The organism is Pseudovibrio sp. W74 (assembly GCF_001623085.1).
Lineage (GTDB): Bacteria > Pseudomonadota > Alphaproteobacteria > Rhizobiales > Stappiaceae > Pseudovibrio.
Genome location: NZ_LMCJ01000046.1, coordinates 107,182 through 163,816 on the forward strand (window position 1 = coordinate 107,182; position 56,635 = coordinate 163,816).

At 51.0% G+C, this 56,635-nt stretch carries 56 protein-coding genes (2 of these 56 running past the window's edge); 20 read left to right on the forward strand and 36 right to left on the reverse strand.

The annotated features are described in order from the left end of the window. The 3 genes from PsW74_RS20760 to ilvD all read left to right on the forward strand — a co-directional run. A protein-coding gene (locus tag PsW74_RS20760; RefSeq protein ID WP_063288199.1) for an FAD-binding oxidoreductase crosses the window boundary here: on the forward strand, positions 1 to 840 show its 3' portion. 501 nt of this gene lie to the left of the window's left edge; only the last 840 of its 1,341 coding nucleotides appear in the window; its start codon lies beyond the left edge, outside the window; the stop codon is at positions 838 to 840. Positions 841 to 858: 18 nt separating this feature from the next. After that, positions 859 to 2,160: an FAD-binding oxidoreductase gene (locus PsW74_RS20765; protein ID WP_063288200.1), complete on the forward strand. Its 1,302-nt coding sequence runs from the start codon at positions 859 to 861 to the stop codon at positions 2,158 to 2,160. A 191-nt stretch (positions 2,161 to 2,351) separates the two neighbouring features. Then, positions 2,352 to 4,199: a dihydroxy-acid dehydratase gene (gene ilvD, locus PsW74_RS20770; RefSeq protein WP_063288201.1), complete on the forward strand. Its 1,848-nt coding sequence runs from the start codon at positions 2,352 to 2,354 to the stop codon at positions 4,197 to 4,199. Positions 4,200 to 4,282: 83 nt separating this feature from the next. Here ilvD and PsW74_RS20775 read toward each other — a convergent pair whose 3' ends face one another. Continuing rightward, positions 4,283 to 4,933: a peroxiredoxin gene (locus PsW74_RS20775; RefSeq protein WP_063288202.1), complete on the reverse strand. Its 651-nt coding sequence runs from the start codon at positions 4,931 to 4,933 to the stop codon at positions 4,283 to 4,285. Positions 4,934 to 5,171: 238 nt separating this feature from the next. Between PsW74_RS20775 and PsW74_RS20780 the strand changes: the two genes are divergently transcribed. Next, positions 5,172 to 5,510 carry a metalloregulator ArsR/SmtB family transcription factor gene (locus tag PsW74_RS20780; RefSeq protein ID WP_063288203.1) on the forward strand — a complete coding sequence of 113 codons (339 nt, stop codon included), beginning with the start codon at positions 5,172 to 5,174 and terminating at the stop codon, positions 5,508 to 5,510. Continuing rightward, a complete protein-coding gene (locus PsW74_RS20785) occupies positions 5,482 to 5,943 on the forward strand; it encodes an SRPBCC family protein (protein ID WP_063288204.1) in 462 nt (153 codons plus the stop codon). Before PsW74_RS20780 ends, PsW74_RS20785 begins: the two co-directional genes overlap by 29 nt. Positions 5,944 to 5,986: 43 nt before the next feature. On the opposite strand, the gene PsW74_RS20790 is transcribed toward PsW74_RS20785, so the two are convergent. From PsW74_RS20790 to PsW74_RS20850, 13 genes are all read right to left on the reverse strand, one after another. Next, entirely contained in the window at positions 5,987 to 6,787 is an 801-nt protein-coding gene (locus PsW74_RS20790; protein WP_063288205.1) for an ABC transporter permease, read from the reverse strand. Then, positions 6,780 to 7,547 (reverse strand): ABC transporter ATP-binding protein, encoded by a 768-nt coding sequence (locus PsW74_RS20795; RefSeq protein WP_063288298.1) that lies wholly within the window; start codon positions 7,545 to 7,547, stop codon positions 6,780 to 6,782. Before PsW74_RS20795 ends, PsW74_RS20790 begins: the two co-directional genes overlap by 8 nt. Before the next feature lie 63 nt (positions 7,548 to 7,610). Further along, complete coding sequence (locus tag PsW74_RS20800) at positions 7,611 to 8,630, reverse strand: ABC transporter substrate-binding protein (protein ID WP_063288206.1); 1,020 nt, start codon at positions 8,628 to 8,630, stop codon at positions 7,611 to 7,613. A gap of 404 nt (positions 8,631 to 9,034) precedes the next feature. Then, complete coding sequence (locus tag PsW74_RS20805) at positions 9,035 to 11,197, reverse strand: anthranilate synthase component I (protein ID WP_063288207.1); 2,163 nt, start codon at positions 11,195 to 11,197, stop codon at positions 9,035 to 9,037. 327 nt (positions 11,198 to 11,524) lie between these two features. Beyond that, positions 11,525 to 12,802: a glycosyltransferase family 87 protein gene (locus PsW74_RS20810; RefSeq protein ID WP_063288208.1), complete on the reverse strand. Its 1,278-nt coding sequence runs from the start codon at positions 12,800 to 12,802 to the stop codon at positions 11,525 to 11,527. A 178-nt stretch (positions 12,803 to 12,980) separates the two neighbouring features. Beyond that, positions 12,981 to 14,135: an acetylornithine deacetylase gene (gene argE / locus PsW74_RS20815; RefSeq protein WP_063288209.1), complete on the reverse strand. Its 1,155-nt coding sequence runs from the start codon at positions 14,133 to 14,135 to the stop codon at positions 12,981 to 12,983. Positions 14,136 to 14,207: 72 nt separating this feature from the next. Then, entirely contained in the window at positions 14,208 to 15,140 is a 933-nt protein-coding gene (locus tag PsW74_RS20820; RefSeq protein WP_063288210.1) for an ROK family protein, read from the reverse strand. A gap of 67 nt (positions 15,141 to 15,207) precedes the next feature. Continuing rightward, complete coding sequence (locus PsW74_RS20825) at positions 15,208 to 15,906, reverse strand: class II aldolase/adducin family protein (RefSeq protein ID WP_057465928.1); 699 nt, start codon at positions 15,904 to 15,906, stop codon at positions 15,208 to 15,210. A gap of 72 nt (positions 15,907 to 15,978) precedes the next feature. Then, the gene (locus tag PsW74_RS20830) at positions 15,979 to 17,616 is read right to left on the reverse strand and encodes a dipeptide ABC transporter ATP-binding protein (RefSeq protein WP_057465929.1); all 1,638 of its coding nucleotides are present in this window, start codon (positions 17,614 to 17,616) and stop codon (positions 15,979 to 15,981) included. Next, positions 17,613 to 18,497 (reverse strand): ABC transporter permease, encoded by an 885-nt coding sequence (locus tag PsW74_RS20835; RefSeq protein ID WP_063288211.1) that lies wholly within the window; start codon positions 18,495 to 18,497, stop codon positions 17,613 to 17,615. Before PsW74_RS20835 ends, PsW74_RS20830 begins: the two co-directional genes overlap by 4 nt. Continuing rightward, on the reverse strand, positions 18,494 to 19,441 hold the full coding sequence (locus PsW74_RS20840; RefSeq protein WP_063288212.1) for an ABC transporter permease: 948 nt from the start codon (positions 19,439 to 19,441) through the stop codon (positions 18,494 to 18,496). Before PsW74_RS20840 ends, PsW74_RS20835 begins: the two co-directional genes overlap by 4 nt. A 197-nt stretch (positions 19,442 to 19,638) precedes the next feature. Then, complete coding sequence (locus PsW74_RS20845; RefSeq protein WP_063288213.1) at positions 19,639 to 21,150, reverse strand: ABC transporter substrate-binding protein; 1,512 nt, start codon at positions 21,148 to 21,150, stop codon at positions 19,639 to 19,641. Positions 21,151 to 21,170: 20 nt separating this feature from the next. Further along, a complete protein-coding gene (locus PsW74_RS20850) occupies positions 21,171 to 22,484 on the reverse strand; it encodes an acetylornithine deacetylase/succinyl-diaminopimelate desuccinylase family protein (RefSeq protein WP_063288214.1) in 1,314 nt (437 codons plus the stop codon). Between the two features lie 236 nt (positions 22,485 to 22,720). Between PsW74_RS20850 and PsW74_RS20855 the strand changes: the two genes are divergently transcribed. Both PsW74_RS20855 and PsW74_RS20860 read left to right on the forward strand, forming a co-directional pair. Continuing rightward, positions 22,721 to 24,124 (forward strand): mannose-1-phosphate guanylyltransferase/mannose-6-phosphate isomerase, encoded by a 1,404-nt coding sequence (locus PsW74_RS20855; protein ID WP_063288215.1) that lies wholly within the window; start codon positions 22,721 to 22,723, stop codon positions 24,122 to 24,124. A gap of 109 nt (positions 24,125 to 24,233) precedes the next feature. Beyond that, on the forward strand, positions 24,234 to 25,745 hold the full coding sequence (locus PsW74_RS20860) for a phosphomannomutase/phosphoglucomutase (RefSeq protein WP_063288216.1): 1,512 nt from the start codon (positions 24,234 to 24,236) through the stop codon (positions 25,743 to 25,745). A gap of 87 nt (positions 25,746 to 25,832) precedes the next feature. Here the strand turns inward: PsW74_RS20860 and PsW74_RS20865 are convergent, their stop codons facing one another. Together PsW74_RS20865 and PsW74_RS20870 are read right to left on the reverse strand one after the other, a co-directional pair. After that, positions 25,833 to 26,672 (reverse strand): hypothetical protein, encoded by an 840-nt coding sequence (locus PsW74_RS20865; RefSeq protein ID WP_063288217.1) that lies wholly within the window; start codon positions 26,670 to 26,672, stop codon positions 25,833 to 25,835. A 112-nt stretch (positions 26,673 to 26,784) separates the two neighbouring features. Next, positions 26,785 to 27,675, reverse strand: coding sequence for a LysR family transcriptional regulator (locus PsW74_RS20870; protein WP_063288218.1), 891 nt, complete (start codon positions 27,673 to 27,675; stop codon positions 26,785 to 26,787). A gap of 190 nt (positions 27,676 to 27,865) precedes the next feature. Between PsW74_RS20870 and PsW74_RS20875 the strand changes: the two genes are divergently transcribed. Then, the gene (locus PsW74_RS20875) at positions 27,866 to 29,365 is read left to right on the forward strand and encodes a CoA-acylating methylmalonate-semialdehyde dehydrogenase (RefSeq protein WP_057465938.1); all 1,500 of its coding nucleotides are present in this window, start codon (positions 27,866 to 27,868) and stop codon (positions 29,363 to 29,365) included. Between the two features lie 45 nt (positions 29,366 to 29,410). Here PsW74_RS20875 and PsW74_RS20880 read toward each other — a convergent pair whose 3' ends face one another. Further along, positions 29,411 to 29,911 (reverse strand): hypothetical protein, encoded by a 501-nt coding sequence (locus PsW74_RS20880; RefSeq protein ID WP_208980737.1) that lies wholly within the window; start codon positions 29,909 to 29,911, stop codon positions 29,411 to 29,413. A 451-nt stretch (positions 29,912 to 30,362) separates the two neighbouring features. Here PsW74_RS20880 and cydD point away from each other — a divergent pair, with 451 nt between their 5' ends. Next, positions 30,363 to 32,168 (forward strand): thiol reductant ABC exporter subunit CydD, encoded by a 1,806-nt coding sequence (cydD, locus tag PsW74_RS20885; RefSeq protein WP_063288219.1) that lies wholly within the window; start codon positions 30,363 to 30,365, stop codon positions 32,166 to 32,168. Beyond that, a complete protein-coding gene (gene cydC / locus PsW74_RS20890) occupies positions 32,165 to 33,904 on the forward strand; it encodes a thiol reductant ABC exporter subunit CydC (protein WP_063288220.1) in 1,740 nt (579 codons plus the stop codon). Before cydD ends, cydC begins: the two co-directional genes overlap by 4 nt. A 97-nt stretch (positions 33,905 to 34,001) precedes the next feature. Here the strand turns inward: cydC and PsW74_RS20895 are convergent, their stop codons facing one another. Further along, complete coding sequence (locus PsW74_RS20895; protein WP_057465941.1) at positions 34,002 to 35,123, reverse strand: saccharopine dehydrogenase C-terminal domain-containing protein; 1,122 nt, start codon at positions 35,121 to 35,123, stop codon at positions 34,002 to 34,004. A gap of 243 nt (positions 35,124 to 35,366) precedes the next feature. After that, entirely contained in the window at positions 35,367 to 35,846 is a 480-nt protein-coding gene (locus tag PsW74_RS20900; RefSeq protein WP_057465942.1) for an Lrp/AsnC family transcriptional regulator, read from the reverse strand. Positions 35,847 to 36,095: 249 nt separating this feature from the next. Between PsW74_RS20900 and PsW74_RS20905 the strand changes: the two genes are divergently transcribed. Beyond that, positions 36,096 to 37,172, forward strand: a complete 1,077-nt coding sequence (locus PsW74_RS20905; RefSeq protein ID WP_063288221.1) for a zinc ABC transporter substrate-binding protein — start codon at positions 36,096 to 36,098, stop codon at positions 37,170 to 37,172. A 205-nt stretch (positions 37,173 to 37,377) separates the two neighbouring features. Here PsW74_RS20905 and PsW74_RS20910 read toward each other — a convergent pair whose 3' ends face one another. Then, complete coding sequence (locus tag PsW74_RS20910) at positions 37,378 to 37,878, reverse strand: MarR family transcriptional regulator (protein WP_063288222.1); 501 nt, start codon at positions 37,876 to 37,878, stop codon at positions 37,378 to 37,380. A gap of 146 nt (positions 37,879 to 38,024) precedes the next feature. Between PsW74_RS20910 and PsW74_RS20915 the strand changes: the two genes are divergently transcribed. Then, positions 38,025 to 38,903 carry a DMT family transporter gene (locus PsW74_RS20915; RefSeq protein ID WP_063288223.1) on the forward strand — a complete coding sequence of 293 codons (879 nt, stop codon included), beginning with the start codon at positions 38,025 to 38,027 and terminating at the stop codon, positions 38,901 to 38,903. A 68-nt stretch (positions 38,904 to 38,971) separates the two neighbouring features. Here the strand turns inward: PsW74_RS20915 and PsW74_RS20920 are convergent, their stop codons facing one another. From PsW74_RS20920 to PsW74_RS20945, 5 genes are all read right to left on the reverse strand, one after another. Continuing rightward, on the reverse strand, positions 38,972 to 39,208 hold the full coding sequence (locus PsW74_RS20920) for a hypothetical protein (protein ID WP_057465945.1): 237 nt from the start codon (positions 39,206 to 39,208) through the stop codon (positions 38,972 to 38,974). A gap of 197 nt (positions 39,209 to 39,405) precedes the next feature. Next, positions 39,406 to 40,896 carry a hypothetical protein gene (locus tag PsW74_RS20925; protein ID WP_063288224.1) on the reverse strand — a complete coding sequence of 497 codons (1,491 nt, stop codon included), beginning with the start codon at positions 40,894 to 40,896 and terminating at the stop codon, positions 39,406 to 39,408. 302 nt (positions 40,897 to 41,198) lie between these two features. Further along, complete coding sequence (locus tag PsW74_RS20930) at positions 41,199 to 42,686, reverse strand: NAD(P)/FAD-dependent oxidoreductase (RefSeq protein WP_063288299.1); 1,488 nt, start codon at positions 42,684 to 42,686, stop codon at positions 41,199 to 41,201. 11 nt (positions 42,687 to 42,697) lie between these two features. Beyond that, positions 42,698 to 43,168, reverse strand: a complete 471-nt coding sequence (locus PsW74_RS20935; RefSeq protein ID WP_082830661.1) for a cupin domain-containing protein — start codon at positions 43,166 to 43,168, stop codon at positions 42,698 to 42,700. Between the two features lie 427 nt (positions 43,169 to 43,595). Beyond that, the gene (locus PsW74_RS20945; RefSeq protein WP_063288226.1) at positions 43,596 to 43,880 is read right to left on the reverse strand and encodes a putative quinol monooxygenase; all 285 of its coding nucleotides are present in this window, start codon (positions 43,878 to 43,880) and stop codon (positions 43,596 to 43,598) included. Between the two features lie 214 nt (positions 43,881 to 44,094). Here PsW74_RS20945 and PsW74_RS20950 point away from each other — a divergent pair, with 214 nt between their 5' ends. Then, a complete protein-coding gene (locus tag PsW74_RS20950; RefSeq protein ID WP_057465948.1) occupies positions 44,095 to 44,451 on the forward strand; it encodes a helix-turn-helix domain-containing protein in 357 nt (118 codons plus the stop codon). Positions 44,452 to 44,552: 101 nt separating this feature from the next. Here the strand turns inward: PsW74_RS20950 and PsW74_RS20955 are convergent, their stop codons facing one another. Then, the gene (locus tag PsW74_RS20955; protein ID WP_063288227.1) at positions 44,553 to 44,798 is read right to left on the reverse strand and encodes a hypothetical protein; all 246 of its coding nucleotides are present in this window, start codon (positions 44,796 to 44,798) and stop codon (positions 44,553 to 44,555) included. 414 nt (positions 44,799 to 45,212) lie between these two features. Here PsW74_RS20955 and PsW74_RS30160 point away from each other — a divergent pair, with 414 nt between their 5' ends. The 3 genes from PsW74_RS30160 to PsW74_RS20970 all read left to right on the forward strand — a co-directional run bounded on the left by PsW74_RS30160 (position 45,213) and on the right by PsW74_RS20970 (position 48,517). Further along, on the forward strand, positions 45,213 to 46,004 hold the full coding sequence (locus PsW74_RS30160; protein WP_063288228.1) for a calcium-binding protein: 792 nt from the start codon (positions 45,213 to 45,215) through the stop codon (positions 46,002 to 46,004). A 524-nt stretch (positions 46,005 to 46,528) separates the two neighbouring features. After that, positions 46,529 to 47,548, forward strand: coding sequence for an endonuclease/exonuclease/phosphatase family protein (locus PsW74_RS20965; protein ID WP_063288229.1), 1,020 nt, complete (start codon positions 46,529 to 46,531; stop codon positions 47,546 to 47,548). Positions 47,549 to 47,749: 201 nt separating this feature from the next. Continuing rightward, a complete protein-coding gene (locus tag PsW74_RS20970; RefSeq protein WP_063288230.1) occupies positions 47,750 to 48,517 on the forward strand; it encodes a hypothetical protein in 768 nt (255 codons plus the stop codon). 23 nt (positions 48,518 to 48,540) lie between these two features. Here the strand turns inward: PsW74_RS20970 and PsW74_RS20975 are convergent, their stop codons facing one another. The 4 genes from PsW74_RS20975 to PsW74_RS20990 form a co-directional block, all read right to left on the reverse strand. Continuing rightward, on the reverse strand, positions 48,541 to 48,801 hold the full coding sequence (locus tag PsW74_RS20975; protein WP_063288231.1) for a pyocin activator PrtN family protein: 261 nt from the start codon (positions 48,799 to 48,801) through the stop codon (positions 48,541 to 48,543). A gap of 35 nt (positions 48,802 to 48,836) precedes the next feature. Beyond that, positions 48,837 to 49,409: a hypothetical protein gene (locus PsW74_RS20980; protein WP_063288232.1), complete on the reverse strand. Its 573-nt coding sequence runs from the start codon at positions 49,407 to 49,409 to the stop codon at positions 48,837 to 48,839. A 2-nt stretch (positions 49,410 to 49,411) separates the two neighbouring features. Then, positions 49,412 to 49,696 carry a hypothetical protein gene (locus tag PsW74_RS20985; protein WP_063288233.1) on the reverse strand — a complete coding sequence of 95 codons (285 nt, stop codon included), beginning with the start codon at positions 49,694 to 49,696 and terminating at the stop codon, positions 49,412 to 49,414. Between the two features lie 768 nt (positions 49,697 to 50,464). Next, on the reverse strand, positions 50,465 to 50,779 hold the full coding sequence (locus PsW74_RS20990) for a helix-turn-helix transcriptional regulator (RefSeq protein ID WP_063303685.1): 315 nt from the start codon (positions 50,777 to 50,779) through the stop codon (positions 50,465 to 50,467). A gap of 89 nt (positions 50,780 to 50,868) precedes the next feature. Between PsW74_RS20990 and PsW74_RS20995 the strand changes: the two genes are divergently transcribed. Genes PsW74_RS20995 through PsW74_RS21010 form a run of 4 tightly spaced genes read left to right on the forward strand, consistent with a single transcriptional unit; the run spans position 50,869 to position 52,341 of the window. Beyond that, the gene (locus PsW74_RS20995) at positions 50,869 to 51,123 is read left to right on the forward strand and encodes a hypothetical protein (RefSeq protein WP_063288235.1); all 255 of its coding nucleotides are present in this window, start codon (positions 50,869 to 50,871) and stop codon (positions 51,121 to 51,123) included. Further along, positions 51,107 to 51,319, forward strand: a complete 213-nt coding sequence (locus tag PsW74_RS21000) for a hypothetical protein (RefSeq protein WP_063288236.1) — start codon at positions 51,107 to 51,109, stop codon at positions 51,317 to 51,319. Before PsW74_RS20995 ends, PsW74_RS21000 begins: the two co-directional genes overlap by 17 nt. A gap of 12 nt (positions 51,320 to 51,331) precedes the next feature. Next, positions 51,332 to 51,826 carry a phage regulatory CII family protein gene (locus tag PsW74_RS21005; protein WP_063288237.1) on the forward strand — a complete coding sequence of 165 codons (495 nt, stop codon included), beginning with the start codon at positions 51,332 to 51,334 and terminating at the stop codon, positions 51,824 to 51,826. Further along, a complete protein-coding gene (locus tag PsW74_RS21010; protein ID WP_063288238.1) occupies positions 51,823 to 52,341 on the forward strand; it encodes a hypothetical protein in 519 nt (172 codons plus the stop codon). The genes PsW74_RS21005 and PsW74_RS21010 overlap by 4 nt, the downstream gene beginning before the upstream one ends. A 29-nt stretch (positions 52,342 to 52,370) precedes the next feature. Here PsW74_RS21010 and PsW74_RS21015 read toward each other — a convergent pair whose 3' ends face one another. The 6 genes from PsW74_RS21015 to PsW74_RS21045 form a co-directional block, all read right to left on the reverse strand. Then, positions 52,371 to 52,691 carry a hypothetical protein gene (locus PsW74_RS21015; protein WP_063288239.1) on the reverse strand — a complete coding sequence of 107 codons (321 nt, stop codon included), beginning with the start codon at positions 52,689 to 52,691 and terminating at the stop codon, positions 52,371 to 52,373. A 377-nt stretch (positions 52,692 to 53,068) separates the two neighbouring features. Continuing rightward, a complete protein-coding gene (locus tag PsW74_RS21025) occupies positions 53,069 to 53,506 on the reverse strand; it encodes a hypothetical protein (RefSeq protein ID WP_063288241.1) in 438 nt (145 codons plus the stop codon). A 186-nt stretch (positions 53,507 to 53,692) separates the two neighbouring features. Continuing rightward, entirely contained in the window at positions 53,693 to 54,130 is a 438-nt protein-coding gene (locus tag PsW74_RS21030) for a hypothetical protein (RefSeq protein WP_063288242.1), read from the reverse strand. Between the two features lie 228 nt (positions 54,131 to 54,358). Next, positions 54,359 to 54,796, reverse strand: a complete 438-nt coding sequence (locus PsW74_RS21035) for a hypothetical protein (RefSeq protein ID WP_063288243.1) — start codon at positions 54,794 to 54,796, stop codon at positions 54,359 to 54,361. A 90-nt stretch (positions 54,797 to 54,886) separates the two neighbouring features. Then, positions 54,887 to 55,315 carry a hypothetical protein gene (locus PsW74_RS21040; protein ID WP_063288244.1) on the reverse strand — a complete coding sequence of 143 codons (429 nt, stop codon included), beginning with the start codon at positions 55,313 to 55,315 and terminating at the stop codon, positions 54,887 to 54,889. Beyond that, a protein-coding gene (locus PsW74_RS21045) for a pentapeptide repeat-containing protein (protein ID WP_063288245.1) crosses the window boundary here: on the reverse strand, positions 55,316 to 56,635 show its 3' portion. The gene runs 198 nt beyond the window's last position; 1,320 of the gene's 1,518 nt are visible here — the last part of the coding sequence; the start codon falls outside the window, past its right edge; the stop codon is at positions 55,316 to 55,318. It lies immediately after the preceding gene.

The following is a 56,635-nucleotide window of genomic DNA, read 5'->3' on the forward strand; positions in this document are numbered from 1 at the left end:
CCCGCGATTGGCAGGGCAGCGGAACGTAACGGCGCTGTAATCGTTGAAGACTGTGCAGTGCGTACGCTCGAGATTGAAGGTGGTAAACTCACAGGTGCTGTGACCGAAAAGGGGACGATCAAAGCAAACCGTGTCCTGATCGCTGCTGGTGCATGGTCCTCACTCTTTGCACAAAACCTCGGCGTGTCCATGCCTCAGTTATGTGTGCGGGCAACTGTGGCTGCAACCAAGGCTGTGCCTGATCTTTTCAACGGCAACGCTGCAGACGGCACATTCGCGTTCCGCAAAAGAGTAGATGGTGGCTACACGCTTGCGGTCAGTGATATTCATGATCACTACATCGGTAAGGACTCGTTTCGTCACCTCTTCAAGTGGCTTCCTGCTGTGAAAGCGTCCTTCAAAGGCATTTCCTTTGGCATGAACCCACCAAAGAACTATCCAGATTCATGGGCGCATAAGCGGCATTGGTCTGGAGATGAAGTCACACCGTTTGAAACATGTCGTGTGCTAAACCCTGATCCGAGCCCGAAAGCCCTCAAACGCATTCAGGATCGTCTGGTTGACCGCTTCCCTCAGCTCCAAGGGCTGCAAATGGAAGAAAGTTGGGCTGGAATGATTGATGCAATGCCGGACTTTGTCCCGATCATGGATGAAGTCCCAACGCAAAAGGGCGTGTTTATCGCAACGGGTTTTTCTGGGCACGGGTTTGGCATTGGTCCTGCAGCAGGGCGCGTCATGGCAGATTTGCTCATGGACAAACCAGCAGGCTACGACCTGACGCGCTTCCGTTATTCGCGTTTTTCCGATGGCTCCAAAATCAAGCTCGGACCCTTTATCTAACCTCCTTGAGTAAGTGACGTGATTTATTCAGAAAATACACCGCAGCAGTTCCATGGAGAACAGCCGCAGGAAACAGATGTGCTCATAATCGGCGGGGGCATCATTGGTGTGTGTACCGCCTATTACCTCGCCAAGAAGGGCGTAAGCGTCACTCTTTGCGAAAAGGGGAGAGTTGCAGGAGAGCAGTCCAGTCGCAATTGGGGTTGGATTCGCCAGCAAGGACGTGATGAGCCGGAAATCCCGCTCTCTATCGAAGCTCGTCGTTTGTGGGAGGAGCTCAGCGAAGAGACAGGGGAAGACCTCGGCTACAGCGCGAGCGGCGTCTACTACCTTGCTGAAAAGCATGAGGACTTGGAAAATTTTGAGAAGTTCGTCGAGCTTGGCCGGAAATATGATCTTGATACCTGCATGATCTCAAGAGCGCAGGTTCATGAAGATATCAAAGGTAAAGAAGGCCGCTGGATCGGCGGAATGCATACTGCCAGTGATGGTCGTGCTGAACCCGGGCAGGCGACGCTCGGCATCGCAAAAGCTGCAGAGCGACTTGGAGCTGTCATTTGCGAAAACAACGCTGTTCGTACATTGGTAAAGTCCGGTGGCGAGGTTATGGGCGTTGTCACAGAGCAAGGCGAGATCAAAGCAGGACAGGTAATGCTGGCAGGTGGGGCATGGTCTTCTCTGTTCGCCGCCAATGCAGGCATTAAACTGCCTCAACTTTCTGTAGAGTTGACCGTTGCAGCAACGCAAGCCGTACCGGATGTCTTCCCGGCAAATGCCTCAGACAACACCTTTGCTATGCGCCGCCGTCAGGATGGTGGCTACACGTTGGCACTGAAGAACAACCAGACCCATCATATCGGTCTGGATTCATTTCGGTTCCTGAAAGAATGGCTGCCCAACATGGCCGAAAACCTCAAGGGTTCCAGCATCAAACCATGGTCTCCAAAAAACTACCCTGATCACTGGATGCAAAAAAGACGTTGGACCGGAGCGGACATAACACCGTTTGAAGCAATGCGCGTCCTCAACTCCAAACCTGATCAGAATGAGCTGGGTGCTCTAACACAAGCACTCGCTGATCGTTTTCCGCAGCTCAAAGGAACAAAACTGCAATCCGCCTGGGGCGGCCTCATTGATGCCATGCCAGACTTTTTGCCGGTGATCGATAGAGCTCCAAATCTGGATAACCTGCATATCGTGACGGGTTTCTCAGGCCATGGGTTTGGAATAGGCCCATCTATTGGACGTGTTATGGCAGATGTGCTCACTGGGAAACCAGCTGGCCACGATCTCTCCAGTTTTGCCTTTAACCGCTTCTAAAAGCTGCAAGACTTGAGGCACGAGCAGACGACACCCGAGAAATGCTCAAGCGATCAGAAGGGGAGAGGCGTACCCGCGGGTACTCTTTTTCTCATTAGTGGTGTAAGCTGAAGAAAAGTTGCCAAATTAGTCCGATAAAACTAACTATACCGCAACGCGTAAATAACATATTCGCCAGATTGGGGTTTTCGATGCCAAACTATCGTTCGCGCACTTCCACACACGGCCGCAACATGGCAGGCGCCAGAGGCCTGTGGCGGGCAACCGGTGTTAAAGAAAATGACTTCGGCAAGCCAATTATTGCTGTCGTCAACTCCTTCACGCAGTTCGTGCCAGGCCACGTGCATTTGAAAGACCTCGGCCAGCTCGTCGCTCGCGAAATTGAGCAGGCCGGTGGCATCGCAAAAGAGTTCAACACCATCGCAGTTGATGACGGCATCGCAATGGGTCACGACGGCATGCTCTACTCCTTGCCCTCTCGTGAGTTGATCGCCGACTCCGTGGAGTACATGGTCAACGCCCACTGCGCAGATGCCATGGTCTGTATTTCCAACTGTGATAAGATCACTCCAGGCATGCTGATGGCGTCTTTGCGCCTGAACATTCCAACCGTGTTTGTGTCCGGTGGACCGATGGAAGCTGGCAAAGTAACGCTCGCAAACGGTGAAAAACGCAAAGTTGACCTTGTCGACGCAATGATCGCCGCAGCTGATGACAACGTTTCTGACAGCGACGTTGAAAGCATCGAGCGCAGCGCATGCCCGACGTGTGGCTCCTGTTCTGGCATGTTCACCGCAAACTCCATGAACTGTCTGACAGAAGCCCTGGGTCTGTCCCTTCCGGGCAATGGCTCAACTCTGGCAACGCATTCAGACCGTAAACGCCTGTTCATCGAAGCTGGTCACCTGATCGTAGATTTGGCAAAACGCTATTACGAACAGGAAGATGAGCGCGCACTGCCGCGTAACATTGCAAACTTCAAAGCTTTTGAAAATGCAATGATTATGGATATCGCGATGGGCGGTTCCACCAACACCGTTCTGCATTTGCTGGCCGCAGCGCAGGAAGGTGAAGTGGACTTCACCATGGAAGACATTGACCGCCTGTCTCGCATCGTACCAGTGCTGTGTAAGGTGGCTCCATCGATCGCCAACGTCCACATGGAAGACATTCACCGCGCAGGTGGTATCCTCGGTATTCTGGGTGAGCTGGACCGTGCAGGCCTCATCGATACCTCAGTAAAATCAGTCCATGCCAAAGACTTAGCCGACGCTCTTGAGCGCTGGGACATCAAACGCACAGACAGCACAAGCGTGCGCGAGTTCTTCTCAGCCGCTCCTGGTGGTGTGCCGACACAGGTCGCCTTCTCTCAGAGCTCCCGCTATGCCGAAGGTGTTGATGAGGATCGTGAAAACGGCGTTATCCGCTCCAAAGAACATGCCTTCTCACAGGATGGCGGACTGGCAGTTCTCTACGGCAATCTGGCAGAAGACGGCTGTATCGTTAAGACAGCTGGTGTAGATGAGAGCATTCTCACATTCTCTGGCCCTGCACGCATCTTTGAATCTCAGGACACAGCCGTTAGTGCGATCCTGACTGGGAAGGTGAAAGAGGGCGACATCGTTCTTATCCGTTACGAAGGCCCTCGTGGCGGTCCGGGCATGCAGGAAATGCTGTATCCAACCAGCTACCTCAAGTCCAAAGGTCTCGGCAAAGCCTGCGCACTCATCACAGATGGCCGCTTCTCTGGTGGGTCTTCCGGTTTGTCCATTGGCCATGTCTCCCCGGAAGCAGCTGAAGGTGGCAATATCGGCCTGTTGGAAGAAGGCGATGTGATTGATATCGACATTCCAAACCGTAAAATCGAGATGCGTGTTTCTGATGAAGAGCTTGCCTCCCGCCGCGCTGCGATGGAAGCAAAAGGGAATGCTGCATGGAAACCTGTTGAGACGCGTAAGCGCAAGGTGACCACCGCACTGAAAGCCTATGCTGCCATGACCACCAGCGCATCCAAAGGCGCAGTTCGTAAAGTTGACTAAGCCTCAGGTTCAATAAGACATTCAAAAGCCCCGTAGAGATCATCTCTGCGGGGCTTTCTATTGCAGGAGCGCGTTCTGAGTGGTTAGCTCGGCGCGCTCACATATCGCAGATAGGGCAGGACTGTTTTCACAGAGCCAAATTTGACTTCTGCGTCTTCGGTACTGACAGCTGGGGGCACGATTACATCCTGACCAACAGTCCAGTCCGCAGGCGTTGCAACGCCCTTGGCAGACATCTGAAGCCCGTCTAGCGCACGCAGGATTTCTGCGAAATTTCGTCCAACGGTCATTGGATAAGTCATCATCAGCTTCACTTGCTTGTCCGGCCCGATGATGAAGACTGAGCGCACAGTGGCAGAGTCTGCAGGTGTGCGGCCATCAGGAAGCACATATTCAGCAGGCAGCATGTCGAAGGCTTTGGCCATTTCAAGACCAGCATCGGCTACAATCGCAAAATCTGGCTTTGCACCGCCAACAGATTCAATGTCGACCTTCCACTTCTTGTGGTCTTCTACACCATCAACTGAAACGCCTAGGACTTTGGTGTTACGCTTTGCCCATTCTTCACTGAGCTTTGCCACAGCTCCAAATTCGGTAGTGCAAACCGGAGTAAAGTCTTTCGGATGCGAGAAGATAATTGCCCAGCTACCGCCAATCCAATCATGCAGGGTGATTTCGCCCTGATCAGTTTCTACGGAAAGGTTAGGGATAGTATCGTTAATGCGTAAAACCATGAGTAATCCTCTTCTTATCCAGTACTGCGCATCGCTCAAAAGGCCTCGGACCTCCCACAGCACCAATAACATTTAAGTACCGAATTTCTGCATTCAATGGGAGCGGCTTTCAGTTCTTGATACAATTTTGTGAAGTATTAGCGTGGAGAGTTTCAACCTGATCTCTCAATAGAATTTGTTAATGCAATCAAACATATTAATCAATTGACTTTGCGTTAGTCAAAGCTTACCGTAAGTTATGACTTACCAAGATATCCTTCATGCGCTGGCAGATGATACTCGTCGCAAGATATTTGAAGATCTTCGGGCAGGTCCTAAGAATGTCAAAGCACTCTCACAGGCAAAAGGCGTCACTCGGCCAGCTGTCTCTCAGCATCTGAAAGTGCTGGAACGGGCTGGGCTAGTGGAGGCCGATCAACGCGGAACGTCGAGATTCTACGCAGTAAGGCGTGAGGGCATCTCACCTTTGCGTGACTACCTTGATCAGTTCTGGGAGGACGCCCTGAACGCTTTTGCAACTGAAGTCACCGAACAACAGGAGATGGGGCATGATCACACCAGTGGTGAAAACGATTAGGGTGGACTGTAGTCCGGAAAGAGCCTTCGAGGTTTTTACAGGGGATTTCAGTAAATGGTGGCCAATTCAAACCCATTCTGTAACAGCAATGAATGGCAGCGAACTACCTGAGGTCTTTTGTGAGCGGCAGGAAGGCGGCAAGCTATATGAAGTCGCAAAGGATGGCACGCGGCATGACTGGGGAACGCTCAAAATCTATCAGCCCTCAAAAGCCCTCTCGTTTCTCTGGCACATTAATAACCCGGAGAGCATGGCAACTTGTGTGGATGTGACGTTTGAGAAGGACGGTGAAGGCACCAGAGTGGTTTTAAGCCATCATGATTGGGAAAAGCTTGGCGAAATTGGCTCCACAATGCGCGAAAGCTATAACAATGGCTGGGTCAGCGTGTTTGAAGTGAATTTCAAAAACGCGTGTAACTCCAGTTCTGCTTAGAAAGCAAAGCTTCGCTGTTTTATTCTCCAGCGAAGCCTGTCTATTACCCCCGCCAGTTCAGTAGGGCCTTTTCCGCCTTCCCGATCAACCAACTGACGCACAGCCCCAAAATGGAAAGCATCGCAACGCCGACGATCAGCTGATCTGTTGCGAACAAGGAACCTGCCATCAACACATAAGCGCCGATGCCATATTCTGCGCCAATCATCTCTGCGGCGACCAGCAGAATAATTGCTATGCTAGCAGAGATCCGTGCACCAGAAAGGATCGCTGGTAGAGCACCTGGCAAAATGATCTTCCGCACAATGGAAAGCCAGCTCATACCGAACGACTGTCCCATGCGGATCAACCCACGCTCCACATTATCAACGCCGCCATAAGTGGCGATGACTGTAGGAAAAAACGTACCAAACAGGATTGTCGCAACTTTGGAACCTTCCCCGATGCCGAACCAGATGATGAAGAGTGGCAGCAAGGCAATCTTCGGGATTGGGAAAAACGCTGAGGTAAGCGGCAATAGGCTGGATCGCGCCAATGAGAACAGCCCAATCAGCAATCCCACCAAAATGCCGAGTGCTGTTCCAATGCTCCAGCCAAAGACAAGCCGGTAAAGACTTGTGCTCACGTGTTTCCAGAAAAGACCCGAATTATAGAGATCTAAGAAGGCTTGAAACGCTTCCGACGGCGCTGGCAAAACCAGATTGCTGATGATGCCTGTGCGGGAGCCAAACTCCCAGAACAACACCAGTGCCAAAAATACAAATGGAGCAACAAAACGGATCGGACGTGGCTTGAACCCGCCTCCACGAAACGGAACTTTCTTGCGGTTTATCTGATCAGACATCGGCAAGCTCCCTATCTGCAGCAAGAGCTTCTTCGCGCATCATATGCCATAACTGCTGCTGCACCTCCTCAAGCTCCACAGCACGCTCCCGGCGCTCTTCAAGAGGGATCGAGATCTCAACAACATCGCGAACCTTGCCCGGGCGGCGAGACAACACAATGACCTTGTGGCCAAGGCGAACAGCTTCAGCAAGATTATGCGTCACATAGCAAGCAGAGAATGCCTCACGGGCCCAAAGAGCCACCAGATCATCCATCAGAAGTTCTCGTGTCTGGCTGTCTAAAGCTGACAGAGGCTCATCCATGAGCAGAAAGGCTGGACGCACAGCCAACGCTCGCGCAATTGCCACACGCTGCTTCATCCCACCGGATAACTGGCGTGGAAGTGCATCATGAAACTCTGAGAGGTTGGTGCGTGCAAGCACATCATCAATGATCGCCTTGCTCTGCTGTTTGGAAAGCTTGTGGTCTTCAAGCACCAAAGAGATATTCCCGGCCACAGAGCGCCATGGCAGCAACGCAAAATCCTGAAAGATGTAGGTGAGGGGATTGAGAGACCCTTCTGGCGCCTGACCTGCGATATAAGCGGCGCCCTTGCTCGGCTCTTCAAGTCCGCCCATCAGACGCAGCAGCGTAGATTTTCCGCAACCGGACGGACCGATGATCACGGCAATCTCGCCGAGCTCAAAGGTCAGATTGATATCATTCAGAACCTCGACAGAGCCGTAGGCATGCGAGAGATTTTCAATGGAAATTTGCATGTAATCCAACCGGATTATGAGAAAAGGCATTGCCCACCCGCAGCGGGCAATGCGTGAGTTGGATTAGAAGGTTTCGACGAACTTCACATCAACCAACTTGTCGAGTGTTACACCTGCTGGCACCAGCTTTTCGCTTTTGAACCAGTTGAGCTGATCTTCCACACTTGCCATGTTAAGCGCAGCACCTTCGTTAAGACGCATCGCTCCATTGCGAATGGATGGGGCAGCTTTCTCATATGGACGATCAGCATAGACGTACTTATGAATGAGCTTCACCATGTCTTCAGCTGCCGCATCTCCTGCGGATTTGTCCACCAGAGCCGCGTTAAAATCAGCTGCGCCTTTAGAGTAGGCACCAAGGAAGGTCTTTACCAGCTCAGGATTACTATTAATGTTCTTCGCGGAGGTAAAGACAGTGGTCACCTGATAATTCGGTACATAGTCAGAGACTTTGCCGATCATTTCCACTTGTGGGGACTTGGCAAGGCCTTTTGCGATGTGGGGAACAATAGACCACGCATCAATCTGACCACTCTTCAGCGCACCAATCACAGCGCCTACTTTTTGGAGCGGACGGATCTTGATGTCCTTGCGCTCAAAACCTTCTTTATCTGCAATCTTATGTGCCATGTAATGGAAAGACGAGCCTGCTGTCGTCACACCAAAGCTCTTGCCTTTCAGATCAGCCGGAGTTTTCAGGCCTGCATCAAATGCAGCTTTAGAGGCAAGGATCATCTGGCCGTCAATGCCAGCTTCTTCCTGTAGCGCGCCACCAATCACTTTCACAGCGCCCTTATCTGCAAGACTGATCAAGCCACCGGAAATCGCGGTAAGGCCGAAGTCCACATCGCCGGAGGCGATAGCAAGCGCCATTGGTTGTGCAGCTTGAAAGAACTTGAACTCAACTTCCAGACCAGCTTCGTTGAAATAACCCTTTTCAAACGCAACAAAATTCGCCGCATGAGAAGTGAAGCGCAAGGCGCCGACAGTGATCTTCTCTGCTGCAGTTGCCGTAGTCGCAAACGTTCCTGTTAGAACCGCTGCGCCCATCAAAACGCCGCTTAAAATACCGCGTACCTTCATCTTTATCCTCTTAAGTGAACCTTGAGAGCAAACTCTCGTCAATCAAAGCGTATTCCCGAAAAGTGGCAACTGTTTTCCGGTAGGATACGCAGTAAAAATCTTTTGCAGTCTATAGATCCCTATGGAAAATGACTGCGCCAATCACTTCAATCGTGCATAGATTAGTCATATAACGCAACCCGGCGCACATGAGACTTGCAATATTCTCAATCTGAATAGGTTCGTTTTCACTATCCAGCGCATTTATATGCTGCAATTCCACAACAATGCGACCAAAGATGCTTCTAGGTTTCGTGCAGATAAACCATCTATACAAAATTCTAGGAGAAAGGCCGGAAGTGATCGCTCAATCCCGGCCTTTAATTTAGTCCAATTGATGAATTCAATTTGGTCAGAGAGTCGATCTAGCCACCGGCAAGAAGTTTAGTCATCACATTTTCAATAATCTTGTGACCACCGTCTTGATCTAGGGACATGATGGACTCTGGATGGAACTGAACAGCGCCAATAGGCTCATTCTTGTGTTCAATTGCCATGATCACACCGTCTTTGGTCTCTGAGGTTACCTCAAAGCAATCTGGCAACACATCCCGTTTAGCAAACAAGGAGTGATAACGGCCAACACTGACAGGTGAACTCAGCCCATCAAACAGCTTGGAACTGTGACTGAAGGAAACAAGAGATGGCTTGCCATGCACAGGCACATCAAGCTGGTCAAGTTCACCGCCAAACGCTTCGGTCAGCGCCTGCAGACCAAGACAAACACCAAAAATTGGCAGCTTGCGTGCACAGGCCCGTTTGATGGTAGCCCGGCAATCAAAGTCCTTTGGAGAGCCTGGGCCAGGAGACAACACGACCAGATCCGGACGAACCTGATCAAAGACATCATCCAGCACTGGACTACGGTAAGTCACAACCTCAGCGCCTGTCTGACGGAAGTAATTTGCCAGTGTGTGCACGAAACTGTCTTCGTGGTCGACGAGCAGAATCTTCTTGCCTTTGCCCGGTTTAGCCTTAACTACTTCCTCTTCAGAAGTAAGCGCAAGTCCAGCTTCGCGAACCGCAGCAATCATCGCAGATGCTTTCAGCTCAGTCTCAGCTTCTTCATCCTCTGGGATGCTGTCATAAAGCAGCGTGGCACCTGCACGGATCTGAGCTACACCATCCTTGATGCGAACCGTGCGCAGGGTCAGACCTGTGTTCATATCGCCATTAAACAGCACAGCACCGATAGCACCGCCATACCACGCACGAGAACTCCTTTCGTGGTCCTCGATAAACTGCATAGCCCAACGCTTCGGCGCACCAGTAACAGTTACAGCCCATGTATGAGAAAGGAACGCATCCAGCGCATCCTTGCCATCAAGCAGAGTGCCTTCGATGTGATCCACGGTATGAATCAGACGAGAATACATCTCGATCTGACGACGACCAATCACACGGACAGACTCTGGAACACAGATGCGGCTCTTATCATTCCGGTCCACATCAGAACACATGGTTAGTTCTGCTTCGTCTTTGGCGGAGTTCAGCAGTTTGCGGATTTGGGCTTCATCTTCAATCGCGTTCTTGCCGCGGCGGATCGTGCCGGAAATCGGGCATGTCTCCACACGGCGACCACCAGTCACCCGCACATACATCTCAGGAGAGGCACCAACAAGATATTCGGCGTTGCCTAGGTTGATGAAAAAGGAATAAGGCGAAGGGTTGATCTGCTGCAAACGGCGAGAAACAGCGGATGGTGGGTTTTTGCAAGGCTCATAGAACACTTGTCCCGGAACGGTCTCAAACAGATCACCGCGCTTGAAATAATCGACTGCAGAGCGCACCAGATCAGCGTACTCACCCGGTTCATGGTCACCCCGTGCTGGAGTTTCAGTCGCTGCTTTGTAGGGTGTTTCTTCACCATCATGCGGCAGACCGTCTGTCGTTTTGGCATTGAACTCAAAATCGTATTCCAGCACATGGGCTTTACGGCCATAGTGGTCAACAATCAGGATTTCATCGGGCAGAAACAACACCATGTCCCGCTGGTCGTCAGGACGCTGCAGTTTCTGATTAATCGGCTCAAACTGGAACGTCAAATCATATCCGAATGCACCATACAACCCGAGCTGATCGTCGTCACAGGAAAACAGATCAACAAGTGTACGCACCACGGAGAAGGTTGAAGGCTGGCGGGAACGCTCTTCCTCTGAAAAGGCTCTGTCCGGCGTCTTGATAGTCAGATCAATGCGGTACTCATCTGCATTGAAATCTGCGATATCCTCGTGACCATCCAATGCGCCATGAACGGCAGGCATCAGCACGCGCCCGCGCTCGTTCAGCGCCTGAATGGTAATCTTGCGATCGTTGGATTCAATCAGCAGCGGTGGGTTGGCCAGTGCCATATCCCAGCGCGTGTAGCGGCCCGGATATTCGTAGGAAGAGGAAAGCACAGCACCGCGTTGACGGTCCAGCCTGTCCATCCATTCGCTTGTACCAGCGGCATAATCAGCATTTCGGCTTTTACGGCGGATGATAACGCCGCCTTTGCTCTTATAAGTCCGTTCTGCCGTAATCGGCATGGTCAATCCTCCGGGTCGTGCACACCTGTTTCCGATGTTTGCGAGGCGGTAGATACAACAAAGCCGCCTGCAGAAAATGCGGCGGCTTGGAAATTACAGGTCAACAAGACATGCGTGTTCAGCCACCGTCACCGGCGCCACCACCACAGCATGTTTTGTGCTTGCATAGTCATCATGCGATTTTCATAACCTAAGGAGCTCATAGGTGCAACTCCTGAAACAAAATTGCACCCAGCAATGAAAAGAAGAGCCCTTCAACCCATCGTGAAGAGCTCCCCATCATCAACTTAAGCACACGCGTGCTGGATCAGGCGGTCTAGGAATGCTCTACGGTATAACTGTGTTGGTAGCTTTCATCTGAGTTGAGAAATCTGGGTAATAAAAATACCTCTGCATTCCTAAAACTAAAACAATAAAGGGTAGAAGTGGGGCTAGTGGGATCCCCAGCTGTATCGCAATAGAAGAGGTTGAACTTGAAAGAACAATAAATGCAGCCAACATAAATTTTTCATAAGGAAGGAAACCGTGCTCTAATCCATTTCTGATGAGGAATGCACACGGTACAATTAGAAGAGTTAAATCGTATGACAAAGCAAACGGCGTGGTTAGCAGCGTTCCTGCAATCAAAATAGGAGCTCTAATAGTCATGTCTTTTGTGTAGCGCCAGGCAGAGACAACACAAACAAGGCAAACCAATCCAAGGCAGGCTTGCAGTGTCGAAGAATAAGTGTGATTGATACCGAACTGACGAAGGCTGGAATAGAGGGAAATCATTTTTTCCCAATCTACAAAACCGTTCTGCATTACGTTAGATGCAATGGGAACTTGACCAACAAAACTAATCCATACTTCGCTGCCAAGTACAAGAAGACTTGCGCCAGCTAGAAAAATGCTTGTTATAGACGCGCTTGCGAAACAGCGCCAATTATAGCTAGCAATGAGAGCAATGGGCGCGAGCAAGCCGAGTTGAGGTTTTATCGTCAGGATACCTAGAGCGATTCCTGCAAGAACAGGCTTCTTCCGTTCAATGCTTACGAGAAATAAGGCGTAAAGTGCCGCTGTTAAAGCTGCATTTTGTCCATGTAAGGCGTTGTTTAGACACGCAGGTATCACAACGAGACAGGCTGCCCATAACCCGTTTCTTAAGATTACCCGAAGAACGTACCATAGGAAGATAGATGTTGTAGCAACGAATGTGATGTGAGCAATCTTTGCAGAGAAAAATGCGTATGGAATTTGGAGAAGTTGGAAAGTGGGAGGATAGAAAAAGGCAAAAACTGTATCTGATGCGGAAGTTTGAAATTGGAGTTCTGAAAAACTATCAAGGTGGTAGACAACCTCAGGAGTTCCGGTAAGGGCTTGGCGTCCAGCGAGCCAAAAGCTCAGGTAATCCATTAGGAATGTACCATTGGGTGACGTGAATGGATTAGGTAATACAAACAAGTAGACAAATACGATCAAGAGCATGAATGCAGTAAAAGCGCTAGTGAATCTGATTCGATCCCATGTAAACCACTCACCATCTCTTACAAAACGGAACCAAAATTTTTTCACGAAGGAACTCTTCTTGCTGGATTTTACGCTGGCGTTATCTTTGCTGGACATGCCGCGAAGTGCTCCCTGATCAAATAATGAGATAATTACCTAATAATTTTCAGAAAAGCGTTACCATTTTGTTGAGACTTGTTTTGGCAGAAGAGATAAAGCATTTTGAAACATATTCGAAAGCAATAAAAAAGCCCGTCAGAAACGGGCTTTCGATGATCTGAACTAAAGGCTTTTCTTAAGCACACGCGTGCTGGATAAGGCGGTCTAGGAAGCCATCACACTTGTCGAGTTCGGACTGCTTGATGTACTCGTCCGGTTTATGAGCTTGCTCGATGCTGCCTGGGCCACACACCACGGTTGGGACTTTCAAAATGGTCTGGATCAGGCCAGCTTCCGTGCCATAAGCAACTTTTGCGTGGTCGTTGCGACCAGCCAGTTTCTTTGCCAGAACAGTCACATCCGCTTCCACTTCCGTATCCAGTCCTGGGATCTCAGAGTAAGGAATGAGCTCGATATCTGCCTTTTCAGAAACTTTGCGCATTTCAGGAAGAAGCTCCTCCGTGGCATAACGCCTGATCTCGTCCATGCAAGCTTGGAGGCTTTCAGTTGGCAGCACGCGGAACTCAAATATGACTTCGCAGTGTTCAGGTACAATGTTGAGTGCAGTGCCGCCCCTCATGACACCTGTGTGAGCCGTGGAATATGGCAAATCAAACAGATCATCGCTGGGGCCCGCTGCCAGTTCCCGTGCCATCTCTTCAAGTTTTGCAACAAGACGAGCGCCATAATGCACGGCGTTTACGCCCTGTGGTGCAAGGGAGGAGTGGCAGGAAAGGCCGGTAAACACAGCGCGGTAGGAGGCTTTGGACTTATGGGCCACCACAACCTGCATTTCAGTCGGCTCACCAACGAAACATGCTTCCGCCTGAAAGCCTTCGCCAGCAAGCTTGTAAAGTACAGGCTGAACGCCGGTACAGCCTGTTTCTTCGTCATAGGAGAACATCAGGTGAAACGGCTTGTTCAGGGGCGCCTTCAGCATCTCTGGAACTTTGGCAAGAGAGCACGCCACGAAGCCTTTCATGTCACAGGAACCGCGACCGTATAGCAGACCGTCTTCTTCGCGAAGGGAGAACGGGTTACTGCTCCAGTCTTGTCCTTCAACCGGCACCACATCTGTGTGACCTGAAAGAATGTAACCATCGGTCCCGTCTCCGCCGATCGTCGCAAACAGGCTCGCCTTCTCCCCCGTTTCGTCTGGCAGTATGGAAGAGGAGACCCCCAGATCATTAAGATACTCTTCGATCCACTTGATCAGGGGGAGATTAGTTTTTGCGCTGACCGTGTCAAAGCTAACCAGCTTTGCAAGGACTTCTTGGCTTGTCATTGTCATGGAAATTTCTTTCAGGAAATCGGAATCGTGAGTTCTGACTATAGAAAGAGAAATCCATAAGGAAAAGTACGTTTACGAGCTTTCGTTGACATGCCGCAGCGTTGTTTCGCCTTTACCCCACAGCCATGCCGCTCCGCGCACACCAGAGCTGTCGCCGTGTTTGGCCTTGCGGATATCAAAATCATAACCATCAGAGAAAATGTAAGGACGCATCGCAGCAGGAAGATCCTTGTAAATCTCTTCCACGTTAGACATGCCACCAGCGAGTACAAAACAGTCCGGATCTAAAATGTTGGCTGCCATCGCCAAGGCGCGGCCCAAGCGGCTTACATAACGCTGATAGGTGCCCATGGCAGCTTCGTCGCCAGAGCGCATCAACTCAATGATCTCGCTGCCCTTCAGCGGTTTTCCAGTAGCATTCTCATAATCCCACTGGAAACCTGTGCCAGAGCACAAAAGGTCAATCGTGCCGTGGTGTCCGGTCCAATTGAGCGGACCTGGGAACTCGCCTTCCTGCATCCAAGGCACAGTAACGTTGCCCCATTCGCCGCCAATGCCGTTAGCGCCTTTATGGGGGCGTCCATTAATCGCAATGCCTGAGCCACAGCCAGTGCCAATGATGATGCCGTGAACAACTCCGCATCCTGCACCCGCTCCATCAATGGCTTCAGAAACCGCCATGCAATTGGCATCGTTTTGAATGCGCACTTCACGGCCAAGTGCATCTGTAAGATCTTTATCGAGAGGTTTGCCGTTCATCCAAGTGGAGTTTGCGTTCTTAACCAGCCCTGTGCTTGGTGAGATAGAGCCCGGAATGCCAATGCCCACTGTGCCGACTTCGCCAGTGGCTGCCTCCGTTGCAGCAACCAGTCCGATAACAGCTTCTACGCAACCCTGATAATCGTTCTTGGGAGTTGGAACACGTTTGCGAAACAGTTCTTCACCTTCGTTAGAAAGTGCCAGCGCTTCAATTTTAGTACCACCCCAGTCAAGTCCAATTCGCATGTTCCAGTCATTCCCCCATTACAATCATAAAAGGCATTCGCCTCTGTATTCTTTGTTCTTTTCTGGATTAGTCACGTCGCTGGGGCATTTCAAAAGCACCCGCGTCGTTTCCATCCAATGCATCCAGCTGTTTGCCGTAGCTTTTAAATTTTCTCAAAATCTCTTTCATCTCAGTTGGAGAAAGAGGTGCAGGTTCTCCCAGAACCAGCGCAGATAAATACTGATCAGCCAAGGCTTCCACTTCACCGGCAAGCCCAAACGCCTTGTGCAGTGAAGGGCCAAAAGTAATTTGTCCATGATGTGCCAAAAGGCAAGCCTTCCGGTCTTCTAGCGCATTGATCATTGCTTGAGATAGGGCTTTGGTTCCGAACGTGGCGTAATCTGCGCATTTGATCTGATCACCGCCAGCAATAGCTACCATATAATGAAAGGCCGGAATGCCTTTGTTATGGGTTGAAAGCGCAGTCGCTCTGGCTGAATGACAGTGAACAACCGCCTCTGCTTCTTTGTAGTTCCGGTAGATGTCCATATGCATGCGCCACTCGGACGAAGGCAAGTAATCCCCAAAGTATCCGCCTTCAAGATCCATGAAGACAATCTTCTTGATCTCCAGGTCTTCGTAAGGAATGCCAGAAGGGGTGATGAGCATACCGTTTTCATATCGGGCGCTCACGTTGCCGGAGGTTCCATGTGTCAAACCAGTGCTTTGTAAAGCACGCGCCGTTCTTATAACTTCCCGGCGAAGCTGGTTCTCAGCTGTTGTCATAACATGTCTCCGATTGCTGTAGCCTGAGCAAATGCAAGGCTAGCTGCATTGGTTTGCTTCAGGCAATAGCGCTCAATGCGTATCTTTGTTCTCTTTTTCTCTGCGCCTGCGCAAGGCTTCGTTGAGGTCTGGTGCCGCAGAAACAAGGATACGTGTGTAAGGATGTTTGGGATTGGAAAAGACTTCTCCGGTTGGACCTTCTTCAACAATCCGGCCAGCGTTCATCACAATCACCCGGTCAGTGATAGCCTGCACAACAGACAGATCGTGTGAAATGAACAGATAAGCCATACCTAGCCGATCACGCAAATCTGCAAAGAGATCCAGAATTTGTGCTCTGATGGAAACATCAAGCGCAGAAACGGGTTCATCCGCGACGATCAGGCTTGGATTGGTGACCAGCGCACGAGCAATCGCGATACGCTGCCGTTGTCCGCCAGAAAATTCGTGCGGATATTTGTTGGCATCTGCAGAGGAAAGCCCCACGCTTTCCAAAACCTCATGAACGCGTTTTTTACGTTGAGAACGAGACAGTTCGTTGCGCATGAGGTGCAAAGGCTCACCCACGGTACGTTCAACCGTATGCCGCGGATCAAAGCTTCCATAAGGATCCTGGAACACGGCCTGAATGCCCAGCTGCAAATCCTGACGGTCTTTTCGTGAAACCGAGTAGGGGTCTTTGCCAAGAAACTGAATATGGCCTGCGTTGGGAGGCGTCAGTCCCAAAATAGTGCGTGCAAGGGTGGATTTACCGCATCCACTTTCACCCACCAGTCCCATGCTCTGACGAGGGGCGACGTGGAAGGAGACATGCTGCACGGCTCGGTGCCACTGTCTGCGTGTGAAGATGCTGGCGCGAGGGAGAGGATATTCCCGCAGCACGTTGCTCACCTTCAAGAGTGGCTGTGTGACCTCGTCAACCGGCTCTTGCCGCGGAACAGGTACGTGGTTGGAGGCTTCAAACAGCTTCTTGGAATAGGGGTGAGAAAGGTTGTCGAACAGCTCACAAGTTGGGCCGCGCTCAACAATCACCCCGTCCTTCATAATCGCAACAGTGTCTGCCATGTCAGCAACAACTGCCAGATCGTGCGAAATGAGCAGCATGGCCATCTGTTCTTTGCGCACGATGTCTTTCAGCAATGTCAGGATTTGGGCCTGAACCGTCACATCAAGTGCGGTGGTCGGCTCATCCGCAATCAACACCTTGGGCTTACAGGCAATGGCAATGGCGATGACAACGCGCTGCCTCTGTCCGCCGGAAAGCTGGTGGGGGAAACGATCAATTAAACCATATTCAAGACCTAGGCCAACCCGTTCCAGAACATCGATGGTTTGGTCCATCGCTTCCTTGCGTGTAAGACCCTGATGCCAGCGAAGGCCTTCAGCAACTTGCTCGCCAATGGTGCGGGTTGGGTTGAGAGCGGTCAGAGGCTCTTGAAAGACCATAGAGATGTCTTTGCCACGTACATGGGTCATCTCTGTATCTGTAGCGCGCGTGAGGTTCTTGCCCTCAAACATCAGATCACCAATCTGATGAGCACCCTCTGGTAAAAGCTGCATGGCTGAGAGCGCACTCATGGATTTACCAGAGCCACTTTCGCCAACAAGACCGAGGATTTTACCCTGCTCAAGGTCAAAACTCACATTGCGCAGGATCGGCTTGCCAGAAATGGAAACGCAAAGGTCAGTGGCGGAAAAAACAGAGGTCACGCAACTCTCCTCCGCATCTTAGGATCCAGCAAATCCCTAAGCCCATCGCCAAGCAGGTTAAAGCCGAGAACGGAAAAGATAATCGCAAATCCCGGATAAAGCGCCAGCTGCGGTGCAAAGGCAACCATGGTCTGGGCCTCATACAACATGCGGCCCCAACTCGCCATCGGTGGTTGCGTCCCCAAACCAAGATAGGAGAGGCCTGCCTCTGAAAGGATCGCAAGAGAAAGTTGAATGGTCGCCTGTACAATCAGCAGGTTGGCAATGTTCGGAATAACGTGTTCCAAAGTGATCAAAAACGAGCTCTTGCCGGAAAGACGGGCGGCAAGCAAAAACTCGCGTCCTGAAAGAGACAAGGCACCACCGCGCGCAACGCGGGCAAAAACCGGAATATTGAAGATGCCAATCGCAATTACAGCGTTGATTGTTCCAGGCCCAAAGATGGACGTGATTAGCACAGCAGAGAGCAGAGAAGGAAATGCGAAAATCAGATCATTGGTGCGCATCACCAGTTCTTCCAGAAAGCCCTTTTGGGCCGCTGCCAGAAGTCCCAATGGTACGCCAATCAGCATGCCGATGCCAACAGCAATCAGCGCTACAATAATGGAGGTGCGGGCGCCAACCATCAGCATGGAGAAGATATCGCGACCATACTGATCCGTCCCAAACCAGAATTCAGAACTCATCGGCTTAAGGCGCTTGGAAACATCCAGAACATCGATGGCATAGGGTGTCCAGAAGAGGGAAGTAACCCCGGCAATGAGAATAACGAGAGCAAGCACTGCCCCGATCACGAAAGAACGACTGTGAAAGGCTTTCTTCCAGATGGAGATTTCGTCAAAACTGGCAAGCGGCGGATAACTTGGGAGTTCCTGATTCATGCACGTCGCCTCAGTCTCGGATCAATGGCTGCGTAGGCGATGTCGACAAGGAATGTCACAAAGATTGTAAGAGCAACGAGCAGCATGACGCTGCTCTTCACTACGATCAGATCGCGCTGAGTAATGCCTTGGAAAATCAGACGCCCTAGGCCTGGTAGGTAAAAGAGGTTCTCAATAATCACCGTACCTGCGATCAGGAAAGAGAACTGAAGACCTAGAATAGTCAGGACCGGAATAAGAGCGTTGCGTACGCCATGTCTCCAAAGCGTGGCTTTGTTGGAAAGCCCCTTGGCGCGCGCTGTGCGGATATAATCTTCATGCAAAACATCCAGCAAGGCTGAGCGCATCACGCGGGCCAGAATACTGGCTTGGGGAAGAGCCAGTGCGATAACGGGCAACAAGAGCGCCTGCAATGAGCCAAAGAAGCTCACATCCCAACCCGGGAAACCACCAGATGGCAAAACCCTCAGTACAATCGCAAACACGTAAACCAGCAAAATGGCAATCCAGAAGTTCGGGATAGCAATGCCGATCTGGGCAATGGACATAATACCCGTGTCGATGACCTTGCCGTGATAGCGGGCAGAGTAAACGCCGATTGGTATAGCGATGACTGTCGAGAGGATCAGTGCGCCAGTTGCAAGCGGAAGGCTGACCTGAATGCGTTCGCCGATCAGTTCAGAAACCGGAACTGAATATGTGTAGCTCACACCAAATTCACCCCGCAACATGCCCAGCAACCAGTTCACATAGCGGGTGGATAAAGGAGCGTTGAGGCCAAGTTCAGCGCGCAGAGCTGCGAGTGTGTCAGGCTGCGCATTCAGCCCAAGCATCACTTCAGCTGGATCACCTGGAATAACCTCAAGCACAACGAAGATGACGAGGCTTGCGGCCAGGAGAGTTGTCAGTAAGCCTATGAGACGAAGGAACGCAAACCAGAGCATCGGACAAATCCGCTAAACCAATCAAACTTGCGTTGCACAAGCAAATTGCACAATGAGAGAAAAGGGTTACCCCTAAAGTAACTGTCAGTTTGGCAACCGCTTAAACCATATAATTTGGAATAGCAATTGAGAAGGACTGCGATTGCGGTTGCAACCGCAGTCCTGTGCAAATATCTACGTGTATTTGCTAGGTGTTTTTAGTTATTCGCCCAATAGACCTGTGATAGATCGTTACCCGGTGTCGGGGAGTTCCGCCAAAGCCCCTTCACATTGGCATCCCACACAGCAGACTTCGCCAACTGGAACAGGTAGACGTTCACAGCATCCTCGGAGATGACTTGCTGTGCCTGCTTCAAAAGCTCATACCGCTTCTCTTCGTCAACAGTCACATTCAGCTCTTCAATCAGTTGTTTGAAGGCATCACTGTTGTAGTTGAAGTAGTACTTATCGCGCGCATAGATACCAATATCCATCGGCTCAACATGAGAAACGATCGTGAAATCGTAATTGGTTTCCTTGAAGACCTCGGAAAGCCACTGCGCCCATTCAACAGGTACGATCTTCAAATCAATGCCGATCTTCTTCAGATCAGAGGCAATCAGCTCACCACCACGACGGGCATAGGTTGGTGGTGGCAGTTTCAGCGTTGCGCTGAAGCCATCTGGATACCCAGCTTTGGCAAGAAGTTCTTTCGCTTTTGCCGGATCGTAAGGGTAAAGCCCCGTCAGATCATTATAAGCGGGATGGTGCGGAGCAAAGTGCGTTCCAATTGGCGTACCAAGTCCAAACATTGCCCCGTCAATCAGGGCTTGCTTATTGACCGCATGCGATATTGCCTGACGCACGAGCTTGTTCTTGAGCGGGCCGCGAGTGTTGTTCATCGCAAGGATGGTTTCACCCTCAGTCGTGCCAATAGCAACTTCAAAGCGTGGGTCCGCTTGAAATTGAATAATGGTCTCTGGAGCGGAAAATGTCGGGAACGCATCCAGATCGCCAGAGATCATTGCAGCAAAAGCGGCATTAGGATCAGAGATGAAACGGAAAGAGGCTTTATCCAGCTTCGGTTGTTCACCCCAATACTGGTCGAAACGGGAAATCCGAATTTCCTGCCCCTTCATCCAACGGTCAAACTTGAACGGTCCGGTGCCCACAGGCTGCGTCTTGTTCGTCTCAGCCGTTTTAGGAGATACAATTACCACATCGCCCCAAGCCAGATTGTAAGCAAGATTTCCGCTTGGCGTAGTGAGCTTGATGTCAACGGTTTGCGGATCTACGACAACCACATCAGAGATCGCTGCAAAGAGCGGCTTCTGTGCATTTACGCTGCCTTCAGCGCGAGCACGATCCAAGGAAAACTTTACGTCATCAGCAGAAAACGGCGTTCCATCATGAAAGAGGACACCCGTTTGCAAATAGAAGCGATAGGTCATGCCGTCTTCGCTCACATCCCACGATTTGGCGAGAGAGGGCAGAACACTTCCGTCTGGCCCAATACGTGTCAGGCCTTGAAAAACGTTTTGATAGACCACTTCATCGATAGCAGCTGCAGCCCCTGCAGTTGCATCAAGATGCGGTGGTTCGAGTACCATTCCCAAAGACAGGGAAGATTTGGCTTCAGCAGAACCGTGCGCACCTGTTAGTGCAGCAAGGACGAGGGCCGCGCCTCCGGCAAGGCAAAGCAGCCGGCTTTTTAATGACTTTGCATGCATTCCATTCCGTCCCTTATACTTTAAGAGTGCACGTGATCAGACAGTGTTCTTGTTATCGGTCTTGCATCAGGCTCCGTCAAAAGAGAGTACGCGGCCAGCGCCATCACTTTGGCGCTGTCAACGAGATCCTCAATTCCAACAAATTCGTCCGGCCTATGCGCCATCTCAAGTTTGCCTGGACCATACGCAATACAATCGTGCAAGTGGCCCAATCGTGTTATGTGCTTCTGATCATAAGTCCCCGGAGAGACAACATATGATGCATCCTTTTGAAGCACGTCTTTAATTCCGCCTGCAACAGCGCGAGCGACTGGGGAGTCTTTCTCTGCCATCACGGGGAGAACTTCAAGGAGATCCTTCAGTTCATATTCGAAATTTCTACGTGTTTTACGCAGATTTTCTAATATTTCAACTATCTCTTGTTTCACATCCTCCAGCGGCTCCTCAATCAGGAATCGACGATCCAGTATGATGCGGCAACTATCTGCAACGCAAGGGGAGGGAAGACCATCGTGTCCTTCATCTTGCCCGCCATGTAAGGAATTGATATTTAACGTGGATGATCGGGCGCCTCTAGGAATAACCGGCATTTGTGTTTGTTTTTTGCTTAGCGCAGGGTAAAGCTCGTTTTCCAGCACATTCAGGAAAGCACTCATGTGACGAATTGCACTGTCACCCAAAAACGGCATTGAGCCGTGAGCAATCGAACCACGCGTCTCAATTTCACTCCACCACACCCCTCGGTGCCCAAGACAAACCTGATCCTTGTGCAAAGGTTCGGGGATGATCACATGGTCGACACGCGGTTTGGAAAAGTAGCCATGTCTGGCAAGATAAGCCACACCGCCAAGGCCGCCGGATTCCTCATCAACAGTTCCAGATATCTCGATGGCACCACAAAACTCTGGGAAACATTCAATCAGACTCTCTGCCGCGATTATGGAAGAAGCCAAACCACCTTTCATATCACAGGCACCGCGCCCAAAGACCTTTCCGTCTTTTACCACGCCAGCAAAGGGATCGACCGTCCAGCCATACCCCACCTCGACAACATCAATATGGGAGTTGAAGTGGACACAAGGACCGGGACCGCGACCTTCATAGCGACAAATGACATTGATGCGCGGGTAGCGGTCAGAGTCTCCGGGGGTGCTTTCTCCTCTGACATACTCGACAGAAAAGCCCTTACGCTTCAAACGTTCGCCAATGAACTCTGCACAGGGACGATAAGCTTCTCCGGGAGGGTTGATTGTCGGAAAAGCTATCAGGTCACGAGTGAGCGCAACAAGCTCATCCACTTTCCGCTCAACGGATTGGCTTAATTCCTCCCGCATCTTCCCCCCAGAACAAATGCTTAAATGAATTAAGTGATATCGTGACCGTTCCCAAATCGACTTAATACCCCTGAAAAATAATGGAGTATCTCGGAGCACGCAGACTGGTAAAAAGCCTTAATTATTTTCGAGAGAATGTGTGGAACACTGAAACTCCACGTGTTTTGAGGGTTTTGGGCTACAGCATCTAAGTTTACGAATAGTCTATTCGTTTGTTTGAAAGTGATCCTGAAAATATGACTGGCAATAGCATAAGCAAAATCACACCTGTGATTCTGTCGGGTGGGTTTGGATCTCGCCTCTGGCCTCTGTCGCGTAGAGAAAGGCCAAAACAATTCTTGCCAATCTTTTCAGGTCAAAGTCTCTTTCAAAAGACATGTGAGCGTGTCAGCTCCCAGCAGTTCCGTGCACCGCTGGTTATCTCAAATCAGGATCATCGCTTCCTGATCGGTGAGCAAATGGCCGAACTTGGGATAGAGCCACAAGCTATAGTATTAGAGCCATGCGGACGAAACACGGCTGCTCCCGCTGCTCTTGCTGCACTCATGGCGCTTGAAACAGATAAAAACGCAATTGTCCTCCTGTTACCATCGGACCATCTGGTCGCTGATGACAAGGAGTTCTTGTGTGCTGTCGATGCCGCTCATGCAGCTGCTGAAGCTGGTCAGATCGTCACATTTGGTATTGAGCCAAGCGAACCCAACACCGGATACGGTTATATCAAACTCTGCGAGGGGGCAGCATCTGTCCGCAAAGTTGATGCCTTTGTCGAGAAACCGGATCTGGCAACGGCTGAAGAGTTCCTCAAAGACGGCAACTACCTTTGGAATGCTGGCATCTTCATGTACTCCGCAGCTGCCATGCGCGACGCTTTCTTAAAACATGCGCCTGACATCTGGGAGCAAGTTGCTAGGGCCTCCAAAAACGCACGACGCGATCTGGACTTCCTGCGGCTTGAAGAAGAAGCCTTCGCTCAGGTGCGCAATATCTCCTTCGACTATGCGATTATGGAGAATGAAGAGAACGTCGCCTGCGTTCCAACCGACCCGGGTTGGAGTGATCTTGGATCTTGGCCTGCTATTTGGGAGTCTATGGCGAAGAATGATGAGGGAAACTCCGCTTTGGGCGAAGCGATCTTCGAACAGTCCAAAAATTGCCTCGTTTATTCTGAAGATGCCCTCGTCAGTGTTGTAGGGCTTGAAGACGTTGTGGTCGTCAACACCAAGGATGCGCTTCTGGTTGCCGCAAAAGATAAGGCACAGGACGTGAAGAAGGTGGTGGAGCAACTGGATAAGGCCAATAGGCCGGAAACCGTACAGCACCGCCGCGTGTATCGTCCATGGGGCTGGAGCGAGCGCATCTCTGAAGGCGAGCGCTTCCGCGTCCAGTCCATGATGATTGAGCCCGGCAAGGGCCTGACCTTGCAGCGCCACATCCACCGTGCAGAGCACTGGGTTGTTGTAAGTGGCACGCTGGAAGTGACCATTGATGGAAAAGATGAGCTGATTTCAGAAAATCAGTCCGTGTTTGTCCCGCTTGGCGCAAGGCACAAACTACAAAACCCGGGAAAAATCCCGGTTCGCATGATCGAAGTCCAGTCCGGCGCATACATCGCCGAGGATGATATCCTGCGAGTATAACGTGAATTTGAAAACCGTTGGGTGAGAAACGTCTCACAACCAAACGGAGTTTGATAAAAGCGTCACGTCTCTGCATTACCAGTGACCTGAAGCTTGTCTAGGAGAAATTATGTCAGTTAAGCCGGATTCACAGCTAACGCCAAACACCTTGGCCTATGAAACGACACCTTTGGTCAAGCCGACCGGTTTTCGCGAGTACGATGCACGCTGGCTCTTTGAAAAAGAGATCAACCTGAAGGGCATTCAGGCGCTGGGCGAGGGACTTGGAACCCTCATTCATGAACTTGGCGTACGTCCTGAGATCGTCACCGGTCACGACTTCCGCGGCTACTCCGCATCCATCAAGATGGCACTGGTTACTGGCCTGATGTCTGCGGGTATCAAAGTGCACGACATTGGCCTCGCTATGTCTCCAATGGCTTATTACGCTCAGTTCGATCTGGATGTGCCATGCGTTGCTATGGTCACTGCTTCCCACAACGACAACGGCTGGACTGGTGTGAAGATGGGTGCAAACCGCCCGTTGACCTTCGGACCAGAAGAAATGGGCCGCCTTAAAGAGATCGTTTTGGAAGGCGCCAGTGACCTGCGTGGTGGCGGAGCTTACGAATACCATCCTGATTTGACTGACCGTTACATCGCTGATCTCACAGAGCGTGAGAAGTTCAAGCGCCCAATCAAAGCTGTTGTTGCATGTGGCAACGGAACCGCAGGTGCGTTTGCACCGCGTATTCTCGAAGCGCTGGGCGTTGATGTCATTCCGCTGGACTGCGAGTTGGATCACACCTTCCCGAACTACAATCCAAACCCGGAAGACATGAAGATGCTTCATGCCATCCGTGACAAAGTGTTGGAAACCGGTGCTGAAGTTGGTCTGGGTTTTGATGGGGATGGTGACCGCTGTGGTGTGGTCGACAACGAAGGTGAAGAGATCTTCGCTGACAAAGTCGGCGTCATGCTGGCTCGCGATATCTCCGCCCTTCATCCGGAAAGCCAGTTTGTGGTTGATGTAAAATCAACTGGTCTGTACCACACCGATCCGGTCCTCAAGGCCAATGGTGCAAAGACCGATTACTTCAAAACAGGCCATTCCTACATCAAGCGCCGCGTAACTGAGCTTGGTGCTGTTGCTGGTTTTGAAAAGTCCGGCCACTACTTCTTCAACCCGCCAATTGGTCGTGGCTATGATGACGGTGTTGTCTCAGCGATTGCCATTCTGGATATGATGGACCGCAATCCGGATAAGAGCATGGCTGACCTGCGCCGCGATCTGCCGAAGACCTGGGGCTCCCCAACCATGGCCGCCAAATGCGCGGACGAGATCAAGTACGATGTAGTTGATCGTGTGGTTGCGCGCTTCAAATCCATGCATGCTGACGGCGCGAAGGTATCTGGTCAGGATATAGCTGATCTGATCACCGTGAACGGTGTCCGTGTTGTGTGTGAAGATGGAACATGGGGCCTTGTCCGTGCATCCTCCAACAAACCAGAGCTGGTTGTTGTTGTTGAAAGCCCGGTCTCAGAAGTGCGCCTGCACGAGATGTTCAAAGCAATGGATGCAGTTCTTCGCGAGAACCCAGAGGTTGGTGACTACAACCAGACACTGGCAGAACTCGCTTAAGATACCACCTAAAAAACAGACTAAAAAACGCCGGTCCAAAAAGGCCGGCGTTTTTTTGTTTTAGGCGCTTTGCTTACCTTGGGCAGGTTAGTAGCCAGCGAAGTAGAGCAGGTCCACGATGTATTTGCGCATTGCAGGGCCATGTGGTGCGGGTAGGCCAACAAGAGCATCGTAAAGGCGGACCTCACTATCACACAGCTTTGTATCGGTTGGATCAGCAGCGAAAATGCGGCTTAGGGAATCCATTGGATACACCTTCATCAGAGCATCAAATGCCGGGTTCGCAGGCAGATACAAATCTGCATCAGTCGGCTTATCCGCAGGCTTGCCAATCACACGCACTTTCTTCTGCGCAGGCTCAGCGGTGTAATGGATCACGAGCCCGTCGTCCTTGGCTTTAACCTGAGCATCCGCGAGCAACTGGAATAGCGCGAGCCCTTCCTGCGTGCTTTCACTCTCTACCACGGTATAGCTGTCCAGAAACGCACCAGTGGAACCGGAAAAAACCTGAGCACAAACCAGCTCACCTTTGCTTTTCTTCAGTTTTAAGGTGAGAGCACGTTTGGCCTTGAGGACCGTGATGATCTTATCGTCATCAGCATATTTTAGCAGTGGGCGATAAACCTGAAGTGCGCGGTAAAGCAAGTCATGCAGACGCTTAGCCAGCACGCGCTCATCTGCCCCTGATTGAATCTCTTTCTCAATCTGGCTCTGCAGGTCCTTGTAAAGATTCGGAAATTCAATCTTGATCACAGGCAGGGAAGGGATATCCGGTGCAAGAGTGTCCAGGAGAGCCTGCTGACCTTTGCCATCAGCTGCATGGCTTTCCTGTGTGAGGGATCCGCCAAAATCAAAGTAAAGCAGGGTCGCGACAATCGCGACAACAATCATAGGAACGCCAACGAACTCCGCAAGCTTACCAATCATCTCATTTTGCCTTCAAGTTACAGTAGGGAAGTGATCCGCACTGTATATTATAAATTATCAAAAATGACAATTTATAATTTTAAAGGCTTAATTCGGTTTCCAAATCAAAGCGTTACAGATGATTTCTAAAGAGATCTTTCTCCTGCTTTACCAAGTCACCAATGAAATCAGAAACCGCTTTAATACGGCGCAGATGTCGTGCGCTTTCATGGGTGACAAGGTAATAGCTGCGCGAAATACGACGTTTGGGAAGCACTGGAACGAAATCATCATTGCCATCTGCAATGAACCCGTGAAGGATTCCGATCCCGCTGCCTGCCCGCACAGCTTCGGTCTGGCCGAGTGCGCTGGCACATTCCAGGCGAGACTGCCAGTCCTTGGAAAATTCTGCGGAGTAGTTGAGCGAAGAGGCAAAGATTAGGTCGTCCACATAGCCAATCAGGCGATGCTCTTTCAGCTCTTCTTCGTTCTCCGGCAGCCCGTAGCGTTCAGCATAAGCGCGAGAGGCATAAAGACCCAATGAGTAGTCAGTCAACTTGCGGCTCACCAGACGTCCATGTTCAGGCTGACCAACCGTAACTGCCAGATCAGCTTCGCGCTTGGAAAGAGAGAAAGCCCGGTGCAGCGGCACCAGCTGAAGCGTGAGATCAGGATAACGCTCATTCAGTGCACCCAGACGCGGCGCCAGAAAAGCCACCCCGAAGCCATCGGGTGCACCAATGCGCACAGCACCGGAAAGCTCCACATCCGTCCCACCGATCTCGGCGCGGGCGGAAAGCATCTCCGTTTCCATCGATTCAGCAAACTCAAAGAACCGCTCACCTTCGCTGGTCAGCGCACACCCCGTGGTGCGCCGATCAATGAGCTTGGCCTGCAGAGCAGTTTCAAGCGCGGAAAGGCGGCGGGCAACCGTTGCATGGTTGAGGCCAAGCCGCTGTGCAGCGCCCAAAATCTGTCCGGAGCGCGCCACAGCAAGAAACACTCTTGCATCATCCCAGTTCATGATTTTTGATAGCTCCCAGTCCACATGCTGCACGGATCGTACTTTAATTTTTGCACAACGGTTTCGGATATTATCTCATTGATATGCGAAAAATATAGTTCATGCTAGGGGCATAAAGAAATTCGCTCGCAGACCTGTAAAACGCATGTGTTTGCGGGCCGCAAGAATAGACCTGGAGAGGGAGGACCTCATGGAAGAGATCGGTCATTTTATCAATGGTAAGCGCGTTGCTGGCAAGTCCGGCCGCACTGCAGACGTTTTCAACCCTGCAACCGGTGAAGTAACTGCAAAGGTTGCTTTGGCAACTGCAGCAGAAATGCAGGAAGCTGTCGCCGTCGCTGAAAAAGCGCAGCCAGCATGGGCTGCAACCAACCCACAGCGCCGCGCTCGCGTAATGATGAAGTTCGTGACTTTGCTTCACCGCGACATGGACAAGCTGGCATCCAAGCTGTCTGCTGAGCACGGTAAAACACACCCGGACGCTAAAGGCGACGTGATCCGTGGTCTGGAAGTTGCAGAATTCTGCATCGGCGCACCACACATGATGAAGGGTGAGTTCACCGAGGGCGCAGGTCCTGGCATCGACATGTACTCCATGCGTCAGCCACTGGGCGTTGTTGCTGGCATCACGCCATTCAACTTCCCGGCAATGATTCCGATGTGGAAGTTCTGTGTTGCGATCGCAGCTGGTAACTCCTTCATCCTCAAGCCATCCGAGCGCAACCCGTCAGTGCCAATGATGCTGGCTGAGCTGATGCAGGAAGCTGGCCTGCCAGACGGCGTTTTGAACGTTGTGAACGGTGACAAAGAATCCGTAGACGCAATCCTTGATGATCCAATCATTCAGGCTGTTGGCTTCGTTGGTTCCACCGCGATTGCTGAGTACGTTTACACCCGTGGTACAGCTTCCGGTAAGCGCGTTCAGTGCTTCGGCGGCGCGAAAAACCACATGCTCATCATGCCGGATGCTGATCTGGATCAGGCTGCTGACGCTCTGGTTGGCGCAGGCTTCGGTGCTGCTGGCGAACGCTGCATGGCGATCTCCGTTGCTGTTCCTGTTGGTCAGGAAACTGCAGACCGCCTCATCGAGAAACTCATCCCACGCGTTGAAGCTCTCAAAGTTGGCCCTTACACTGCAGGCGACGACGTTGACTTCGGTCCAGTCATCACCCCACAGGCACGTGAGCGTATCCTCGGTCTGGTGAACTCCGGTGTTGAGCAGGGTGCAAAGCTTGTTGTTGACGGACGTGACTTCAAACTGCAGGGCTATGAAAACGGTAACTTCGTTGGTCCTTGCCTGTTCGACAACGCAACCAAAGACATGGACATCTACAAAGAAGAAATCTTTGGTCCGGTTCTGACTGTTGTACGCGCAGAAACCTATGAAGAAGCTCTGAGCCTGCCAATGGATCATGAGTACGGCAACGGCACTGCAATCTACACCCGTGATGGTGACACTGCACGTGACTTTGCAAGCCGCATTAACATCGGCATGGTCGGCATCAACGTTCCAATCCCTGTGCCGCTCGCATACCACACCTTTGGTGGCTGGAAGCGTTCTGGCTTTGGCGATCTGAACCAGCACGGCCCAGATGGCTTCAAGTTCTACACCCGCACCAAGACAGTGACATCCCGCTGGCCTTCAGGTGTGAAGGAAGGTGCAGAATTCTCTATCCCAACAATGGGCTAAACCTTCGGATTGACAGTTTGAAAGGCGCTCTTTTGAGCGCCTTTTTTATTCGTTGCTACCAAGAGGATAGGCGCAGGGCGCGGCACCAACCGCGCGGCAGGGTTCATAATAGACAGTGTTACTGGTGCTTCCGTCATCCCACGTCAGTTGCACTGCAAGGGCCTGCACTGTCCCGCCAGGGAACTCCATGACGTACGGCTTATGAATGCTCTGCGCTTCGACACGGAAGGGGTATTCAGGATCGCAATCAGGAATAGGAAAGCTCTTATCCAGATCCTTGGAGTCAATCGAATACTTAATTTCTTTCAGTCTGCAGCGCAGTGACATGATGGGGGCAAAGTTGATGATCTGCTTGTTGTCCAGAGTCTGGAAGGTGATCCAGCCCTCAGGCTCCAGATCACTTGCCATCGTCTTGAAAATGTCCAATGGCGGAATCACATCATCCCGTTCTGCAGTAAATCCAGCTTTTTCAGAGGCAAAAGATGAGGAGGCAAGGCCCAGGCCCCAAATTGCCGCCAGACACAGGCGGCGAAAAGAGCAAAACATGGCAGGTTCTCTCCTTTTTGTTGTTATTCAGCAATATCAACTCGTTAGTTCGATGTAGGCTGAGAGCTATAAGAGAACTCGGGGACTCTAGCGGAAAGCAGTTAATATTCCCGAAAACTCGGGGATCCATGAGCCATTTTGATTTTTATCGTGGCAGCTCTTCGGTAAAACCCCGTAAACCTCGGCGAAGCAACGCTCTGCGGGGCACCTATGATCTCTCAATATGCGCACCTGTGCGCTTATGTCCCATACAAATTGGGGGGTCTTCGCCTCTGAGTTTGTTGCGATTTATTAAAAAACTGGAGTAATTCTAACGAGCGTGTTGCAATCACAGACCGGACGGGTCGATTCCATTGCGCAAGCAAGTCTAGGCAATTGAAGAGTTTTTTCGGAAATTGTCTTTATGAATTACAGGCAGATGCCCCGGCGAAGAGGGAACCGGACAAGCGGAATGACTGAAAACCTAGCAAACGTAACAGAGCTATCTGATGCAGACGTCGCGGAGGCAAATGCCCCCGCTAAGAAACGTGGACGCAAAAAATCCGCGGGTCAGGTTTGGCTGCAGGATGCGGTTCGCCCGGAAATGAAACTGGTGAAACGCGGTGCAATGTTACAAGGCCTCTCGGAACTCCTTTGGATTCCGCAGGCAGCATTATTGGCATTGGCAATCGCTGGCCTGATCGATCCACACGGACCGGGCCTTGATCCATTCTATGCAACAGCCTCTATACTTATCTTAGCCGTGATCCGCCATTTTCTGCGCATCAGGGGCGGTGAGATCGCAGTTCGCGCAGCCTCTAAGGCGCGCCACAGACTGGAAACCAGTCTGCTGAGCAATCTAACCAACCTGTCACCGGCAACCGAACTGCCTGCAAGTGGTAAAATCGCGTCCATCGCGGTGGAGCACATTCAGGCAATCGGCCCTTATCTTGGCCGTTTTCTCCCAATTCAGGCGCGCCTTTCACTCGTCCCTCTCGTCTTGATTGCGTCTGTCGCCTATGTCAGCTGGTTCGCAGCGCTGTGTCTGCTGATCTTTGGCCCGCTGGTGCCGGTCTTCATGGCAATCGTTGGTATCCGCGCCAAGAAAGCCAGCGACCGTCAGCTAGGTGTTCTTGCCGATATGGGTGGGCTGCTGCTGGACCGCCTCAGAGGCATGGAAACCCTGCGTCTGTTTGGTGCGGTGAAACGCTCTGAGGACGATATCCGCAAACTGGGTGGTGACTTCCGCACATCCACCATGCGTGTTCTGCGTATTGCCTTCCTCTCCAGCACTGCGCTGGAACTGTTCAGTGCCGCTGCAATCGCCATCACCGCAATCTATGTCGGCTTCTCTCTCCTTGGAGACTGGAGTTTCGGCACATATGGCTCACCGCTCACACTGGCCGGTGGCCTGTTCGTTCTGATGATCGTTCCTGAATATTTCGCACCACTTCGTGCATTTGCTGCAGCGTATCATGATCGCGCCGCAGGCCTTGCAGCAGCAGATCATATCGTTGAACTGCAAAAACAGCTGGAGGACGACGGTCAGGCAGATATCATCGGAACTGGCCTCGATGTTGTGCCACTGCCAGCAACCGGCGCACTGACGATCCGAAACCTGAGTGTTTCACGCGGCCATCGCAAGATCCTCGCTGACGTCAACTTGTCTCTGGGAGAGCCGGAACTGGTCGTTGTCAAAGGCCCAAGTGGAACCGGTAAATCAACCCTGATGGATTGCATTCTCGGCTTTTTGCCAGCTGATCAGGGCCAGATTGCTTATGGCGGACTGCCGCTCACCTCATACGGCTTGACCAACTGGCAACAGTCTATCTCCGTCCTTTCGCAAAATCCTGAGCTGTTCCACGGCACGTTGCGGGCAAACCTGCGCCGCGCTGATCAGTCAGCAGACGATGCGACACTCACACAAGCTTTGAAGCTTGCTGCAGTTGATGAGTTGCTCGCCAAAATCCCGGGAGGCCTCTCAGGCCAGATCGGTGAAGACGGCAAGGGCTTGTCATTAGGGGAGCGTCGCCGCTTTGCGTTGGCACGTGCTGCCCTGCGTGAGGATGCTAGACTGATCATTGCAGATGAACCAACTGCCGATCTCGACGGTGCAACCGCGCAAAAGGTTGTCGCGGCTCTTAAAAAGCTGGCACACAACAAGCCAGTTCTGGTCGCAACTCACGATCCGCGCGTTGTCGGCTCAGCCGACCGCGTGTTGACCCTGAAAGAAGGTGTGCTGGTTGAGCTGAATGAACGTGAAGGAGAAGAACAATGAGATCGTCCCTTCGCATCATCTGGCTTTTGCAAAAAGAAGAACCGCTCGCATTCTGGGGCGGCTTATTTCTGGCATTCCTACCAGCCGCTGCTGGCATCGCCTTGCTCGCCGTCTCTGGTTACTTTATCACCGCAACAGCAATCGCTGGCCTGTCTGCAGGCGCAATCGCATTCAACACATCTTCTGCGGCAAGCAGCATCCGTCTTTATGCCTCCATGCGCATCTTCGGTAGATACATCGAGCGCGTGATCACACACGATGCGACCTTCCGTTTTCTGGCAAACCTGCGCTCCGGCGTATTCCGTGGTCTTGTAGCCCGTGAAAGCAACGGCACACTGAGCCAACGCTCCGCAACGGCACTCTCCCGCGTGGTGAGTGATGTGGACCAGCTTGATGGCTTGTTCCTGCGTCTCGTTGTACCTCTTGCCTCAGCAACCATAATCACTGGCCTGACACTGGTTATCCTCTGGCAGTACTCCCCAATGGCATCCATTGCTTTGGGCGCTGTTCAGGCAGCAGGCCTCACTGTTCTGGCAAAATCTGGTGGTCACCGCCAAAAGGCGCAGGCACGCAAGCTCAATGCAGCCCGTGACGCTCTGCGCGTTCGTGTGTCGGATCTGGTGCGGGGACGTCGTGACCTTTCCGTCTTCGGTGGTCTTGAACAGCAGCGTGTTGCTGCACTCAAGGCAGTGAATCAGCTGGATGATGTGCAAGAGCAGAGCGAACTGACAGACATGCGAAATCAGGCTGTGGTGAGCACCATGAGCCAGGTAATGGTCGCTGTCACGTTCCTGTTCGCCGCCTATTCCTATCAGCAAGGCCAGATGGAACTGAAGCATATAGCTCTGTTCGCGTTTGTAGCTCTTGCTCTGCCAGAACTGCTCATCTCTCTCGCCAACAGCGCAGGCAGCTGGAGCAAGATGTCTGGGGCAGCTGATCGCGTCCGCTCCCTGCTCACAGTAGGTCAGGACAGCGAAGCACTTCAGAACGCCCGCAGCAATTCTGAAACGCCCTCTTTTGAGGTTGGCAAAGATGCGTTGAACCTGAAAGACATCCACTTCGCCTACACACCAAAGGCAGCTGCTATTTTGAACGGTGTAGACCTTGCGCTGCCAACTGGTAGTCGCACGGTGGTAATCGGCCCAAGTGGTGCTGGTAAATCTACGCTCGCAGCCATCGTTGCACGCCTGCAAACTCCGCAATCTGGTGCAATCCAGATTGGTGGTGTTGAGCTAGGCGGTATGGCAGAAGATAAATTGCGTGCTGCTCTGACTGTTGTCGGTCAACGCACACAGATCTTCCACAGCACCATCGCAGAGAACCTGCGCGTTGCCCGTGAAGATGCAACCGACGCAGAGCTTTGGGAAGCACTGGCCCACGCTGGTCTGAAGGAGCTTGTCGAAGGCAGACAGGAAAAACTGGAAACCCGTCTGGGCGAAGGTGGTCTGGGTCTGTCTGGTGGTGAAGGTCGCCGTCTAGCATTGGCCCGCGCCTACTTGCGTAATCCGGAAATCTGGATTGCGGATGAGCTGACGGAAGGACTGGACCACGCAACCGCAGACAAAGTACTCGCATCCTTCCGCGCCATGACCAAAGGTAAAACAGTCCTCATGGTCTCCCACCGCGCCAGCGAGCTGGAAGGTGCTGACCGCGTTCTGGTGCTTGAAGACGGCAAGCTGGGGGAAGCCACCCTGCCATTGTCTGAGGAGATCAAAGGTCGCCTTCGCGACGATTGATCCGGGAAACCGAGTTTAAAAGAAAAGCGCAGCCTCAGAAATGAAACTGCGCTTTTTTGTTCTCTCAAAGATCGCAGAACGGATCAGATATACAGCATCAAGCTGCGATCTGACGCCCCGGTGTTTCGTGATCAGACCCACCGTTGTTGTAAAGGCCGCCGAAGCGATTGGAGAGGAAGTCATCCAGGTTGATGCTTTCCTGCTTCACAAAGCCTTTGGCGTTCAAACTACCATCCATGAGCAGATCCAGCGTGGCACAGATGCTGGCTGCAGTGGTGATCTGTATACCGCTCCAGTGCTTGCCCATGATCTCACGGTCATTGACCACGTGAGAGTAGGACTTCTGCTGGAACCGACCATCTTTCATGCCTGTGGCGGTGATGAAGATGAGCACGCGGTCCTGCATGGTGACCGGAATGGAATCTTCCATCACTTCTTTCAGCAAGTCACGCTTGTTGATGAAGCCCAAATCCTTCAGCAGCAGCTCCATGATGTCCCGGTGCCCCGGATAACGGATGGAGAGATAACGAAGGCTCTGCACCTTGTCCTTCAGCGTCTCAGAAAGAGAGCCTAAGCCACCAGAGGTGTTGAAGGCTTCATAATCAACACCATCCAGAGAGAAATGCTGCAGACCGGCCAAAGCTGGCACCTTGGTCAACTCGCCGTTCTCGATGGCAAGGCATGGATTGCAGTACTCGTTGATCAGGCCATCAGTGGACCATGTCAGATTATACTTGAGCTTGTTGGTCGGATAGCGGGGCAGGGCGCCCACACGCAGATGCAGGTCTTCAAGACTGTCAAACTGCTTTGCCAGATCATATCCGGCAATGGATACAAAACCGGGTGCGAGGCCGCATTGCGGAGCAAACGCCTTGTTGGCGCCTTCTGCAATCTTCTCCACTTCAGCAGTGCTGGCCACATCTTCGGTCAGGTCAAGATAATGACAGTCTGCATCTTTCGCGGCCTGCGCAATCACCGGCGTCAGGAAAAACGGTGCAGCTGAAATAACTGCGTCGCATCCTTTAAGAGCTTCTGTGAGTTTTCCCAGATCACTCACATCCAGTGCTTCTGTTGTCACATGCGGCACGTCCAGCGCACTCAGCGCTTCCACACTCTGGTCCAGTACCTTGATCTGATAATCACCTGAACCTTGTAACAATGCAGCGATCATCCCACCGATCTTACCTGCACCCACAACAGCAACATGATGTCGGCTCATAAGCCCCTCCAAGCTTGTTTCGATTGACGAGAAGTCTACGTGAAAACACTGCCGGAGTTTATGGGGCAACTTGACGAAATGACGCTTTATTTCGTGTAAATGACGGTAACTATGTCATATTGACATTAAAATTGTAAATATGACGAATTTTACGTGTATTGCTCACACGATTCGAGACAAGGAAAGCAGGCAAAAAGTGCCACTTAAATCGAATGGGCAAAATAAACGAATGCTTAGGATCTGTTACTTCTCAAGGCTATAGGTATTTTGAGGCATGAATGGTCGTTGTCGCTCAAACTTCTTCGTCAGCACGATAGAGGACCGCGTGCGCTCAACACCTGGAATAGCAGCAATCTCGTCCAGCACAGCATCCAGCTCTTCCAGACGGTCAGGCTCAACAATCAGGCAGAGATCAAATTCACCGGAGATGGTCAGACAGCTGCGGATTTCAGGGTAGGACTCCAACTGAGCAATCAGTTCGCGAGAGCGTTGCTGGGCAACGGAAAGCATGACAAGAGCCTGAACCCGCTTCTGGTCTTCTTGGTCTCCCAAAATCGCCGTATAGCCGATAATGATGCCTTTGCGCTCAAGCCGGGCAATGCGCTCTTGAACCGTTGAACGGGCAACGTCCAGCCGGCGTGCAATAGAAGACACCGGTTCCCGAGCGTTTCCCTGCAAGATGGCAATTAGCTTGCGGTCCAGCTCATCCTTAATCTCGGCCATAGAAAGTCCTTTGAATTTTGCGGCAATATAACAGGCATCTCGTTAATTTGGCAGTAGGATCAGGCAAAACTAACAGTTTACTGGCTGAGGGCTGAGCGAACCTGCTGAGATCAATAGGGTATTTACCCCGTCATTTTGAGTTTTGCCCAGCCTTGCATAAATCGCAAAAAGGTCGTTGCACTCCAAAATATGTGACGTTATAAAGTAACAAACCGAATGTAATATTATAACAAAGTGGTTGTGGAACGTATGAAGCATCTCTTAGGTTCACTAAGCATTCTCGGTCTTCTTGCCGGAAGCGTATCCTTTCCTGCTCTGGCTCAGGCCAAGGTCAATGTGGTGGCATCTATCAAGCCAATTCACTCTCTTGTAGCAAGCGTGATGGAAGGCGTGGGCACGCCTGATCTGGTGGTGGAAGGGGCAGGCTCTCCGCACACTTACAGCTTGCGTCCGTCAACAGCTCGCAAGATCGCCAACGCAGATGTGGTTTTCTGGGTAGGGCCTCAGTTGGAAAGTTTCCTTGAAACCCCGCTTGAGAACCTTGCCGACGGCGCAACCATCGTGACACTGAAAGATGCCCATGGTCTCACACTCCTGAACTTCCGTGAAGGTGGCAACTTTGAAGGTCACGACCACGGTGATCATGCTGGCGAAACCGCTGAAGAGCATGCAGCACACGTCGGTGAAACTGCAGAAGTACATGCAGAACACGCCGACGAAAGGCATGAAGAGCATGCCGATCATGACAATGAGAAGCACGAAGAACACGCTGATCATGAAAAGCACGATGAGCATGATGATGAAGCCGTAGACATGCACATCTGGCTGGATCCGCAAAATGCGATCGCCATGCTGCATGAAATTGAGGAAGCCCTCTCCAAAGCCGACCCTGCAAACGCTGCCAAGTATGCAGCCAATGCAAAGGCGGAAGCAGAGGAGATCACCAAAGTCTCCGAGACGCTGAAGGCTGATCTGAAAAGCAACCGGACCAAGCCTTTCGTGGTGTTCCACGATGCCTACCGTTATTTTGAAGAGGCCTATAACCTCAATGCCGTTGGCTCAGTCACTGTCAGCCCGGAAGTGCTGCCGGGAGCAAAGCGTTTGTCTGAAGTTCGCCAGAAACTGGAAGGTTTGGGCGTCAGCTGTGTCTTCTCTGAAGTTCAGTTCAATCCGCGCATGGTTGCGGTGCTGAAAGAGGGAACAGGCGTCAACTCTGCAGAACTCGACCCTCTTGGATCAACGCTGGATTCAGGCCCTCAGCTTTACACCGAGCTGCTTAAGCAAATGGGTGGTGCCTTCAACACCTGCCTCTCCGGCAACTCATAATTCTAAGAGATAACAAGAACAATAGGTCAGAACAGGCAGTGCAATGTGAACGAGCACTGTCTGTTTTGTATACTCCCAACTCAGCCACAGGCGGCCAGCTCAACTGCAAAGACCTCACCAGTTTTAGCAAGTGCCAGTTTTCGCAAGTGAATGTGCAAGAAGGAAACGTGCGCAGGCAGTTTGCCTGCCCCAAGCTTAAGGCAGATTACATCGTGCCGTTTTCTTCCAGCCTGTGGCTCCATCTTTCCAATATACCCTCAAGCGCGTCCCGGTCTTCTGGATCCAGAATCTTGAGCATCTCAGCTTCCATCTCAAAGTGCGCGGCGGCTGCTTCCTCCACCAGTGCGCGGCCTTTGTCCGTTAAATGGATCATCAGAGCCCGGCGATCTTCCGGATTGGGATTACGGCACACCAACCCCAGCTTTTCCAGCTTATCGAGGCGACTGGTCATGGTGCCAGAAGTCAACATGCTGGATTTGGTCAACTCGGTCGGGCGCAGTGCGTAAGGTTCACCGCTTCGCCGCAGCGTTGCCAGAACATCAAAATCACCCGTTGCCAGACCAAACTTTGAAAAGTTTGCAGAAAGATCTTTGTTGATCTGCATGTTGAGGCGCATCATCCGGGCCAGCACATACATCGGGCTGGCATCCACCTCAGGATATTCGCTCTTCCACTGGCGCACGACGCGCGCAACGTGATCAGTCATGGTCACTCTCAATAATCTGGCTTGCAGCAATACAGAGGTATATTGCAGAGGAATTACTTGAGATCAAGATACTTGACGGATCTGCGTATATATCCTAAGCATCAGATTGAATTAATTTGAGATCAAGATAATTGAGGTCGAAGTACATGCTTGTTCAACTGCGCACGGCGCTTACGCCCGCAATTTGGGGCACCACCTACGCCGTTACAACGTTGCTCTTGCCAGCAGAAGACCCTGTCTGGATGGTGGTCTACCGCCTGTTGCCCGCAGGCTTGTTGTTATTGGCGTTTGCTCCGGGCTTGCTTAAAGGTCCTTGGGTCAAGAGAGCGATGACCATCGGTCTGACCAATCTCTCCATGATCTTCTTTGTGTTCATCGCCGCTTTCCGCCTTCCAAGCGGAATGGCCGGAACTCTTATGGCAACACTGCCCTTGCAGATCATCTTTTACATCTGGATTCTGGACGGCAAGACACCGGTTGCCCGCCAGCTCATTGCATCTCTCATCGGCCTGTTCGGTGTTGGCATGCTGCTGCTGGGCGCTGTTGAACTGGACTGGATCGGCATTGGTGCGGCAATGGCCGCCTGCCTGAGCACCTTCACCGGCGTTTACCTCAGCGGCAAATGGGGCAGACCAGATGTCAGCATGGTAACGTACACAGGCTGGCACGTCACATTAGGCGGCCTCTACGCCGTACCAATCGCACTTGTTTTGGAAGGCGCAGCTCCTGTGCCGGACCTGAACATGGTGCTGGCATTCTTCTGGATCGGCATTTTGGGAATGGGTCTGGCTTCGGTCAACTGGCTGAAGGGGATCGTACAGCTCAACCCAACAACCATTGGTTTCCTGTCTCTGGTCAATCCGGTATCCGCTGTTTTATGCGGTCAGCTGTTGGTTGGGGAGCAATTTGGTTTGCGCCAGTGGGTCGGCATTCTTATCGTATTGGGAAGTATCGTTTTCGCGCTGAAGACTCCCAGCGCTGCAAAGGTCGCGGCACAAACCAAAGATGCGGCTGCAACCAATTAGAGCGCATTCCCGAAAGGGGACTCTGATTTTCAGATAAGAATAAGCGCTCCAAATTGAAAAACTAAGGATTAGCGCAGGTAAGCGATATAAGCATCCTGCGCTTTTTGCATGGCCTCAACCTTGTCGTTGACGTCACCTTTGCACACAACACCATTGTGATGCAGCTCCCACCGCCATGGCTTACGGGCTTCATCATCACCTTCGCGATGAACCCGCATGCTCATCTCGGTATTGAGAACGCCTGTCCCTACAGTGTGATCCGGAACATTTCTCCAAAGCTGTCGCCACTGAAACTTCTTGGACATAGTTATCTAACACCTGATGTTCTTCCTATGTTCTCATTGTGAAATGATTCCATTAAAATTCTCCTAACGGATGTTAAGGATTAAATCTGAGAGGGCATGAAAACAGCCCAAACACGGGGGTGGGCTGCTCATTTTTTGATGAAATTTTCTGTTCCCAAACACCACGTCTTAAGCGATGTCTTGCATGGAAAACCAGATTATCTACTCGGTTTTGGTGGTGCCTTGACCTTACCGTCTGGCGAGACCGTACCTTTGGAGCCGCCTTCCAGATCGAAGCGGTAGGCATCTCTGTTCACGGCATCCTCTTCGGCTGTTTCCAGCTTGGTCTCAAGCTGATCAACAACTGCCTCACTGGAGATCTCAAAACCCTTGCCCTTGATCGGCTCGGAGAACGGTTCGGTACAAAGATCAGACCCCCATTGAGGCTTCAAACCGTGGTTGGCAGCACCCAGATTCACCTCAACAGCAGAGTGGTGCTCATCGCCAACCAGATATCCGGTCGCCAGCCATCTGCCCAGTTCCTTCACCTGGTTCTCGGCATTGTCACCTTCCAGCCCCAGTTCCTTCATCACCCCTTTACCTAGCAAGCGAATGCCGGTGAGGAAGCGGTCTGTGGTACCGGACGGACCAGCAACGGTTGGTTTGTTGTGCAGGTCCGCATCCTTGGCAAAGCCTGTGCCGTCTTTAACATCCCAAACAGAAAAACCGGGCTGGTGTTCAACAATAACCTTGTCCTTCGGCATCTCACCGGCTTTGACAGGTTTGTTTTCTTTGAACTGGTAGTCTTCTCTGTCGTGCCGGTTACGCGGATTGGTCTTCGCAAAATTAATCTCGCGTTCTGTCAGGCGTTTGTTCGCTTCCAGATCAGCAGCCGTTGCCCACGCACCATCGCCGCCTTTCTTGCTGCGCTCACGATACTTCCGCTGGTTCGCTGTCAGGCTCTGACCTGCTAGTGCATCATTCTGCGGAACGGGTCCGTCAACTTGTTCACTGCCCGGCACTTCGCCGTAGAGCTCTGGGTTCTCCGAGGCGTTTTGCTTGTTCTCGTTCCGATAAGTGTAAAGCTTCAACTCATCTGGAGCCGTGCTGTCCGGTCCCGCGCCACGAGGGCGGCCAAACTTGAAGCTGTGCAAGTAATCGATGTCGATGATGTCTTTCATCTTCTCCTGAAGTTCAGGGGAGTGATAGATCTTCTCCATAGCCTTTCGGAAAGCAGGGGAGTTGGACAAATCGAAATAGGCCGTGCCTTTTTCGCGGATTGTCACATCGCTATCTTCTTTGCCCTTCTTGGCACCGTCGACAATCTTGGTAAAACCACCAGCACCCAGCTGACCGACAACACCGTATTTCGGATTGTCGCCTGTATAAGCCTGCATAGCATCCATCATGCCCTTGAGCTCGTCGTCACCTTCAAGCCGCGTGAATACGGTCACTATGCTCTTGATCAGACTGTCAGCTGTCTTGTGTGCGGCCGGACTATCAGAAGCAATCTGCGCCATCGATGCTTCAACGGCTTTGTTGTCAGCAACGCTCAGCACATCAGCTTTGGGCATGCTGGCTTCTATTTGCTCAGCCTGCTGCACACTATCAGGAAAATCGATACCAAGATGCTGACATACGCGTTTCGCCCAGCTCAGCTCGTCTTGATTTCCTGAACTCTCAGGTTGTTGTTGTGCACCACCAAGCATCGACACACTCCTCAGACAGATGACCATTTATTCTCATCTCACGACAATGTCTGGGCCGTGTTGCATGGGGTTTAAAATAATCGATAAAATATTGAGAGGAGCGTTCACAAAGATCACAATGGTTATATCGGCATTGTTATGTTGCAAGTGGTTTGATTAAAACACCGCTGATCACCGTTTAAAGGTGGTTCTCCAGCACCTTCAGCAAAACCGAAGGCACTGGAGAGACTTTTAGAAATTATACGCGAGAAACAACCATTTAGCGCTACAGGCTTAACAGATGACGGTGTCTCACGATGTTGTTATTGTGCAAGATACTGCGGAGCCGACTTGAGGTAACTCCCATAGGCCTGCGCATTGGGATAGGAGAACTGCTCTGCAACAGGATTACTGCGCTTGCGTTTGGCCGCTCCAATATCTTCCAGCAGTTCATCAAAATGCTTGAAGTGGAATGGAGCTGAGCACAATCCGCCATAAACCTGAGCCGCTGGTCGGTCATCACGTCGCCAATCCAGCATCTCATTAATGTTCTGGCGCATCTGTCCATCCGTTGGTTGCTTCTCCAGCTGCCCATCCGCATAGCGCACCAGCCAGTTGGCAATCATCTCTGCAGAAAGCACCGTGCAGAAGCTGGAATTGAAGCCCACAAACCCCATTTCTGGCAGGTCAGGGTTTACAGAAAGACGGTAGGTCCGATACTGCCCGTCTTCTTCAATCAGCTTGTCACGATACTCTTTTGCCAGATACGGAATGCCCAGCTTCCACCCCACCGCAAGCACCGAAACATCACAGCCCACTTTATCGCCGCTCGTTAGCACTGCCTGACCATCTTCATAATGATCAATTGTGCCTTGCATCGGCTTGATGATGCCGCTCTTGAACCCTTCAAAGAGCCCAGGGGTGACAATGGGAATAGAGCAGGAAATGTCCTTCTCGATCGGCACTTTCGGCACCATATCCCACTTCTTCAGCCCCAACTGAAGCTTCAGCAACATTTCAAGACCGCGGAAATTCGCCCAAATCAACGGTTTCGCAATCGCAGCCATTGCCTTTTGCAGCGGATTTCTGCCCCAGCTGTTGAACTGCAACTCCTGTGCCCGCATGTAAAGCAGCCGTTTGAAGTTGATGCCACCCACAAAATACGGCACCCGCCACACTGGCTCACGATACACCAATGTCACCTGAGAGGCCCCGTTTTTCGCCGCGTTCACCGCCACATCTGTTGCTGACTTGGACCCGCCCAGCACCACCACCCGTTTGCCCTTAGCAAGGGAAGGGTCGGTATAGTCGGATGAGTGCATGACATGTCCGCCCTGCGCCTCAAAGCTGTCCTGTCCCGGATGGCTGATAATGTTCTTTTCAGAAAACTGTCCCGTTGAGATGACGACAAAATCGAAGTCTTCTTTGCGAACCTGCCCTGCCGCATCGAGCGTCAGTGTCCATCCCGGCTGGCCGTCCTCCCGGCGGTCCATAGAGAGGACCGACGTATTCAGCTGAAACAACCGATGCAGCTTGTGCTTGCGAGCATAGGAATGCAGATAAGCATGCACTTGCGGCCCCTTGGGCCATTCCGGATATTCCTTGGGCATAGGATGATCCGTATAACAATACAGATCTTTTGGAGACTGGGTCTGCACCCCCGGATAGGATCTGGAAAGCTCCCAGACCCCGCCAAAATCGTGGGTGCGCTCATAGCCAAACACCCGGTGCCCACGTTCGTCAAAGGCTTTGGCAGCCGCAAGACCGCTCACGCCGCCGCCAATGACAGCAACTTTCTTCTTCTTCACCATGTCAGCCACCTTTATTCCGCTGGCGGCGGTAAGAAGTCGACTTCATGCAAGGCAGAGATGCGCACAAGCTCTTCTGGATCTGTTACGCCGTCCAGGGCCTCAAACAGATCATAAAGCTTGCGGGAAGGGGCCACGCCAAACACGCAGGTTGCTTCATCGCCGGAGCGGTTGAAGATCCCATGCGCAATTCCGCGTGGCATTCTGATTGTGTCTCCCGGTCCGGCTTTGTGGCAAGCTTCCCCAAACTCCACCTCAAGGGCACCAGTCAAAACTGTGATCCACTCATCCTGTGTTGGATGAATGTGCGGTGGCACAAAGGTCCCGTCCGGAATAGTTGCATGCCAGATAAACACGTTCTCGGTCAGTACTTTAGGTGTGTATGTATGGCCAACAACATTCCAGCTGGTGTTGTCATTAAGGCCTTCCCCCACAAGCGTCACACCTTGCAAAGCACCTTCCGGCATCAAGACTTGATCAGACATAATTTTCCTCCTCATCAATAGAATAAAGTGGCTGCTTAGCTCTGATTATTTATTTTGAAAAATTATCAATCTATCTCCGCAATACCTCCGTCATGAATACATAGAAATACTAGGCACTCAGGCGGCGTTGGTCAGGTTTATCTCGCATCTGCGAGATAAATAGTTACCTGGTCTGGATAGATTCTTTTTTAAACTTAAAACCATGATATCTGCGAGGAGAGATAGTTCAAGCTTAAAATGTTATGGGGCTCTACAAACTATCGATTTTGGAGGATGAAATGAAAAGTGTAGAACGCATAGGGAAGGACGTAACCAGCGGGATTTGCTGGGATTCGTCTGAGAAGGTTTCGGTTTTTACAATGTACGATAAAATTATGCAGAGCCCTCACAACATTAGAAAGACTCTGCAAAATACTCGTAGCAGCTGCTAGATGCGTGTCATCTCGTTCACAGTAAACGCGTCAACGGCGCCCTCTGTTGCCACCATGTAAGCAGCCAGATGCGGGGCGTTCATGTGCTCCTGCCACAGCTCACGGGTCTCCCAGTTCTCATGGAACATGAAGTGACCGGGATTTTCATTATCCACGTGCAGGTCATATTGCAGGCAACCAGCTTCAGCGCGCGTTACTGCAATCAGCTTCTCAAGCTCTGCCTTCACAAGATCTTCCTTGCCCTTAGCGGCATGGATATTGGCGACGATGGTCAAGGTCATAGGAGCAATCCTCTCTTTTGTTTTGCTGGCAGAGAACCTATATAGACGCTATATCAATAACAAGTACGCACAATTTTGGCCTATAGGTACAAGAAGTATACTAAGGCGTGCTCCCGAAAAGTGGTTCCGGTTTTCGGATAAGAGTACGTGCAAAAAAAGGCTTAGAGCCTGTTGCTTGAATACATATGAAAGCAACCTGCTCTCAGGAGATAATATGAGTGATAAAAACCAGCGTTTCGAGCAATACAATTGCAGTCAGGGATGTCCGGTAGAAGCTGCACTGGAGCTGATTGGCGGCAAATGGAAGGGCGTTATTCTCTACCATCTGATGGAAGGGACACAGCGCTTTGGCGAGTTGAAAAAACAAGTCGGAACAGTCACTCAGCGTATGTTGACCAAACAATTGAGAGAGCTGGAAACCGACGGTCTGGTCTCCCGCAAAGTCTTCGCTGTGGTTCCGCCTCACGTAGAATACTCACTCACACCAAAGGGCGAAACTCTACGCCCTATTATCACCGCACTGCGCGATTGGGGCATCGATCATGCTGTACGGGAAAAGGAAGAGGCCTGAACGACGAAGAAAGAGCATATCAACCAGAATGAACATGGCGTTCAAGCCGGGATACGCTCAAAAGATAAGACATAATATGGCGCAGACGTAATCTGGCTTCTTTAATGGCCCTCATCAAATGGCCATGAAAATGGCCAGAAAAACGGCCCAAGCCCAACCGTGCAGAAAAACAGGAAGTAAGCACCAACCATGCGCACCAGATCCAGCTTATAAAGCGCCAGCGCCGCCTCATAAAACACGTAGGCACTAAACACCATAAACCCAACCCCGAGCAGCACCTGCACGCCCAGGATCACCAACTCCTGAAAAGACCGCGAAGCCTCCGGTTGTGTCACACCACCACCCATATCTCAGCTCTCTCCATTCAAATCACACCCAAAACCCTACCAGATCCCACAATCACTCACACCCCACAATGTTGTGTGTGGGGAGGGATGCAGCACGAATGCCGGCAGCTCGCACGCACTAATCGGTGCTCATAAGACCTCTCATCTCGGTTCTCATGCAAAAATAATATCAACCGGAATCTGGAAAAAAATAAGATGAAATCAACTCACTCAATGGGAGTGAAAACTAGCTATTTAAATCTATAATTGCATTGTGCATATAATTAAATCTGTGGTTGATTTGTGAGGGTTAGCTAGTTTCATCAATTGAATGTAGTTGGAATTTTTTTAAATCAATTGAGAGTAAAATCATATTTGAAATCAAATATTTTTAGCGACAGCGTCATGGCGTGATTTTTATTTTCAGAGGTTGTCATGTCTGATTCTGTTTCTTTAATTCCTCCCAGTGATACGCCTGACTTTGGTCTTGTTGAGACTGCGCTCTCAACACAAACTTCTCCGGAACCGACATTTTCGGATGAACAGGAGAATACTTACGTCTACGAATATAACAGCGGCCATGACACGATCATCGACGTGCATAGCGCTGGTTCTGAGGTCAACGAACTGATCCTTGGATCTGGCTACTATCCAGAGGATGTTCAGTTCACTCGTCCATCTGGCACGGATAACGACGACCTTCTTCTGACGTTCTATAATGGCGGTACGCTGCTGATCAAGAACCAGTTTGCCGATGGTCAAGGTATCCAGACGATCCGTTTTGCGGAGATCGCTGAGTTTGTGCTGACAGGCTACCAGATCATGGAGGCCACGTTTAACACCACCCCGGGCGATGACGTCATCCATGGTGGCGACCAGGGCGATACGCTTTACGGTGGCTCAGGCAACGACACACTTCATGGTTATGAGGGTGATGACACGCTGATCGGTGGGGATGGTGATGACACCCTGATGGGTGGCGCAGGCAATGACACCTTCAGGTTTGAGTACACACATTTTGGCAATGACATTATCAGTGACTTTAATGTTGATACTGAAGTTATTCAGTTTGAGTTTGGATTTCTGACGAGCTTCGGTGAACTGCTGGAAGCAGCAAGCGATGTGGGAACAGATGTTGTCATTCAACATGATGATGAGACGTCGATTACTCTGAACGGTGTCCAGACAGACAGCCTTCAAGAGAGCAATTTTGAGTTTCTGATCTAAACGGCCATAAGCTGTTATAGAAGGTTGATACTTGGGGCGGTCGGTTTGTAATCGGCTGCTCTAAGTGCTTTTCCGGCAAATACTTCGATGCACCATCACCAGATGTGCCCTGACCAATATCTTCATTCGCCTTAACCATTCATTCCGTCATAGCAGTCCATTCCTACGTTTCTGGTGGGGCTGACTTGCCAATTTGGTGCAGAAAGGGCAAAAGACTGCGACTTGAGGCAGTTTGAGACCGTCGTGAATGACTGAAGCAACAAAAAAACTCTATAATATCAACCAACCCGTCTTTGCAGTCGCGCCGATGCTTGACTGGACGGATAGTATTTAGGTTGCGTTTATTTTCAATACCTTAAAGTTGGTTGAGGATTTAATTCGTACTGCCGTTCGTACTTTTTTTGGTCGCTTGCTGATTTAGTCGCAGTAATAAATCCAGAATGTCAGCTCTGCTTTATCGCTTTTAGAATCGTATTACGCAACGTAGGCTTGTAGTAGTTTCTATAGCTGTTGAGTGATCTATTATGCTTAATCGTGTTCTGCTTTGTACTGCTGCTTTTGCTTTGTGTTCCTCCTTCTCTGCGTCTGCCGACACTTTAAGGATCGGAACTTGGAACATAGCAAATCTCCATCATGAAGAAGGGGTTCCATTAAGGGATCGGGCTTTTGCTCGCGATGCGGAGGATTACGCTCGCTTGGCAATGGTCGCTAAAGAGTTGGATTTGGACATTGCCGCCTTGCAAGAAATTGGCTCGCCTGCTGCCTTGCTGAAAGTTTTTCCGTCAGATCAATACCATCTAGTTGTGTCTGATAGATACCAACAAGGTGATGAGAACCGTCCTGAAAGTGAACGTGATATCTTCACCGCAATGGTGTTTGCTAAGGATACTTTCCCAAGTGCACCCGAGGTTTCGAGCTTTTCTCCGATGTCTATCGAGCACGTAGATATAAGCCGAAGTGGAAACCCAACTGTCAGGCCTACTCGTGCTGCGATGGTTGCCAGTTTGGAGTTCAATGGGCAACCGTTAAAGGTGATGGGGGTGCATTTAAAGTCATCGTGCCATCAGTACCCATTAAGCCCAATTGAAGATCAATCCGCGGATAGGCAGCAAACCTACCATTCTCGTTTTGATTGTCGGACTTTAAATGCTCAGTTGAATGTTCTTGAAAACTGGATTGAACAACAAGACGCAACTGGGGTGGCGACGGTTGTTCTTGGTGACTTTAACCGCAGAATGAATCTGACTGATAAGCAAGGCAACGCGAGTGATGATTTCTGGATCAATCTGAATGATGGCACTCCAAATGATCTGGAGTTGACTAAGGGGCCGTTGGGCAAAGATGAATTGTGCTGGCCTCAGCATGCTAAACGCTACGATGAACACATCGATTTTGTTGTTTATAGCAACAAGGCTGAAGCGAAAGCTCAAACTGTCACAGTTCAAAAGGTATCTATGGGTTATGAAGATGATCCAAAGTATCAAGGTAAAAACCAGCAGCGTTTGTCCGACCATTGCCCAGTCGTCGCTCAGTTCGATTTTTAAAGTTGGTCGAAGGAAAATGCAGGATTTAAGCTAGTCGCTCATATTTATTGAGGCTGCTTTTTGCTGTTTGAGGGGCAGCTATGCTTGACGATGTACGCCATTTAAATCGCAGTGTGTTCCTGGGTTGCTCGTTATCTATGGAATGATCCTCATAGTGTCACCTACGGCATTTTTGCTTACAGTTAAATTACAGGAGGGGTTATGAGTGAATGGTTTTGGGCTGCTATTAAAGAGGGCGGGGCGATCTATGTAGTTCTTTCCGCTGCCCTTTTGTTGTTAAGTGTTTTTGGAGCAATTTTCGCTCTACCTGACTTATTTAAGAATCTACTATTTAGCAAAAATGAAGATGCTGCGAGCAAAGAGCAAGCTGCAGCAATAGTTGATCAGCTTGGGGGCGCGCTTAGTCATCTGAAGCAAATTCCTCAGGAAGCTTACGATATGCAAGCGAGGCCTATTGAAATGGCGTTGCTAAATGCAAAGCAGTTCTTAACAGCAGCTTATGCAGTTTTTCCTGCGGAAATAGGGCTTGGGCGCTCGATATCTATCCTGAGTGGAGTTTTAATTATCCCAGTTGCGGTATCTGTTGTTTTTACGGGCAATGATTTGGTTGCGGGGTATCGACAGGATCTAAAGCTTGTCCAGCAAGCGGCTGAAACCAAGGCTGTGAAGTTTGGTGAGTTGGAAGCCGAAATTAAGTATTTTCAAAACCAAATTTCCGCTTTTAAAGCACAGGAATACACCTTTAATAATTTACTTGAATCAGATGCCTTTAAGAGCCGATTTTCGGATGAAGAGCTCACGCGATTTCGTCAGGGCTTGAACATAGTTCCTTACAAAACACTGCGTGTTCCAGAAACAATTGTACCGTTCGGTTCACAGTCAAGTCCCGGAGATCTGTTTGACATTATTAGTCCATTGTCTCCTGATGATTTTTATAGGGCGCTTAGGGATGAGGAGAGAAGTGAGTGAGGAATTGAACTAAAGAGATAGTGCTATCCAAACATAGCCTTGTGCTCTCGTAAGGCGCTCTCTCTTCGTTTGTCCAGGTAATGAGCCAGATCCACGAGGTGGACGCCTCTGGCGCATTTTTGGCTGTCTTCGATCCGGACAATTGGAAGGTCAATCTCGCCGCTGTTGTGCTTGCGAAGGAATTTTTGCAGCGTCAGGTGCCCGAAGAAGTCTTTGCATACTTCCTGTACGGGTATGATTGTTTTTCCAGAATACTGAGCCAGCAAGAGAAACTGGGTGTTCATAGGATTGCCTTCCAGAGTTCGAATTTCAAATTCAGTTATGCTGCGCAGGGCTGCTTCAATGAGGGATGTCTACAGCTTTCTTCCATCGCATCTGCCCAGTCCATTGCTGCCATTTCGGGGCTCTTGGGTTTGATGGTGGAGGCGAGCGGCAAGGTTGGGCCTGATACGCATCTGCGAGAGAGTTGGTTGAGGGTGGTTGTCACCGCGGCTCGGCGGACCTCCTCCAGCTTGGTGGTTTCAACCATGCTGATCTGCCTGGGTCGCGGAATGAGTGCTCCAAGCGCTTTTGCAAGCTCACACAGGCCGCCTTGCGGTCTCTGGAGTGTGGTCTGGCCGCTGTCGCAGTCTGTTTCCACATAAGCGAGATTGGCAAGAATGACCTGAAGGCCGGAGGTCATCATCAGCGGGCGCAGCGGACGCGGTGTGAAGCGGGAGGCCAGCAGATTGAACTGCGCCTGAGAGATAAAAACATCTGTAAGATTGGGTAGGGCTGCCACGCGGCCCAAAACAACGCCCACTGAGCGCCAAGTCAGCCTTGATGAGGCTGGGTGTTGCAGATTGATGTAGCACTGCTCTGGCAATGGAATGAGGCATGTTGCGTCCGTCATTTCTAACCCCGTCCCATCTTGTTCAGTGTTTGCTGGCAGAGTTGCCAGCCGTCGCGATAAAAATCCTGCAGGTTGCGGATCTGTGCAACGATCGCCGGTCCATCTTCCGGTGTATCCTTCAAAACCAGTTTCAAGTCTTCACGCTTCAGTGCGATTTCTCCAAAGCTTGGGGCGATCTGGTCGAGCAGCTTGTGGCCTTGCTGCTCTGCAGCACTGGCTGTTGTTGCTTGACCTGGTTGAAGCGGCGCAACGGGATCTTGAGTAATCAGCCTCAGATGAGAGCTCATGCAGATATCTCCTGAACCACCGTGAAAAGGATGGCGCGGGTGCATGTGTTGGTGGCAGCACCCGCGCCAGTCACCTGCCACATGAGGGGTTCTGCAGGACAGGTGACTATCAGTTTGAAAATGAATGCTGTGATCCATATTAGAGGCGCTTCATTACACCCAAATCAGATCAATTAAGCACGCCAATTGATGCGTATTATAATCCATATGTCAATATCAAAATGGATTATAATACGCATTCATGGGTGTGAATCAGTATCTCGATCGTTCAGATGGAGCGGTGCGATATGGAAAATTGTGCACATGATGTGTGGACAAGCACTGCGCCCAAGGACGCATAACCAATAATCATTTAGCTGAGCGCAATCGTGCATGGGCTACCCGCCCAGACGGGAAGTTAGCCTTTCAGTGGAAGGGAATAGGTTAAGTGGGGCGCTCTTAAATGAAATCAATTCAGCCTGAATGCAGAAATCTCTCAAATTACTGATTATCAATTAAAATTCGCTGCTCTTCAATTTTTCGCCCTTTGACTTGTGTTCCCTGCAAATCGGTAGATAGCCTGTGCAATGAGAGATCCATTCATTGGATTAGTGGAATTAGCACTGGGGTTGTGAAGGCATTGGCTGGACTACAGGAAGACACCAAAAACAAGGACGCTAAGTTCGCTGAGAAAATCAGGACCTTGTCATCCATTGAGCTTGTGAAGGTAGCGATAGAAATTGAGCGCCTGAGGGAAAGATCAAAGGCCGACGGGCAGTCTTAAGGTGCTTACTTTTGGGAGAAGCCGTCAATCATGCGGAGAATGACCTTCTTGTCATCATCGCTTAACTGATTGAAATCCTTGATAAGCTGGGAGTGATCCGGCCCATCGGAGCCATAAAACAAATCACCGACATTGCTGCCCAGCTCATGCGAAATTGCGGAGAATACTTCGATAGTCGGCGTGAAGTTCTTCAGCATTTTATTGACGTAATCAGGACTTTTTCCAATGGCCAAGGAGAGGGCGCGTGCAGTTACGCCCTTCTTATCCATCTGATCTTTAAGGTTTTTACGCCAAGTTTCCATACGCGGATAATAATCCATGCATTTCGTTTCGTCTAGCGCACAATACTGCGTTGACTTGTTCGCAGTATACTCCATACTGACCTCGATTTCATTGGAGGTGATTTGGTATGCAGACGGAAAGATCCGAGATCAGCGAAGCGGACTTCAAACTTCCCACCAGAGCCGACATTATCAAGCTCATCGACATGGCTTGTAACGAGTTTGATATGACGCCTGCGCAGCTGGGTCAGCGCGCTGTCGGCAATCCTCATCTGCATTTGCGATTGCGCACCGGAGCCGATATCCGGCTTTCCTCACTCAGAGGCCTGGTGCTGTTCATCAAGTTTTGTCGTCAGGAGCGGGTTCATGAGATCGAGCTCTGATCCTTCCGGCAAAGCACCGGGCGAACCGGCAGGCGGTGAGGGCGCTTTGCATCTGTCGCCGGCCATGGTCTTGCTGCCGTTCAGCATCGCGCTCCAGTTTTTCCAAATTCCATTTCTTTGCCTGCATCAGCTCAGCTCCGCTGCTTTGGATCGGCAGTCTGCAAGACTGCCACGGCGCTGTCAGCGAAACACTTGAGGATAGTTTTGCATGTCCCGCTCACAAACCAGTCGCACCCTGCCGGAATCTGACTATTCCCGCCTGTTTGCCTACTCCAAAGCTCTGGTGAAGCTGAATGGCGGCGTGGAAGCTGCCAGCATGGTCACCCGCGTCGCACCGTGCCAGCTCTCCCGCTATGGCAACCAGCAGAGCCATGACGCCATGCCGGTGGACGTGATTGCCGATCTGGAACACGAGGCCGCAGATCCCGTGCTCACCCGCATCCTGGCACGCATGAGCGGCCACACGCTGGTCAAACTCCCACGGGAAGCGGCAGAGCCGGATTGGGTCGGCAACATGGGTCAGCTCTCAAAGGAATTCTCGGACGTTCTCTCCCGCGTCGCTGAATGCCTGAAGGATGATGGCAAAGTCACAGCCGATGAAGTGAAACGCCACCACCTGCGCAGAGAAATTGCCGAGCTGATCAGCGTGGCCGTCAAGCTGGACAAAACCTGCGAAGCCATTGAGAGGGAGCCGGCCAGATGATCCAGTCCCCCAAAATCCGGCGCAGAATTGTGCAGCACCACCTCAACAACATGAGCCACCGCGCCATCGCAGGTATTTATGGCTGTTCAGAGGGTGACGTGGAGAACGTGATCAAGACAGAGACAGCCGAACGGATCATCCTGTCTGGTGTGCCTGTGTCGGGCGGTGTGGCGCTCTATCCGGTGCAGAGCAGGGATGCTGACCTCACCCCGCAAATCCGTCTGTTTAAGGCGTTGCCGGAGGACGTCCGGACCTTTGCATCCGGTGTGGCAAAAACCTGCAAGGTGCCCGTGGGTCGTCTGTTCACCTCAAACAGCAAACGAAAGCAGGATGTCTTCTGCCGCGGCTGCTTCTATTACGGCCTCAGCTGCCAGTTCCACTGGAACTACGAGCGCATCGCACACGCTTCCGGCGTCAGCGTCCACGTCGTCTGCCGAGCCGTCAACCGCTACTGCACTCAGGTAGGCGCACCACGCCCAAGCGAACTGCTGAATGCACGGAGGGCTGTGGTGTGAATGCAGCTGATGCAGTGGCACCAAGAGCCTTATCCGGCTTCCGTATGTTTGCTTCTGAGAAGACGGCCCGCATAAACGCGTTTGCGTTTTCTGTGCTGGGTAGCTGGTTTGTAATGAGGCCAGAACACAAACCCCAAAAGCATCATCACACAGCCAGCAATCAGTTGCGGAACCGGATCACTGTTTTCATCGCTCAGCAGCATCAGAGCAGAGACAATCAGTTGCAGCGCTGCATTAACCCAAAAGGTGATGGACACACACACACAGCCACAAAGGCCCAGCAAGCCAATCACAGCAAATGTGTTTTGGGACTTGATATAGGGGCGAGGCTGATCGGCTTTGTCTTTCATGAAAAACAGGTCCGTTACATTGAAGTATCAATTGAATTCAGAAAAAGAGACATGCGCTCACTCACGAGAAAACGCATGTCCAGAGGAGTATTTGGAAGGGCGAATAGCGCGCAAAACGCACCATTACCGCAAGGGCAAGTTTGCAATAAAGCAGCCCTCAGAGTCTACACCTTGGCGGATGAAAAGAATTCATGCGCAATGCATGTATTGCGAATGGTGTTTGATCACTTCGGAGCAACTGTAGGAGCGTTTTGCAAGCAGTTCATACTGGACAGCAGACTGGTTGTATTTGACAACTGGTTTAGCCGCCTCAAGCAGATTTTCGTGGCTCAGGGACCAATGGTTCGTCCCGGTCTCCTAAAGGAGGCGGGCCGATGCTAGGGCGCACGAATGACATTGATCAACATATAGGTGGCAATACTGCCGATAATCAGACCATACAGAGTTACAGGTTCGGTCACCCAGCTATCAATGAAACCGAAATAGTCCAGGAGGCCAAGTGGAACGCCAAAGATTATGTAGAGGGTGACCAAGCCAAAATTTATCAGAATAACCAGGCTAAGCAGATTGATGATGTTGAGCTTCTTAGGCCAAAGCCAAGCACCAAGGCCGATCGCAGTCAAGCAGCCGACGATCATAGCCAACTGAAGTGCAGAGAGCGGGCCAGAGAGCTTCGGATAAAGTGCCCAGAGAACCCGTCCACCAATGATGAAGGAGATAACGGCGACGTACTTCTTTATAAGGGCAGTTTTGCTCAGAACTTGAGGCAGTTCGATGGTGGTTTGGTCGCTTTGGGGCACGCTGGTTTTAGCCATCAATTTGCTCAAAAAATCCTAGTGTTTTCAATGGCGCAACTGTCGCTCAGTTCGCTGATGCGTGTCCAGTCTGTCGCCAGTGAAAAGAATTCAGTGGTTGCTCTGCCTCACCCAGCTTATGGAAGCAGTGAGGAGAGTTATGGGCAGTTAATTGAGCGCCTAGGTTTGTATCTGCACTGTCTGGTTCTAGGGCGTACGAATGATACTGATTGCCATAATGGCAGAAATACTTGCCACAAAAAGGACGGGCAGGATCAAGGGCTCAACTATCCAATCACCGATTACGCCGTAAGAGATCAGCAAGGAAATAACACCCAGGAAGGCAAGAAAAAACAATTTCATACCGATGCTCAATACAAGAACTGTCACAATGATATCAAAGATGTCGAGCTTTATGTGCCAGAGCCAAATACCGATGCCGATCAGTGCAAATCCCCCGACAAGTGTCGCCAACTGAAACGTGGAGAGCGGTCCGGATGCCTGAATATAAATGCTCCAGAGTACGTTTCCGCCAATGCTGAAGGCAAGTATAGCTGCGTATTTTATGGCGAGACTGGCTTTACTCGGTGTCTGGTTTGGTTCTGTAGTGGCGTGTGTACTTTGGTTCCTGTCACTCTCAACCATCAATTTACTCAAAAATTCCTAGTGTTTTCAATGGCGCAACTTTCGCTCAGTTTGCTGATGTGTGTCCAGTCTGTCGCCAGTGAAAAGAATTCAGTGGTTGCTCTGCCTCTCCCAGCTTATGAAAGCGGTGAGGAGGGGTATGACGATCATGAAGATGTAAACCGCCAGAACCATTTGAGTGATGGTCAGCTGGTTGAGCGCCCCGGTTTGTATCTGTGCTGTGCGGTGCTAAGGCGCACGAATGATATTGACCAGCCAATAAGGAGCAATGCTGCCGATCGTCAGACCAAAGCAGGTATCAAACCCCATTTCCGATGCATCAATATGTCCGTCGTAAGCAAGGAAGGCGATTGCAGCGGCAAAGCCGAAGAAGAGGGCAACCACACCAACGTTTATCAGGACAATCCGACAGATCAGAATGATGATGTTGATCTTCCTGGGCCAGAGCCATACACCAAGACCGATTGCAATCAGACTGCCGACAACCATAGCCACCTGAAGTATGGGTCGCGTGTCATAGAGATGGCGGCTAACGAACCAGAGGCCCTGTCCTCCTGCGACGAACGCGATGTCAGCAGCATACTTCTTTGTAAGCTCAGCTTTACTCAGGGGCTGGCGTGGTTCGTCGGTAGCAGATCCCGTTTGCGTAGCGCTGGTAGTAACCATCAATTTACTCAAAAATTCCTAGTGATTTCAATGGCGCAACTTTCGCTCAGTTTGCTGATGCGTGTCCAGTCTGTCGCCAGTGAAAAGAATTCAGTGGTTGCTCTGCCTCACCCAGCTTATGAAAGCGGTGAGGAGGGTTATGGGTATCATGAGGATGTAGACCGCCAGAACCATTTGGGTGATGGTCAGCTGGTTGAGGGCCTCAATCTCGAAATCTGCCAGGCTAACGCGGATGAAGGCGATGGCGGCGAACATCTGCACTTGAAAGAACAGGGTGACCAGCAGGGCTTTGAGCGGGCTGAAAATGGGGTCTATCTTTGTAGCCAGCCAGTAAACGATAACTGCCCCAATAATCCAGAGAAACCCGGCCAGAAACCAGTCCCGCAGCGCGCTGCCCTGATAAATCAGATAGACGCCCAGGCTCCACAAGTTACCCGCAAAAACAAACCCAAACCCACGCAGTTGTCCTGGCAGATAGGAGCGGAAAGACCTTGGCGAGGCAGGGGGCAATGTGGTCATCTAGCTGTCTTCCAGCTCTTGATCTTCCACTTCTATAGCATGCACCAAACGTGCAGCTACGGCCTCAATGACCTGAGCGCCGCCCTTGCCAATTGCAGGGCCAATGTTCTCGCCAATAGCTGGTGCAGCATAGATAACGACAATACTGCAACCGAGAGCGAGACCTGCAAAGAAGAGCTTCCTTGGGCCTTGCTGAACTGCAAACACGAGCATCTCTTTTGCGACTGCAAGTTTCTCACTAGTGGCGTTCTCAATGCTCCCAAAATAAGGTACAGCGAATTTTTCGTCGATTGCATGTTCGATTGCTTTGAAGCACTCATCTTGATCAGCACTGTTAAGCCAGTTTTCAGTCAGTTGTTCGAGCCAAAAATCGATGCTACCTACTTCGTTGATGTCTTCATCTTTCAGCAATGTTTCTGTTGCGCGCGAAAAGCATCGCCCAATCCGATTTCCTTTACCCCAAAGGGGTATAGCCAAGCTTTCCAAGACAAATGTACTTTGCTCCCCATTGGCTTGGGTAAATGTAACTGGAGTACTGACTCGCATCACCTGACGGGACTGCAGCACCGTATCGTCGTCAGCATCTTGTTGTCTTGGGAGAACAGAAACCACACTATCTGCACGCATCCTTTGCATTGGGCTTTTCGTGCTGATGTCTTCTTTTTCTATCTCTGCAATAAGTTCCCGATACTGAGCGAGTTGATCTTCTCTTGTTGGATCCAAAAGTGTCTGTTCATCCAAAATCGCAGTCGTCAGCATCTCAGTTTCCAGAATGATGCCGCGAAGATCCGCATTTCGAAAACTAGTATCGTTAATCGACGCAAGGGTGAGATTTGCATTCTGAAGGTTAGCACCTTCCATATCAGCTCCGTTGAGCACGGCGCCAATGAGGTCTGCTTCCAAAAAAGTCGTATTATAACAAAAGCTCTCTTCCAAGTTCGTATGACTCAAATCTGCAAAACCAAAGTTGCTCCCAGGCAGCTTGGCTCCTTTCAGCTTTGCATGTTGCAGTTTGCTGTTAACAAAACTGGTTTCAGAGAGATCGGTGCCAGAAAGTATTGCTCTAGTAAGAGTGGCATTGTCGAACTTACAATCAGTAACAAAGGCAGTCCTGAAGTTGCTTTCAATACAGATAGCCTTTGTGAAATCGCAATCCTGCCAGTAAGAACCCGAAAAATCAGCTCTAGAAAGATCGGCCTCAATGAGCGAACAGAGCCCTTCTCCCCGGCTTCTCATGTCTGCGTTTATGAGCTCGGCTCCGTCAAATATGCATCCGGAAAGCTCGGCGTCTCGAAAAGAAGCATCGCGAAGTTTCGCTTT

Coding starts and splice junctions, on each gene's coding strand:
- ilvD (WP_063288201.1), top strand. CDS start 2,352: ATGCCAAACTATCGTTCGCGCACTTCCACACACGGCCGCAACATGGCA.
- PsW74_RS20775 (WP_063288202.1), bottom strand. CDS start 4,933: ATGGTTTTACGCATTAACGATACTATCCCTAACCTTTCCGTAGAAACT.
- PsW74_RS20780 (WP_063288203.1), top strand. CDS start 5,172: ATGACTTACCAAGATATCCTTCATGCGCTGGCAGATGATACTCGTCGC.
- PsW74_RS20785 (WP_063288204.1), top strand. CDS start 5,482: ATGATCACACCAGTGGTGAAAACGATTAGGGTGGACTGTAGTCCGGAA.
- PsW74_RS20790 (WP_063288205.1), bottom strand. CDS start 6,787: ATGTCTGATCAGATAAACCGCAAGAAAGTTCCGTTTCGTGGAGGCGGG.
- PsW74_RS20795 (WP_063288298.1), bottom strand. CDS start 7,547: ATGCAAATTTCCATTGAAAATCTCTCGCATGCCTACGGCTCTGTCGAG.
- PsW74_RS20800 (WP_063288206.1), bottom strand. CDS start 8,630: ATGAAGGTACGCGGTATTTTAAGCGGCGTTTTGATGGGCGCAGCGGTT.
- PsW74_RS20805 (WP_063288207.1), bottom strand. CDS start 11,197: ATGCCGATTACGGCAGAACGGACTTATAAGAGCAAAGGCGGCGTTATC.
- PsW74_RS20810 (WP_063288208.1), bottom strand. CDS start 12,802: ATGTCCAGCAAAGATAACGCCAGCGTAAAATCCAGCAAGAAGAGTTCC.
- argE (WP_063288209.1), bottom strand. CDS start 14,135: ATGACAATGACAAGCCAAGAAGTCCTTGCAAAGCTGGTTAGCTTTGAC.
- PsW74_RS20820 (WP_063288210.1), bottom strand. CDS start 15,140: ATGCGAATTGGACTTGACTGGGGTGGTACTAAAATTGAAGCGCTGGCA.
- PsW74_RS20825 (WP_057465928.1), bottom strand. CDS start 15,906: ATGACAACAGCTGAGAACCAGCTTCGCCGGGAAGTTATAAGAACGGCG.
- PsW74_RS20835 (WP_063288211.1), bottom strand. CDS start 18,497: ATGAATCAGGAACTCCCAAGTTATCCGCCGCTTGCCAGTTTTGACGAA.
- PsW74_RS20840 (WP_063288212.1), bottom strand. CDS start 19,441: ATGCTCTGGTTTGCGTTCCTTCGTCTCATAGGCTTACTGACAACTCTC.
- PsW74_RS20845 (WP_063288213.1), bottom strand. CDS start 21,150: ATGCATGCAAAGTCATTAAAAAGCCGGCTGCTTTGCCTTGCCGGAGGC.
- PsW74_RS20850 (WP_063288214.1), bottom strand. CDS start 22,484: ATGCGGGAGGAATTAAGCCAATCCGTTGAGCGGAAAGTGGATGAGCTT.
- PsW74_RS20855 (WP_063288215.1), top strand. CDS start 22,721: ATGACTGGCAATAGCATAAGCAAAATCACACCTGTGATTCTGTCGGGT.
- PsW74_RS20860 (WP_063288216.1), top strand. CDS start 24,234: ATGTCAGTTAAGCCGGATTCACAGCTAACGCCAAACACCTTGGCCTAT.
- PsW74_RS20865 (WP_063288217.1), bottom strand. CDS start 26,672: ATGATTGGTAAGCTTGCGGAGTTCGTTGGCGTTCCTATGATTGTTGTC.
- PsW74_RS20870 (WP_063288218.1), bottom strand. CDS start 27,675: ATGAACTGGGATGATGCAAGAGTGTTTCTTGCTGTGGCGCGCTCCGGA.
- PsW74_RS20875 (WP_057465938.1), top strand. CDS start 27,866: ATGGAAGAGATCGGTCATTTTATCAATGGTAAGCGCGTTGCTGGCAAG.
- PsW74_RS20880 (WP_208980737.1), bottom strand. CDS start 29,911: ATGTTTTGCTCTTTTCGCCGCCTGTGTCTGGCGGCAATTTGGGGCCTG.
- cydD (WP_063288219.1), top strand. CDS start 30,363: ATGACTGAAAACCTAGCAAACGTAACAGAGCTATCTGATGCAGACGTC.
- cydC (WP_063288220.1), top strand. CDS start 32,165: ATGAGATCGTCCCTTCGCATCATCTGGCTTTTGCAAAAAGAAGAACCG.
- PsW74_RS20895 (WP_057465941.1), bottom strand. CDS start 35,123: ATGAGCCGACATCATGTTGCTGTTGTGGGTGCAGGTAAGATCGGTGGG.
- PsW74_RS20900 (WP_057465942.1), bottom strand. CDS start 35,846: ATGGCCGAGATTAAGGATGAGCTGGACCGCAAGCTAATTGCCATCTTG.
- PsW74_RS20905 (WP_063288221.1), top strand. CDS start 36,096: ATGAAGCATCTCTTAGGTTCACTAAGCATTCTCGGTCTTCTTGCCGGA.
- PsW74_RS20910 (WP_063288222.1), bottom strand. CDS start 37,878: ATGACTGATCACGTTGCGCGCGTCGTGCGCCAGTGGAAGAGCGAATAT.
- PsW74_RS20915 (WP_063288223.1), top strand. CDS start 38,025: ATGCTTGTTCAACTGCGCACGGCGCTTACGCCCGCAATTTGGGGCACC.
- PsW74_RS20920 (WP_057465945.1), bottom strand. CDS start 39,208: ATGTCCAAGAAGTTTCAGTGGCGACAGCTTTGGAGAAATGTTCCGGAT.
- PsW74_RS20925 (WP_063288224.1), bottom strand. CDS start 40,896: ATGCTTGGTGGTGCACAACAACAACCTGAGAGTTCAGGAAATCAAGAC.
- PsW74_RS20930 (WP_063288299.1), bottom strand. CDS start 42,686: ATGGTGAAGAAGAAGAAAGTTGCTGTCATTGGCGGCGGCGTGAGCGGT.
- PsW74_RS20935 (WP_082830661.1), bottom strand. CDS start 43,168: ATGTCTGATCAAGTCTTGATGCCGGAAGGTGCTTTGCAAGGTGTGACG.
- PsW74_RS20945 (WP_063288226.1), bottom strand. CDS start 43,880: ATGACCTTGACCATCGTCGCCAATATCCATGCCGCTAAGGGCAAGGAA.
- PsW74_RS20950 (WP_057465948.1), top strand. CDS start 44,095: ATGAGTGATAAAAACCAGCGTTTCGAGCAATACAATTGCAGTCAGGGA.
- PsW74_RS20955 (WP_063288227.1), bottom strand. CDS start 44,798: ATGGGTGGTGGTGTGACACAACCGGAGGCTTCGCGGTCTTTTCAGGAG.
- PsW74_RS30160 (WP_063288228.1), top strand. CDS start 45,213: ATGTCTGATTCTGTTTCTTTAATTCCTCCCAGTGATACGCCTGACTTT.
- PsW74_RS20965 (WP_063288229.1), top strand. CDS start 46,529: ATGCTTAATCGTGTTCTGCTTTGTACTGCTGCTTTTGCTTTGTGTTCC.
- PsW74_RS20970 (WP_063288230.1), top strand. CDS start 47,750: ATGAGTGAATGGTTTTGGGCTGCTATTAAAGAGGGCGGGGCGATCTAT.
- PsW74_RS20975 (WP_063288231.1), bottom strand. CDS start 48,801: ATGAACACCCAGTTTCTCTTGCTGGCTCAGTATTCTGGAAAAACAATC.
- PsW74_RS20980 (WP_063288232.1), bottom strand. CDS start 49,409: ATGACGGACGCAACATGCCTCATTCCATTGCCAGAGCAGTGCTACATC.
- PsW74_RS20985 (WP_063288233.1), bottom strand. CDS start 49,696: ATGAGCTCTCATCTGAGGCTGATTACTCAAGATCCCGTTGCGCCGCTT.
- PsW74_RS20990 (WP_063303685.1), bottom strand. CDS start 50,779: ATGGATTATTATCCGCGTATGGAAACTTGGCGTAAAAACCTTAAAGAT.
- PsW74_RS20995 (WP_063288235.1), top strand. CDS start 50,869: ATGCAGACGGAAAGATCCGAGATCAGCGAAGCGGACTTCAAACTTCCC.
- PsW74_RS21000 (WP_063288236.1), top strand. CDS start 51,107: ATGAGATCGAGCTCTGATCCTTCCGGCAAAGCACCGGGCGAACCGGCA.
- PsW74_RS21005 (WP_063288237.1), top strand. CDS start 51,332: ATGTCCCGCTCACAAACCAGTCGCACCCTGCCGGAATCTGACTATTCC.
- PsW74_RS21010 (WP_063288238.1), top strand. CDS start 51,823: ATGATCCAGTCCCCCAAAATCCGGCGCAGAATTGTGCAGCACCACCTC.
- PsW74_RS21015 (WP_063288239.1), bottom strand. CDS start 52,691: ATGAAAGACAAAGCCGATCAGCCTCGCCCCTATATCAAGTCCCAAAAC.
- PsW74_RS21025 (WP_063288241.1), bottom strand. CDS start 53,506: ATGGCTAAAACCAGCGTGCCCCAAAGCGACCAAACCACCATCGAACTG.
- PsW74_RS21030 (WP_063288242.1), bottom strand. CDS start 54,130: ATGGTTGAGAGTGACAGGAACCAAAGTACACACGCCACTACAGAACCA.
- PsW74_RS21035 (WP_063288243.1), bottom strand. CDS start 54,796: ATGGTTACTACCAGCGCTACGCAAACGGGATCTGCTACCGACGAACCA.
- PsW74_RS21040 (WP_063288244.1), bottom strand. CDS start 55,315: ATGACCACATTGCCCCCTGCCTCGCCAAGGTCTTTCCGCTCCTATCTG.